Origin of the sequence: Rhizobium aouanii, from assembly GCF_037002925.1 — a bacterium.
Taxonomy (GTDB): domain Bacteria; phylum Pseudomonadota; class Alphaproteobacteria; order Rhizobiales; family Rhizobiaceae; genus Rhizobium; species Rhizobium aouanii.
This window is the reverse complement of the sequence record NZ_JBAMYD010000015.1, coordinates 1-54,157: the sequence shown is the minus strand read 5'-3', so window position 1 is coordinate 54,157 and position 54,157 is coordinate 1. Positions and strand designations below refer to the sequence as shown.

General features: G+C 62.0%; 59 protein-coding genes, 1 tRNA gene and 1 pseudogene (1 of these 61 cut by a window edge). 26 read left to right on the top strand and 35 right to left on the bottom strand.

All coding sequences use genetic code 11. The features are described from left to right. The 3 genes from V8P77_RS24570 to V8P77_RS24560 all read right to left on the bottom strand — a co-directional run. Positions 1–1,048, bottom strand: the 5' portion of a protein-coding gene (locus V8P77_RS24570; RefSeq protein ID WP_017959272.1) for a zinc-binding metallopeptidase family protein. It extends 38 nt beyond the left edge of the window; the window shows 1,048 of its 1,086 coding nt (coding positions 1–1,048); it begins with the start codon at positions 1,046–1,048; its stop codon lies beyond the left edge, outside the window. A gap of 151 nt (positions 1,049–1,199) precedes the next feature. Beyond that, positions 1,200–1,391: a CsbD family protein gene (locus V8P77_RS24565; protein ID WP_335914595.1), complete on the bottom strand. Its 192-nt coding sequence runs from the start codon at positions 1,389–1,391 to the stop codon at positions 1,200–1,202. A gap of 114 nt (positions 1,392–1,505) precedes the next feature. After that, entirely contained in the window at positions 1,506–2,111 is a 606-nt protein-coding gene (locus V8P77_RS24560) for a YqgE/AlgH family protein (RefSeq protein ID WP_003546002.1), read from the bottom strand. A gap of 141 nt (positions 2,112–2,252) precedes the next feature. Here V8P77_RS24560 and V8P77_RS24555 point away from each other — a divergent pair, with 141 nt between their 5' ends. From V8P77_RS24555 to V8P77_RS24530, 6 genes are all read left to right on the top strand, one after another. Continuing rightward, positions 2,253–3,104, top strand: coding sequence for a protein-disulfide reductase DsbD domain-containing protein (locus tag V8P77_RS24555; RefSeq protein ID WP_335914594.1), 852 nt, complete (start codon positions 2,253–2,255; stop codon positions 3,102–3,104). Positions 3,105–3,261: 157 nt separating this feature from the next. Further along, entirely contained in the window at positions 3,262–3,747 is a 486-nt protein-coding gene (locus V8P77_RS24550; protein ID WP_335914593.1) for a peroxiredoxin, read from the top strand. Between the two features lie 320 nt (positions 3,748–4,067). Continuing rightward, positions 4,068–4,196, top strand: coding sequence for a hypothetical protein (locus V8P77_RS24545; protein ID WP_260692929.1), 129 nt, complete (start codon positions 4,068–4,070; stop codon positions 4,194–4,196). Next, on the top strand, positions 4,193–4,942 hold the full coding sequence (locus V8P77_RS24540; protein ID WP_335914592.1) for a metal ABC transporter ATP-binding protein: 750 nt from the start codon (positions 4,193–4,195) through the stop codon (positions 4,940–4,942). The genes V8P77_RS24545 and V8P77_RS24540 overlap by 4 nt, the downstream gene beginning before the upstream one ends. Continuing rightward, positions 4,939–5,811 (top strand): metal ABC transporter permease, encoded by an 873-nt coding sequence (locus V8P77_RS24535; RefSeq protein WP_335914591.1) that lies wholly within the window; start codon positions 4,939–4,941, stop codon positions 5,809–5,811. Before V8P77_RS24540 ends, V8P77_RS24535 begins: the two co-directional genes overlap by 4 nt. Positions 5,812–5,827: 16 nt before the next feature. Next, on the top strand, positions 5,828–6,727 hold the full coding sequence (locus V8P77_RS24530) for a metal ABC transporter substrate-binding protein (RefSeq protein WP_335914590.1): 900 nt from the start codon (positions 5,828–5,830) through the stop codon (positions 6,725–6,727). Between the two features lie 33 nt (positions 6,728–6,760). On the opposite strand, the gene V8P77_RS24525 is transcribed toward V8P77_RS24530, so the two are convergent. The 3 genes from V8P77_RS24525 to V8P77_RS24515 all read right to left on the bottom strand — a co-directional run bounded on the left by V8P77_RS24525 (position 6,761) and on the right by V8P77_RS24515 (position 8,250). After that, positions 6,761–7,069, bottom strand: coding sequence for a Dabb family protein (locus V8P77_RS24525; RefSeq protein ID WP_017959279.1), 309 nt, complete (start codon positions 7,067–7,069; stop codon positions 6,761–6,763). Positions 7,070–7,198: 129 nt separating this feature from the next. After that, positions 7,199–7,624 (bottom strand): hypothetical protein, encoded by a 426-nt coding sequence (locus V8P77_RS24520; RefSeq protein WP_335914589.1) that lies wholly within the window; start codon positions 7,622–7,624, stop codon positions 7,199–7,201. A 143-nt stretch (positions 7,625–7,767) separates the two neighbouring features. Next, positions 7,768–8,250, bottom strand: a complete 483-nt coding sequence (locus V8P77_RS24515; protein WP_335914588.1) for a RidA family protein — start codon at positions 8,248–8,250, stop codon at positions 7,768–7,770. Between the two features lie 194 nt (positions 8,251–8,444). Between V8P77_RS24515 and V8P77_RS24510 the strand changes: the two genes are divergently transcribed. Beyond that, positions 8,445–9,143: a TetR/AcrR family transcriptional regulator gene (locus V8P77_RS24510; protein WP_335914587.1), complete on the top strand. Its 699-nt coding sequence runs from the start codon at positions 8,445–8,447 to the stop codon at positions 9,141–9,143. Positions 9,144–9,231: 88 nt separating this feature from the next. Here the strand turns inward: V8P77_RS24510 and V8P77_RS24505 are convergent, their stop codons facing one another. After that, positions 9,232–9,582 carry a DUF2200 domain-containing protein gene (locus tag V8P77_RS24505; RefSeq protein ID WP_222288561.1) on the bottom strand — a complete coding sequence of 117 codons (351 nt, stop codon included), beginning with the start codon at positions 9,580–9,582 and terminating at the stop codon, positions 9,232–9,234. A 183-nt stretch (positions 9,583–9,765) separates the two neighbouring features. Then, on the bottom strand, positions 9,766–10,509 hold the full coding sequence (locus tag V8P77_RS24500; protein WP_335914586.1) for a TRIC cation channel family protein: 744 nt from the start codon (positions 10,507–10,509) through the stop codon (positions 9,766–9,768). 259 nt (positions 10,510–10,768) lie between these two features. On the opposite strand from V8P77_RS24500, the gene V8P77_RS24495 reads away from it, so the two are divergent. Next, positions 10,769–12,793, top strand: a complete 2,025-nt coding sequence (locus V8P77_RS24495; protein ID WP_335914585.1) for a winged helix-turn-helix domain-containing protein — start codon at positions 10,769–10,771, stop codon at positions 12,791–12,793. A gap of 12 nt (positions 12,794–12,805) precedes the next feature. Here the strand turns inward: V8P77_RS24495 and V8P77_RS24490 are convergent, their stop codons facing one another. The 3 genes from V8P77_RS24490 to V8P77_RS24480 are packed head-to-tail and all read right to left on the bottom strand — an operon-like array spanning position 12,806 to position 14,216. Next, positions 12,806–13,135, bottom strand: a complete 330-nt coding sequence (locus V8P77_RS24490) for a hypothetical protein (protein ID WP_335914584.1) — start codon at positions 13,133–13,135, stop codon at positions 12,806–12,808. Positions 13,136–13,137: 2 nt separating this feature from the next. After that, a complete protein-coding gene (locus tag V8P77_RS24485) occupies positions 13,138–14,001 on the bottom strand; it encodes a DMT family transporter (protein ID WP_335914583.1) in 864 nt (287 codons plus the stop codon). Positions 14,002–14,027: 26 nt separating this feature from the next. Further along, on the bottom strand, positions 14,028–14,216 hold the full coding sequence (locus tag V8P77_RS24480) for a hypothetical protein (protein ID WP_335914582.1): 189 nt from the start codon (positions 14,214–14,216) through the stop codon (positions 14,028–14,030). Positions 14,217–14,677: 461 nt separating this feature from the next. Between V8P77_RS24480 and V8P77_RS24475 the strand changes: the two genes are divergently transcribed. Continuing rightward, complete coding sequence (locus tag V8P77_RS24475) at positions 14,678–15,304, top strand: class I SAM-dependent methyltransferase (protein ID WP_335914581.1); 627 nt, start codon at positions 14,678–14,680, stop codon at positions 15,302–15,304. A 372-nt stretch (positions 15,305–15,676) separates the two neighbouring features. Next, positions 15,677–16,186 carry a DEAD/DEAH box helicase family protein gene (locus V8P77_RS24470; protein ID WP_335914580.1) on the top strand — a complete coding sequence of 170 codons (510 nt, stop codon included), beginning with the start codon at positions 15,677–15,679 and terminating at the stop codon, positions 16,184–16,186. Between the two features lie 25 nt (positions 16,187–16,211). On the opposite strand, the gene V8P77_RS24465 is transcribed toward V8P77_RS24470, so the two are convergent. Genes V8P77_RS24465 through thrC form a run of 4 tightly spaced genes read right to left on the bottom strand, consistent with a single transcriptional unit; the run spans position 16,212 to position 22,491 of the window. Further along, the gene (locus V8P77_RS24465; protein ID WP_335914579.1) at positions 16,212–19,124 is read right to left on the bottom strand and encodes an EAL domain-containing protein; all 2,913 of its coding nucleotides are present in this window, start codon (positions 19,122–19,124) and stop codon (positions 16,212–16,214) included. Beyond that, positions 19,121–19,735, bottom strand: coding sequence for a GNAT family N-acetyltransferase (locus V8P77_RS24460; RefSeq protein WP_335914578.1), 615 nt, complete (start codon positions 19,733–19,735; stop codon positions 19,121–19,123). Before V8P77_RS24460 ends, V8P77_RS24465 begins: the two co-directional genes overlap by 4 nt. A gap of 29 nt (positions 19,736–19,764) precedes the next feature. Then, entirely contained in the window at positions 19,765–21,063 is a 1,299-nt protein-coding gene (locus tag V8P77_RS24455; protein ID WP_335914577.1) for a M16 family metallopeptidase, read from the bottom strand. 3 nt (positions 21,064–21,066) lie between these two features. Beyond that, positions 21,067–22,491 (bottom strand): threonine synthase, encoded by a 1,425-nt coding sequence (gene thrC, locus V8P77_RS24450; protein WP_335914576.1) that lies wholly within the window; start codon positions 22,489–22,491, stop codon positions 21,067–21,069. 263 nt (positions 22,492–22,754) lie between these two features. On the opposite strand from thrC, the gene V8P77_RS24445 reads away from it, so the two are divergent. Continuing rightward, complete coding sequence (locus V8P77_RS24445; protein WP_222043395.1) at positions 22,755–23,402, top strand: hypothetical protein; 648 nt, start codon at positions 22,755–22,757, stop codon at positions 23,400–23,402. Between the two features lie 53 nt (positions 23,403–23,455). Here the strand turns inward: V8P77_RS24445 and V8P77_RS24440 are convergent, their stop codons facing one another. The 10 genes and pseudogenes from V8P77_RS24440 to V8P77_RS24395 form a co-directional block, all read right to left on the bottom strand. Next, positions 23,456–23,887 (bottom strand): type II toxin-antitoxin system VapC family toxin, encoded by a 432-nt coding sequence (locus V8P77_RS24440; RefSeq protein ID WP_335914575.1) that lies wholly within the window; start codon positions 23,885–23,887, stop codon positions 23,456–23,458. Next, positions 23,884–24,519: a DUF433 domain-containing protein gene (locus V8P77_RS24435; protein ID WP_335914574.1), complete on the bottom strand. Its 636-nt coding sequence runs from the start codon at positions 24,517–24,519 to the stop codon at positions 23,884–23,886. The genes V8P77_RS24440 and V8P77_RS24435 overlap by 4 nt, the downstream gene beginning before the upstream one ends. 247 nt (positions 24,520–24,766) lie before the next feature. Then, complete coding sequence (locus tag V8P77_RS24430; protein ID WP_335914573.1) at positions 24,767–25,456, bottom strand: HAD family hydrolase; 690 nt, start codon at positions 25,454–25,456, stop codon at positions 24,767–24,769. A 150-nt stretch (positions 25,457–25,606) separates the two neighbouring features. Next, the gene (locus V8P77_RS24425; protein WP_335914572.1) at positions 25,607–25,909 is read right to left on the bottom strand and encodes a helix-turn-helix domain-containing protein; all 303 of its coding nucleotides are present in this window, start codon (positions 25,907–25,909) and stop codon (positions 25,607–25,609) included. Further along, positions 25,893–26,276 (bottom strand): type II toxin-antitoxin system RelE/ParE family toxin, encoded by a 384-nt coding sequence (locus V8P77_RS24420; protein ID WP_335914702.1) that lies wholly within the window; start codon positions 26,274–26,276, stop codon positions 25,893–25,895. The genes V8P77_RS24425 and V8P77_RS24420 overlap by 17 nt, the downstream gene beginning before the upstream one ends. Positions 26,277–26,394: 118 nt before the next feature. Next, positions 26,395–26,638 (bottom strand): annotated as a pseudogene (locus tag V8P77_RS24415) (transcriptional regulator); the annotation flags it as partial. 6 nt (positions 26,639–26,644) lie between these two features. Further along, positions 26,645–28,477 (bottom strand): methyl-accepting chemotaxis protein, encoded by a 1,833-nt coding sequence (locus V8P77_RS24410; RefSeq protein ID WP_335914571.1) that lies wholly within the window; start codon positions 28,475–28,477, stop codon positions 26,645–26,647. 234 nt (positions 28,478–28,711) lie between these two features. Then, positions 28,712–29,155, bottom strand: a complete 444-nt coding sequence (locus V8P77_RS24405; protein ID WP_335914570.1) for a hypothetical protein — start codon at positions 29,153–29,155, stop codon at positions 28,712–28,714. A gap of 9 nt (positions 29,156–29,164) precedes the next feature. Then, positions 29,165–29,515 (bottom strand): hypothetical protein, encoded by a 351-nt coding sequence (locus V8P77_RS24400; protein ID WP_335914569.1) that lies wholly within the window; start codon positions 29,513–29,515, stop codon positions 29,165–29,167. Between the two features lie 51 nt (positions 29,516–29,566). Next, positions 29,567–30,136, bottom strand: a complete 570-nt coding sequence (locus V8P77_RS24395) for a hypothetical protein (RefSeq protein WP_221953192.1) — start codon at positions 30,134–30,136, stop codon at positions 29,567–29,569. Between the two features lie 296 nt (positions 30,137–30,432). On the opposite strand from V8P77_RS24395, the gene V8P77_RS24390 reads away from it, so the two are divergent. From V8P77_RS24390 to V8P77_RS24380, 3 genes are all read left to right on the top strand, one after another. After that, positions 30,433–30,648 (top strand): hypothetical protein, encoded by a 216-nt coding sequence (locus V8P77_RS24390; protein WP_131709970.1) that lies wholly within the window; start codon positions 30,433–30,435, stop codon positions 30,646–30,648. A gap of 251 nt (positions 30,649–30,899) precedes the next feature. Continuing rightward, positions 30,900–31,331, top strand: a complete 432-nt coding sequence (locus V8P77_RS24385; RefSeq protein WP_335914701.1) for a hypothetical protein — start codon at positions 30,900–30,902, stop codon at positions 31,329–31,331. 131 nt (positions 31,332–31,462) lie between these two features. Next, the gene (locus V8P77_RS24380; RefSeq protein ID WP_335914568.1) at positions 31,463–31,813 is read left to right on the top strand and encodes an oxidoreductase; all 351 of its coding nucleotides are present in this window, start codon (positions 31,463–31,465) and stop codon (positions 31,811–31,813) included. Positions 31,814–31,938: 125 nt separating this feature from the next. Here V8P77_RS24380 and V8P77_RS24375 read toward each other — a convergent pair whose 3' ends face one another. Next, entirely contained in the window at positions 31,939–32,625 is a 687-nt protein-coding gene (locus tag V8P77_RS24375) for an ArsR/SmtB family transcription factor (RefSeq protein ID WP_335914567.1), read from the bottom strand. 71 nt (positions 32,626–32,696) lie between these two features. On the opposite strand from V8P77_RS24375, the gene V8P77_RS24370 reads away from it, so the two are divergent. The 3 genes from V8P77_RS24370 to V8P77_RS24360 all read left to right on the top strand — a co-directional run bounded on the left by V8P77_RS24370 (position 32,697) and on the right by V8P77_RS24360 (position 34,706). Then, positions 32,697–33,026, top strand: coding sequence for an NIPSNAP family protein (locus V8P77_RS24370; RefSeq protein WP_335914566.1), 330 nt, complete (start codon positions 32,697–32,699; stop codon positions 33,024–33,026). Next, on the top strand, positions 33,023–33,373 hold the full coding sequence (locus V8P77_RS24365; protein WP_163885220.1) for an antibiotic biosynthesis monooxygenase family protein: 351 nt from the start codon (positions 33,023–33,025) through the stop codon (positions 33,371–33,373). Before V8P77_RS24370 ends, V8P77_RS24365 begins: the two co-directional genes overlap by 4 nt. 178 nt (positions 33,374–33,551) lie before the next feature. Beyond that, positions 33,552–34,706, top strand: a complete 1,155-nt coding sequence (locus V8P77_RS24360; RefSeq protein ID WP_335914565.1) for a site-specific DNA-methyltransferase — start codon at positions 33,552–33,554, stop codon at positions 34,704–34,706. Between the two features lie 112 nt (positions 34,707–34,818). On the opposite strand, the gene V8P77_RS24355 is transcribed toward V8P77_RS24360, so the two are convergent. From V8P77_RS24355 to mutY, 3 genes are read right to left on the bottom strand one after another with little or no spacing between them, the layout of a single operon-like run. Then, entirely contained in the window at positions 34,819–35,184 is a 366-nt protein-coding gene (locus V8P77_RS24355; RefSeq protein ID WP_077976497.1) for a nuclear transport factor 2 family protein, read from the bottom strand. A gap of 5 nt (positions 35,185–35,189) precedes the next feature. After that, on the bottom strand, positions 35,190–35,804 hold the full coding sequence (locus V8P77_RS24350) for an HAD family hydrolase (RefSeq protein WP_335914564.1): 615 nt from the start codon (positions 35,802–35,804) through the stop codon (positions 35,190–35,192). Positions 35,805–35,806: 2 nt separating this feature from the next. Next, positions 35,807–36,898, bottom strand: a complete 1,092-nt coding sequence (gene mutY, locus V8P77_RS24345; protein WP_335914563.1) for an A/G-specific adenine glycosylase — start codon at positions 36,896–36,898, stop codon at positions 35,807–35,809. Positions 36,899–37,006: 108 nt separating this feature from the next. Between mutY and V8P77_RS24340 the strand changes: the two genes are divergently transcribed. From V8P77_RS24340 to ppdK, 4 genes are all read left to right on the top strand, one after another. After that, positions 37,007–37,498: a DUF721 domain-containing protein gene (locus tag V8P77_RS24340; RefSeq protein ID WP_130725407.1), complete on the top strand. Its 492-nt coding sequence runs from the start codon at positions 37,007–37,009 to the stop codon at positions 37,496–37,498. A 458-nt stretch (positions 37,499–37,956) separates the two neighbouring features. Then, positions 37,957–38,727, top strand: a complete 771-nt coding sequence (locus V8P77_RS24335) for a DsbA family protein (RefSeq protein ID WP_373694608.1) — start codon at positions 37,957–37,959, stop codon at positions 38,725–38,727. Between the two features lie 219 nt (positions 38,728–38,946). Continuing rightward, complete coding sequence (locus V8P77_RS24330; protein ID WP_335914561.1) at positions 38,947–42,408, top strand: chromosome segregation SMC family protein; 3,462 nt, start codon at positions 38,947–38,949, stop codon at positions 42,406–42,408. A 996-nt stretch (positions 42,409–43,404) separates the two neighbouring features. Continuing rightward, positions 43,405–46,113, top strand: coding sequence for a pyruvate, phosphate dikinase (gene ppdK, locus V8P77_RS24325; protein ID WP_335914560.1), 2,709 nt, complete (start codon positions 43,405–43,407; stop codon positions 46,111–46,113). A 33-nt stretch (positions 46,114–46,146) separates the two neighbouring features. On the opposite strand, the gene V8P77_RS24320 is transcribed toward ppdK, so the two are convergent. Both V8P77_RS24320 and V8P77_RS24315 read right to left on the bottom strand, forming a co-directional pair. Continuing rightward, positions 46,147–46,422, bottom strand: a complete 276-nt coding sequence (locus V8P77_RS24320; RefSeq protein WP_335914559.1) for a hypothetical protein — start codon at positions 46,420–46,422, stop codon at positions 46,147–46,149. A 275-nt stretch (positions 46,423–46,697) separates the two neighbouring features. Beyond that, positions 46,698–46,895: a hypothetical protein gene (locus V8P77_RS24315; RefSeq protein ID WP_065282354.1), complete on the bottom strand. Its 198-nt coding sequence runs from the start codon at positions 46,893–46,895 to the stop codon at positions 46,698–46,700. 143 nt (positions 46,896–47,038) lie between these two features. On the opposite strand from V8P77_RS24315, the gene V8P77_RS24310 reads away from it, so the two are divergent. Further along, entirely contained in the window at positions 47,039–47,284 is a 246-nt protein-coding gene (locus V8P77_RS24310; protein ID WP_131710409.1) for a hypothetical protein, read from the top strand. A 15-nt stretch (positions 47,285–47,299) separates the two neighbouring features. On the opposite strand, the gene V8P77_RS24305 is transcribed toward V8P77_RS24310, so the two are convergent. Continuing rightward, complete coding sequence (locus V8P77_RS24305; RefSeq protein WP_335914558.1) at positions 47,300–47,692, bottom strand: hypothetical protein; 393 nt, start codon at positions 47,690–47,692, stop codon at positions 47,300–47,302. Positions 47,693–48,031: 339 nt separating this feature from the next. Here V8P77_RS24305 and V8P77_RS24300 point away from each other — a divergent pair, with 339 nt between their 5' ends. Next, positions 48,032–48,943 carry a DUF1499 domain-containing protein gene (locus V8P77_RS24300; RefSeq protein ID WP_335914557.1) on the top strand — a complete coding sequence of 304 codons (912 nt, stop codon included), beginning with the start codon at positions 48,032–48,034 and terminating at the stop codon, positions 48,941–48,943. 376 nt (positions 48,944–49,319) lie between these two features. On the opposite strand, the gene V8P77_RS24295 is transcribed toward V8P77_RS24300, so the two are convergent. The 3 genes from V8P77_RS24295 to V8P77_RS24285 are packed head-to-tail and all read right to left on the bottom strand — an operon-like array spanning position 49,320 to position 52,421. Next, positions 49,320–51,041 carry a saccharopine dehydrogenase family protein gene (locus V8P77_RS24295; RefSeq protein ID WP_335914556.1) on the bottom strand — a complete coding sequence of 574 codons (1,722 nt, stop codon included), beginning with the start codon at positions 51,039–51,041 and terminating at the stop codon, positions 49,320–49,322. Beyond that, positions 51,038–51,496 (bottom strand): thiol-disulfide oxidoreductase DCC family protein, encoded by a 459-nt coding sequence (locus V8P77_RS24290; RefSeq protein WP_335914555.1) that lies wholly within the window; start codon positions 51,494–51,496, stop codon positions 51,038–51,040. The genes V8P77_RS24295 and V8P77_RS24290 overlap by 4 nt, the downstream gene beginning before the upstream one ends. A gap of 16 nt (positions 51,497–51,512) precedes the next feature. Beyond that, entirely contained in the window at positions 51,513–52,421 is a 909-nt protein-coding gene (locus V8P77_RS24285; RefSeq protein WP_335914554.1) for an MBL fold metallo-hydrolase, read from the bottom strand. A gap of 162 nt (positions 52,422–52,583) precedes the next feature. Here V8P77_RS24285 and V8P77_RS24280 point away from each other — a divergent pair. The 3 genes from V8P77_RS24280 to V8P77_RS24270 all read left to right on the top strand — a co-directional run bounded on the left by V8P77_RS24280 (position 52,584) and on the right by V8P77_RS24270 (position 53,886). Beyond that, positions 52,584–52,657, top strand: a tRNA-Gln gene (locus tag V8P77_RS24280). 160 nt (positions 52,658–52,817) lie between these two features. Then, positions 52,818–53,456, top strand: coding sequence for a nucleotidyltransferase domain-containing protein (locus V8P77_RS24275; protein ID WP_335914553.1), 639 nt, complete (start codon positions 52,818–52,820; stop codon positions 53,454–53,456). A gap of 10 nt (positions 53,457–53,466) precedes the next feature. After that, entirely contained in the window at positions 53,467–53,886 is a 420-nt protein-coding gene (locus V8P77_RS24270; RefSeq protein ID WP_335914552.1) for a hypothetical protein, read from the top strand. Positions 53,887–54,157 lie beyond the last annotated feature (271 nt).

Below are 54,157 nucleotides of genomic sequence, written 5' to 3'. Positions count from 1 at the left end.
GGATCAGCCGGTGCAGATATTCGAGCTTTGCCACAACAGGCGAAGACAGCACGAAGGGGTAGGAGTCGGGCTGGCCCATGCTGCGCTGGATGGCGTTGATCGCGATGCTGAGCGGCACCCAGGCGCTGACCAGCTGTTCGGCGCTTCTTGCCCTGTAGGGGATGAAATCCACCTCGCCGGCGATTTCCTCGTGACCTCGCGGATCGATGGCGATGCCGAAGGCGCGCGCGGTTTCGAGCGTATCGACGATATGGAGGTAATGCGCGAAGCATTCGGCGAAATCCTCCCAGGGATGCGACGCCGCATAGGCGCTGATGAAATTGTCCTGCCATCCCAAAGGCGCGCCGCCAGCATAATGGGTCTGGAGGGCTGCCATATAATCCTGCCGTTCGTCGCCGAAGACGGCGCGGAAATCGGCAAGGCCGCCCCGATCGCGCACCAGCTTGTTCCAGATAAAATGACCGGCCTCGTGGCGGAAATGGCCAAGCAGGGTGCGATAGGGTTCGTTCATCGAGCTGCGCGCCTGTTCGCGCGTCGCATCGTCGGCCTCTGCCGCGCGGATGGTGATCAGGCCTTCCTCGTGACCGGTCATAGCCGGCACGATAAAGCCGTTGCTCTCGATTGAGTCCTCAAGGAAATCGAAGACCAGGCCGCCTTGCGGATCTTGCGCCCGATCCGGATGCGGCAGCTTCCAGCGCAGCAGCGAATAAAACAGATGACGCTGCGCCTGGCTGATGCGCCGCCAGCGATCGATGCCGTCCTGGGTATCGGTGTTCGGAACCAGCCGGTTATGGCGGCAGGCAACGCAGAATTCGCTCTCGCCATCATCGTCCACCAGCCAGTTGCAGATGTCGAGGCTGGCATTGGCGCAGAAGCGGACGTCGCGATCGGGATTGGAAACGAGCTGCCAGAGCGTCTCGTCGCGCGGTTCCAGTGCATGCATGGCGAGATCGCCGGGCAGGAAGCCGAGGCGATGGTTGCAGCGCACGCATCGTCGGTTGTCGAAGTGGACGACCTGATCGCAATTGTCGCAGGCAAAAAGCTTCATCTTGTCTATCTCTGCAAAGCATGAGGGTGGGGGATTGAAAATGCCTGCCGCGCGCTGGCGCAGCAGGCATGGTGATAAAGGATGAGCGTCTACTGCGCATTCCTTAAATCGGAATCACAGCGCCTTTGCGTGTGTGAAGAGACGCTGTCGCTCAGAGCCGGTCGACGGCGCCCTTGAGCTTGTCCTTGACCTTGCCGGTTGCGACCTGTCCCTTGCCCTTGGCTTCCTGGACGGCGCCCTTGGCCTGCATGTCGCGATCGTCCATGGCCTTGCCGGCGGCCTTTTTGGTCTTGCCGGCAATTTCGTTTGCCTTGCCGGAAATCTTGTCGCTGGTGCTACCCATCTTGTGATGTCTCCTTGGTCGGCACGGGCCTTTTGTCCATGCTTGCCGAAATGAAACGTCACTTGCAGCTATTCGTTCCCGCTGCCGAAAGGCCAGCTAGCGTCAGGCAGGCTCTCAAGCATGGCCGGCTTCGGCCGAAAGCATCGCAGCGGTCACGCCCATGCCGGCGAGCGCCCGCTCGTATTTGTCGTCGAGGCTGCGGTCGAAGATCAATTCCTCATTGGCCGGGCAGGTGAGCCAGCCATTGTTGACGACCTCGCTTTCGAGCTGGCCGGCCGCCCAGGAGGAATAGCCGAGCAGCATCGTCGCCCGCGTCGGCCCGTCGCCCTTGGAGATGGCGCGCACGATATCGAGCGTCGCCGTCAGGCAGATATCGTCGCTGACGGGGATGCTGGAGTCGCTGGAATAATCGTCCGAATGCAGCACGAAGCCGCGGCCGCTTTCCACTGGGCCGCCGGTCTGGATCGGGAATTCGCGCGCCCGCTTCGGCAGCACGATCGAATCTTCCTGCTTGATCATATCGAGATGCAGCAGCACATCGGTGAAGGTGAGGCTCTGCGGACGGTTGATGACGAAGCCCATGGCGCCGGCATCCGAATGCGCGCAGATGTAGATGACAGTGCGCGCAAAATTGCGGTCTTCCATGCCCGGCATGGCGATGAGGAACTGGCCATCGAAGAAGCCACGTTCCCGTCTGTTCTTCAGCGTCAATAAGGACATCGTTCCTCCTGCTGCTAGACCGCACCAAGGCCTCGACAAAAGAAACATGGGCCAATGTCACACATCAATCAACTGAAAATGAAGATTTAAATCGCCGCGACTTCTGGCGGCCAAACATCAGTTTCGGTAAACCTTTGTTCCATGATGATTATTTCCTCAGGCCCGCGCGGGCTTTTAATCGCGGTTGTGTCAGCGGCCGCAGCCCTTGTGCCGTTTTATTCCGCCCATGCGGAAATGAGCGCCTGGGCGGAAAACGAGGGCGGCCGCATGCGCCTCGTGGCGCTCGCGCCCGATGCCGCCGGCAAAATCCGCGCCGCCCTTCAGATCGAGCCGAAACCCGGCTGGATCACCTATTGGAAAGAGCCCGGCAACAGCGGCATTCCGCCGCAAATCACCATCGCGGCGGAAAGCGGCGTCACGCTCGATGCCATCGCCTATCCCGTTCCGAAGCATTTTTTCAACGGCGCGATCGAGGATATCGCCTATGACGCGCCGGTGACGCTGCCGCTGTCGCTGACGGCGGCTGGCAAAGGCCCGGTTACGATCGACGCCGCCGCTTTCATCGGCATCTGCAAGGATATCTGCATTCCCTTCCAGGCGAATTTGCAGCTGAAGCTTGGCCCCGCCATCCAGTCGCATCCGCAGGAGGAAGCGATCCTCCAGGCGGCCGATGCGAGGCTGCCGAAGCCGCCATCGCAGGATTTCGACGTGACGGCGCATGCGATGTCGCCCGATAGGAAGACGCTGTCATTGACACTCGTCTTGCCGGCCGGGGGGCCGAGCGCGGGGAAAGCCGCGCCCGATATCATCGTCACCGGCCCGAGCGGCTATGCCTTCACCAAGCAAATCGGCGGCAAACGTGACGGCGCCACCTTCAAGGTCGATGTCGCTATCGGCAAGCTGCCGAAGGATTACGACATATCAGGCAAGCAATGGAGCGTGCTGGTCATCGACGGAAAAAAGGCGATGGAGACGACGCTTGCCTTCGAATGACCGGTCTTGCCTTTCAATGACCGGCCTTGCCCTTCAATGGCCGGCCTTGCCTTTCAATGATGGGCTCCTATAGTCGCCGCAGATCCCCTGCGGCGCCCGCCGCCGCAAAGCTGGAATCCCCTAAAGCCAGAACCCCCACAGAACCAAGGAGAAGACCATGACCATCGCGATCGGCGACAAGCTTCCTGCCGCCACCTTCAAGGAAAAGACGGCTGACGGCCCGGTCGAAATCACCACCGATGAGCTCTTCGCCGGCAAGCGCGTCGTGCTGTTTGCCGTGCCGGGCGCCTTCACGCCCACCTGCTCGCTGAACCACCTGCCGGGTTATCTCGAAAACCGCGACACCATCCTTGGCAAGGACGTCGACGACATCGCCGTCGTCGCCGTCAACGACTGGCACGTGATGGGCGCCTGGGCGCAATCCTCCGGCGGCATGGGCAAGATCCATTTCCTCGCCGATTGGGATGCCGGCTTCACCAAGGCCGTCGGCCTCGACGCCGACCTCTCCGCCGGCGGCCTCGGCCTCCGCTCCAAGCGCTATTCGATGCTGGTGGAAGACGGCGTGGTCAAAGCCCTCAACGTCGAGGAAAGCCCCGGCCAGGCCACCGTCTCCGGTGCTGCCGCGATGCTGGAACAGCTCTGAGCTCCTCGGAAAAGCCCCTCACCCTAGCCCTCTCCCCGTAAACGGGGCGAGGGGACGTGCCCTGCGAGAGCGAGGTGGGAACGGAGAGGGCGCGGCTATCTCCCTTCTCCCCGCAGGCGGGGAGAAGGTGGCGGCAGCCGGATGAGGGGCAGCCAAGGGCTCGAACGATCACATCCCAAACATTGTAAGAGACATCCTGCCAGATGAGGGGCGGCCATTCGGTCGCCCTTTTCAATTGTCGGCGCAATGCCTAGCTCCGCCCCAATCTCGCCTCAATCGTTATAACATAACAGTAATGTTATTACATTGTAGGATGTGCCATGCCCCCGAGCCCCGACCGCCCCCTCGTCAGCCTGCTGGGACAGTCGGCATTCTCCAGGGTGACCGGCATGGCGCTGGCCATTGCGCTCCTGTGGCTGGCGATCCACTGGGCGGTTGTCTTGCCATGACGCCGCTGATCCGTCTCGAGAATTTGACCGTCGCCTATAACAGGCATCCCGCCGTCCATCATGTCTCCGGCGCCTTCGCCTCGGGCAGCCTGACGGCGATTGCAGGGCCGAACGGGGCGGGCAAGTCGACGCTGCTGAAGGCGATCATGGGTGAGCTTCGCCCTGCCGAAGGCAGGGTTGAGCACCGGCTGGGGCGGGCGGAATTCGGTTATCTCCCGCAGGCGGCCGAGATCGATCGGCGCTTTCCGATCTCGGTCATCGACACCGTCATGCTCGGCGCCTGGAAGAAAACCGGCGCGTTCGGCCGCATTGTGCCCGGCGAGGTGAAGAGGGCAGGCGAGGCGCTGTCGGCCGTCGGGCTCGAAGGCTTCGGCCGGCGCCATGTCGGCTCGCTGTCGGCCGGCCAGTTCCAGCGTGTGCTCTTTGCCCGCCTGCTGCTGCAGGACGCCGGCATCATCCTGCTCGACGAGCCGTTTACGGCAATCGATGCCCGCACGACCAGGGACCTCGTCGATATCGTCACCCGCTGGCACGGCGAGGGCCGCACGGTGATCGCCGTGCTCCACGATTTCGATCTGGTCCGCGCCCATTTCCCGCAAACCCTGCTGCTCGCCCGTGAACTGGTCGGCTGGGGTGCGACCGCAGACGTCATGTCCTCCGTCAATCTCCTGAAGGCCCGCGCCATGGCCGAGCGCTGGGACGAAAATGCGAATGCCTGCGCACCTGAACAGGCGCCGGCGGCATGACGGCGTACGATCTCTTCCTCGCCCCCTTTGCCGATTACGGTTTCATGCGCCGCGCACTCGTCGCCTGCCTCTGCCTCGGGCTCGGCTCCGGCCCGATCGGCGTTTTCCTGATGCTGCGGCGCATGAGCCTGATGGGCGACGCGATGAGCCATGCCGTGCTGCCGGGGGCGGCGATCGGTTATCTCGTCGCCGGCTCGCTGTCGCTGACGGCGATGGGCCTCGGCGGTCTCATCGCCGGCCTGTCGGTGGCGCTGCTGTCCGGCGCCGTCAGCCGGATGACCGTGCTGCAGGAGGATGCGAGCTTTGCCAGCTTCTATCTCGCCTCGCTGGCGCTCGGCGTGCTGATCGTCTCGCTGCGCGGCTCGAATATCGATCTGTTGCATGTGCTCTTCGGCACCATCCTGGCGATCGATGCGCCCGCCCTTTATCTGATCGGCGCGATCACCTCGCTGACCCTCGTCATCCTCGCCTTCATCTACCGGCCGCTAGTGGCCGAATGTTTCGATCCGGGGTTCCTGCGCGCCGTCGGCGGGCGCGGGCCGGTCTATCATGTCCTCTTCCTGCTGCTGGTGGTGCTGAACCTCGTCGCCAGCTTCCAGGCGCTCGGCACGCTGATGGCGGTCGGCCTGATGATGCTGCCGGCAGCCGTCGCCCAGCTCTGGTCCCGCAGTCTGCCTGTGATGATGGCGATAGCAGCCACAAGTGCCGCCGCCTCCGGCTATCTCGGCCTGATCGCCTCCTACCATCTCGAACTCGCCTCCGGCCCGACGATCATCATGACGGCGGCGTTGCTCTACGGTTTTTCTATTCTCTTCGCGCCCTCCGGCCTTGCCCGGCGCTTCTTCCCCCGCCCGCATTTGAAGGGCTGATCCCAAGGAGACTTCGATGACACCGCACAGACTGCTTCTCTCCGCAGCAATCCCCGCTTTGATGGCGCTGTCGGCCATGCCTGCCTCGGCCGAAACGCTGAAGGTTGTGGCCTCCTTCACCGTGCTGGCCGATGTCGTCAGGGAGGTCGGCGGCGAGCACGTCAAGGTGACGAGCCTCGTCGGGCCGAACGGCGATCCCCATGAATTCGAGCCGTCCCCGGCCGATGCGAAGAATTTGAAAGCGGCGCAGGTTACCTTCGTCAGCGGCGAGGGGCTGGAAGGCTGGATGGACCGGCTGATCACCGCCTCGGGCTACAAGGGCAAGCCGGTCACCGTTTCCGAAGGCATCAACACCCGCACCATGGAAGAGGACGGTGAAAAAATCACCGATCCGCATGTCTGGAACAGCCCGGTCAACGTCAAGATCTGGGTCGCCAATATCGAAAAGGCGCTGTCATCGGCCGACCCCACCGACGCCGCCGCCTTCAAGGCCAATGCCGAAAAGTACACCAGGACGCTGGACGAATTGAACGCCTACGCCCATGCGAAATTCGACAAGGTGGCCGACGATCGCCGCAAGGTGCTGACCAGCCATGATGCCTTCGGCTATTTCGGCCGCGAATATAATGTCAGCTTCCTGGCGCCGCTTGGTCTGTCCACGGAAAGCGAGGCATCGGCCGCCGACGTCGCCAAGCTGATCGAGCAGATCAAGGGCGAGCATGTGAAGGCCTATTTCTTCGAGAATTCCAACGATCCGCGCCTCGTCAAGCAGGTCGCCAAGGCAACGGGTGCCGAGCCCGGCGGCGAGCTCTATGTCGAATCGCTTTCCGACGCCAAGGGGCCGGCGCCGACTTATGAGAAGATGTTCAAATACAATGTCGACCAGCTCGCCGCCGCCATGGCGAAGTCGAGCTGAAGTATCGAGGGCTGCAGGCCTGTCCTGCGGCCCTCACAAATTAAGGTCGAAGACCAGGATGCCGGCAAGGCCTCCATCCGTCGACGAGACGATGCGCTCGCCGACCGTCACGTGCTCGGGATGGATGAGATAGGCATCCCGGGCCTCGGCGCTCTCGAAGGTCACGGCAAACCCGTCGACGAAGCCGCCATGCAGCCCTTCGGGCGAAACATTCGGCCCGTATTTGATATCCAATATGCCGGGGATGAGCTGTTTCAGGGCGACGATCGCCGCAAACAGCGACTGCTTGTCTTCGGCCGTCACCGCGGTCTTCAGCCGCAGGAATACACAGTGCAGGATCATCAGTCGTCCTCCCGGTTTTCTTTGGCCGATTTTCTTTGGCCCGATTTTCTTTGGCTGGAGAATAGCGGCGAAAGCCGGGAGAGCAACGAGATTTATTTTCACGCAGGCGTTGCGCCGCAAGCCGGCAGATTACATCTGGTCGGTCTTCACCAGGGGCCGCTTGTAGATCTTCTGGACGAGATCGCTCGCCAGCGCGCGGGCTTGGTCTTTTTCAGCCGCCGTCATCGGCCGGCAGGTGTTCCTGGTGTTTGAACTGTCGAGCACTGTCGTAGTACCGGAATTGGCGATGACGAGATGCCAGCTGCAGGAGGCGACCTTGTCGATGGCAACGGCACCATGGCAACCGGTGGACAGGCAGAAGGCAACGGTCACCTGCGCCCCGTGGTCGCCTTTATAAGCCAGCGTGACGGCTTTCTTGATATCCGTGACCCATCGCTCGCATTGCGCCTGTTTTGCCCCCGGCTGGCAGCTTTTGGTGACCGGAGTGATCTCAGCGGCCTGAAGCGGCGAGACGCAAAAAACACCCATCGAGAGGGCGAACAGAAACTTGAGCATGGGATTTTCCTTGTGCAAGCAATGAGAGACGCACATCGCAGGCCGTTGGTCAATGGCTACTCACAAAAGGGAAGGGTGGCGCGCCAAGCAGATGTTGGCGAACCACCGGGAAAATCCGAAATTGTCTCGATCCGCCGCCGCCGCTATTCCAGGACGACCACGGCTTCGACCTCGAAGAGCATGGGGTCGATGGCAAGCTTGGGGACGGGAATCAGCGTCTGCGCCGGCAATGCTTCGCCGAACATGTTCTTGACGTTGCTGGTCAACACCTCGAGCTTGGACATATCGTGATCGACCACGAAGACCGTCAGCTTGGCGACCTGATCCGGCCGTGCGCCGAGCGCATCGAGGGCGGTGCGCAAGTTCGCATAGGCCTGCTTCACCTGGACGGCGAAATCGGGCGACAAGGCTCCGGTGCTGTCCTGGCCGCCCTGTCCGGAGATGTAGGCCAGCCGGCCTTGGCGCGGCACGATCACCGCCGTGCTGTAGCCATTCGGCGAGGGATCGTAGAGGTTTTTCGGATTGACGATGGTCAGTCTGAGATCGTCCTCATTGGCTGTCGTCGCAGTGGGAACGCTGATGGTCATGATGATGAGTCCTCCGACAATGAGATGGTTGATTGACATGACTTTCTCCCGGGCATCTTGAGGGCTGCGAGCGACTGGTCCGCGTGGCCTGCAGGATGGAATCTTATCGCCACATGACTGACTCGTACGGCGTACGATTAAATTGCATCGTACAGCGTACGAGTCAATCGGTCGGCATCGACATTCCCAGCATTGTCGGCTTAGATCGACCTTCTGATCAGCAAGGAAGACGAATGGCAGCCAAACGCAGCGGTGCGGAGAGCAAAGGGTCTGGGCGGAGGGGTGCGTCACCCCAGTCCGGGCAGGAGCCGCGCAGTGAACCGAGCCTTTCCCTGGAGCGGATCGTGGCGACCGCGGTGGAACTGCTGGACGCCGAGGGCGTCGACGGATTGAAGATGCGCCGGCTGGCCGATCGCCTCGGCTCGGGCGCGATGAGCCTCTATTGGCACGTCGACAACAAGGAAAAGGTCTTCGATCTGGCGCTCGACGCGGTGCTCGAATATCGCGCATCGCCTGGTATCGTTGCGTTTGAAGACTGGCGCGAGGACATCGTTCATCTGCTCGAAGACTGGCGCGCCAGCATGCTGCGCCATCCCTGGTCGGCATCGCTGTTGCCGCGCCGGGCTCTCGGCCCGAACATCCTCGCTCGCCTGGAACTGCTGAGCAAGGCCTTGTCCAAAGCCGGTGTGGCGGACGCGGATTTGAACGCCGCGATCTGGTCGCTCTGGAACTTTGTGATCGGCGCCACCATCACCCGGGCGAACTTCGAGCTCTCGGACGAGGACAGGGCGGCCGCGCAGCAGCGCCTGACGGGTCTGAGCCAGCACTACCCGACGATCGAGCGCTCTCGTCTGCTGCTGGACAATGATTGGGACGGCGCCTTCAGGAAGGGCCTCGACTTCCTGCTTGATGGCCTTGCGCCGCGACGATGAAAATCAGCCATCTGCCGGACGAGACGGTGCCGGATTCTGCGGGCTTGCGGTGGGTGATCGCCGGCACCGTCGCGACACGGTTTCCCGGCTATTTCCGCAGGATTTTCTCCATCGCTTTCCCCTTGGCAAGTTCGTCGATCAATTTGTCCAGATAGCGGATTTCCCGCATCGTCGTTTCCTGGATGTCTTCCACGCGGACACCGCAGATCACGCCGGTAATCAACGATCGGGAGGGATTCATCTGAGGCGCTTGCGCAAAGAAATCCTCGAAGTTGGTCTTCGCAGCCAACTGATCGTCCAGGCTCTGCTGGCTATGCCCCGTCAGCCAACAGATGATTTCATCGACCTCCGTTTTCGTGCGCCCCTTCTTCTCTGCCTTGGCGACATAGTGGGGGTAGACGCTCGCGACGCTGATGGAATAGATGCGATGCTTCGTCATGCCTGCTCCTCGACGTTCCGGATATTTTCCGGCTTGAGATAGCTGACTTCAAGACCTCAACAAGTGGCGGATAATGAGTAGGCTTCCGCGGGCGCGAAGCAGATCAGTGCAAAGGCGGCATCCCTACAGCGGGGCCGGGAGCGGACGGGCAGCTTTTGGCTCGCTCAAAGCGAAAGCAGACGCTCACAGGTGTCTCAGCTTCCCATCAGAAATCGACCTCAGCAACGTCATCCCAGCGGTCACGCGGTTTCCGCATACAATTAGTCCCGCGAGCATACAGGTTTCGGTCTCTATGGTGTCGAGACCGAACGCCGGGAGAAGCTCGTACGTTGTTAATACGGCGAGCAAACCGCTGCAAACAGTTACATTGAGCAGACACGGTGCCGTGAAGGCGACGGGTCTCCGTCTCAGCAACAGGCAATCCCGCAAAATGCCTCCACCCAGACCGGTCGCGAACCCCGACAGTGCCGCGGCAAGCATGAAAAACTGGCTGTCCAACGGTAGCCAGCTGGCTACCTTGATGACGCCGGCTGCCACAAAGACCCCGGTCGAAAAATCATCGGCCATGGCAATTACTCCGACAACCCTCGGCGTGGAGAAGTTGCGAATGACAAGAATGAGTACGGTGGTCAGGGCCGATATGAGCAAATAACTGATGTCGAAAAGCCAGAACGGCGCTTGGCCCAATGCAAAGTCGCGCATCGTGCCGCCACCGTTCGCGGTCAGGAAGCCCGCCGCGAAAATTGCGATAGCGGCATCGGGGGAGATTTTCGCGAACGCGGCGCGCATGATCAACCCCCCGGCAAGCGAAAAAACAACTGTCGCGGCAAGATTCAATACGCTCAACAGGCTGACAGGAAACTGTGCTTGGGCAAATGTAATCGCGGTAAGCACGGCCATGGTCAGGAACAGGATGATTTTCACCATTTTCGAAACTCCAAACGTCGGCCCTGGTCGACGTGGGAGAGAGTGCTGCACTTGACACGCACGGTCCTGAAGCTGGTCTGAAAGAGTCGTGAAAGCGCCTGAAGTGTGCAGGTTGCGTCCGGTGTTTAACTCGTCAAGCGATCGCCCTGCCTTTGCAGCGGCGCCACCGACCGACGTCCTGTATTGACTTTCCGGAACTTGAGCCGATGCTGGCAAGTGGCGGCTTAATTCCCGCCCAACTCTTGCGTTGGATGTAGCATTGGATGGAACGCTACAGACGAGGTTCGATCTCAATGGTGTCGAGCTTGATCTCAACGCCGGGCTGCTCCGTGGGCCAGGGGGCGAGGACATTGCGCTCAGGCCACAGTCGTTGGCAGTGCTGAAACATCTGGTTGAAAATGCGGGCCGCGTGATCGGCAAGGACGAGTTGTTGGACACAGTGTGGCCCGGCATCGCGGTTACCGAAAACAGCCTGTCGCAATGCATCAGTGAAATTAGAAAGGCGATCGGCGACGAAGGGCAGCTCTTGCTCAAAACCGTGTCGCGACGGGGTTATCGCCTCGTGTTGCCGGACCGGGCATCCAACCGTTCGCGCTCAAACAGCGCGGGTGCCACGCTGGCCGAAGCAGCGCCACCGAAGGTACGGATCATGCACACCAGCGCGATCCTTGCCGGCCTGATTATGGTGGCTGTCCTCGCCATCTTTTTCTGGACGCGGGGCCGCGACGTCGGCGTTCCGGACTCATTGTCAATCGCTGTGCTGCCTTTCGCCAATCTCAGTGAAGCGCAGGAACAGGCTTATCTGGCAAACGGCATCACTGAGGATTTGACCACGGAGCTTGCCCGTGTGCCGGGGCTGTTCGTCGTCTCGCGCAATGCCGCTGCCGCCTATCGCGGGAGCGAGCTCGCTCCCGTCCAGATCGCGCGTGAGCTTGGCGTGCGCTATCTACTCGGGGGCTCGGTGCAGCGTGCGGGCGATGCGGTGCGCATCAACACCCAGCTGGTCGATGCTGCAACAGTTGGCCAACTCTGGGCGAAGCGGTTCGACGGTACGTTCGCCGGGGTATTCGATCTCCAAAATGATGTGATAGAGGAAATCGTAGATGCGCTGCAGATAAAGCTCGTGCCAGGCAAGGCGAACCTTGCCGTCTCGGGCGACACCGACAATGCCGAAGCGTTCCAGGCTTACCGCCGCGCAATCGAGGCGCGCCGAGCTAACACTGTGGAGGGAACGGTCGAAGCGCTGGGATATCTGAGACAAGCGCTGGTGCTCGATCCGCAATTCGGAGCAGCTGCTGCGGAGATGGCCTGGCTTTACTGGGACGCCGACGAGCCGCGGCTAAAGGCACTGGGCATAGACTGGGACGAGAGCGTTGTGAGGCGCACGGAAAGCCTTAAACTCGCCTCGCGCAATCCGCCACCGGCCTATTTCCAGCTTAGCGCGGATCTGCTGACCCGCCAACACCGGTCAGACGAGGCGATCTCGCTGCTGCAAAAGGCGATCCCACTCGATCCAAGCGACTCATGGACCTATGAGGGAATGAGCCAGGCGCTGAGCTTTAACGGCCGACCCGGTGAAGGCAGCGGCTTTCTCGCCACCGCCTTCCGCGTCGATCCCGGTTGGACGGAGTGGCGGCGCTATCTGACCGGATTGATTGCCTTCGGCGAAGGCCGTTACGAGGACGTCATCGCTGCGACCGAGCAGATGGACATTTCTTCACCAGACCCGTGGTCGAAATTTTACGCGATGCATCTTCTCGTCGCGGCCTATGCACACTTGGATCGGCTCACGGAGATGGCAGCCGCGCAGGCGAAACTTAAGGCGGTAGTTCGATATGCCGGCGAGAGCGAGCCGAATTTGATGATTGCCCAGCAATACTTCGTCTATAAAAACGAGGCCGACATAATCCGGCTGCTCGACGGCCTGCGCAAGGCGGGCGTGCCCGAGGCGCCGGCCAACAGCTGGGACCCAGCCGATCGCCTAAATGGCGCCAGTGTCAAAAAGCTGATCTCCGGGCATCGGCTCAACGGTCGCAAACTGCCGCCCAACATGGCGCCTTATCGGCTGTCGGCCGACGCGGACGGTAAGGTCACCAAGACAGTCGGTCCTGACACATTTGAAGGTCATATTTGGATACAGGGCGACAGCCTGTGCTCCGCATATCCTCAGCTGTTGGCCTCGTGTGGCTATGTCTTCCGCAATCCCGGCGGCACTACGACAGATCAGAACGAGTACCGCTATGATACCCGTTTCAACGACTATGAGTTCTCCGTGGAACCCTGAGCCGCGTCTGACTCACATTGGCCAGGAGAGATTTAACTTCATCTCTCGCATGCCTTCCGTTGCATATGGTCCGCAACGTTTCAGCGCTTCGGCGAAGTCGATCGCCAGCACACGAGCCGTCTCGCTCTCCGGCACATAGTCGGCGATCTGAACCAGATCGACGTGGCCTTCGCGCGTAAATCGCACTTCAAGGGCGACATCGAGCTTGAAGCCGCGCATCGCCGTAGGCGTCGCCCAGCAATTGGCGGCGCGTTCGGCGATGTAGCGGTTCAGATCGACTTCCGCAACCGCTGCGGGGACTAAGTTCGTGGTTAGGACAAGACCGGCTAGAATGCGTCTCATGATCATGCTCCCTTCGTTTCAATAAGCTTGGGGTGTGGTTGCGATCTGCTCTGAATAGCGAGCAGGAGGATCGCCGCGAGCACGATCAGCGCGCCAAGCGTGACGGTGGCCGACAGTCGCTCGCCGAGAAGCAGAGCCGCGCCGGCGGCGCCGAAGACACTTTCCGCACTGACGATCACGGCGGCGTGGCTGGCGGTGGTGAAGCGTTGCGCGACGGTTTGGATGCCGAAAGCCGCCGCGGTCGAAAATACGCCAAGAATGACGAGTTCTGGCGCAGCCGCGACTACAGCTGCACCAGTTATGCCACCATTAGTCAGGCCGACCGGCAACATCAGCAGCGCCGCCAGCATGAACTGTGCGCTGGCAGCCATCGCCGCGTCGCCATGCGCCTGCATGTGTCGGCCGAGCTCGACCATCCACAGCGCGTAGCAAGCGGCCGATAGCAGGGCGACTAGATCACCACGGCTCGCGGTGTCGAGTTCTCCGGCGATTAGCAAGATACCGAACAATGTGACCGCTGCAGCAAGGACGACAATCGATGCCGGCCTTTCACCGAGCAGCAGCCATGCCGCCAGTGGCGTCATCACGGTCGCCGTGTTGACCAGAAAGCTGGCATTGGTAACGGAGGTTTCGAGATAGGCATATTGCTGCAGCGCGATGGAGATCGAAAACAGCGTGCTGACGCGCGCAAGGCTCGCCCAATCTGCGGCCGGTCGCGATGTCCTGCCCGACAGGGCAAAGGGCGCGACCAGCAACGCGGCGATCAGGCAGCGCAGTCCAACCGCGCTGAACGGGTCGAGATGCTCGAGCACCGTCTTTTGCGCGACATTGCCAAACCCCCAAAAGGCGGCTGCCAGCAACAGCATGAGATTGGCGCTGAGCCTAGTCATGATCAGCCGATCCTCGTCTCGAGCGGTATGCCGCCGGTGTACGGGTCGATTCGGCTGTGTTTGAAGCGTCGCGCCGCCAGGCCCGACGAAGTGCCTTCCGCCCTCGGCGCCACGGCCGATACAATTGCATTCGGCCCGCCGTCCCAGTCGAGCCGGACTGCTACACCTCTGAATTCGGTGAAACCGAGCATCTATGTCTCCCGCCAAGTGAAAATCCGACGTGATGGAAAAGACGCGAGACCGCCCGGCAAGTCATGAAAGGGGTCTGAAGGAGTTTTGAAAATTGCTGAACGCAAGTGAGACGGCATCCGTATCCGATGTTATGCACGTGCTCCATTCAGCCCAATCTCAAGGTCTCGTGGCAGCTCGAACGCGATGCCGCGCGACGCTCAACTGGCACGAGATGCTCTTCGAGAGCGACTGGAACAAGCGGCGGCTCTTGGGCGTACATCACAACTAGCTGAGTGACTGGATAGAGGGCGCATTGCCGCCCGGCAGCATTGGCTCGGTCGGTGGCGTCTCTGACAGCATTTCTGCTATAGCTCGGAAGCAAATCGCCCGCGATGTCACCAACTGCCGAAGTGTGAAGGGCGCAACGGGCTGATGGGCCTCTCGCTCATCAGGCCTCTTGTCTTGAAGGAGGAGCGCTAGGATGAGCACCGACCTGGATACCGTGCGGTCCTATGATAGGGTCGCGGCGGAGTATGCTGCCGAGGCCGCGGCGATGCCCGAATGGGTCGCGACAGAGATCGATGCGTTCGTGGCCGAGCTGGGCGGCTCGGGCAGGGTGCTGGAGATCGGAAGCGGTGGCGGGCGAGATGCATTTGAGCTTGAGAAGCGGGGATTGAGCGTCCGGCGCACCGACATTGCAAAGGGTTTCGTCGAACTGCTTCGCGAAAGTGGCTTCGAAGCCGACCTGTTGGACCCGCTGACCGATGACTTGGCCGACCCGCAGCGTCCCGGCACGCCGTATGACGGGATCTGGGCCTGTGCCTGCCTGATTCATGTCGCGCGCGAGGATTTCGGCATGGTGCTTGGAAGGCTTGCCGAGGCAACCCGGACCGGTGGCCGATTGCACGCCTCGGTAAGAGAGGGCGAAGGCGAGGATGTGTCGACACACGGCAGTGCTGCAGCGCCCCGACGCTACGTCGAGACGTACTGGCGCGAGCCTGCCCTGCGGTCCGCACTCACAGACGCCGGCTGGATCGTCAGCGAGATACGTCAGTGCGTCGGAAGGCCCCATGATCGGTGGCTGAGCGTTCGGGCGAGTCGGGCGTGACGCATAGAGAACTTACGGGAATGGCCGGTTGTGGCGCGACTTTGAACTCCAGGTGGTCACCGCAATGTCGGCTTCCGGGCGAAGGCAAAGATCCCCTCTGTGGCCGACAAGGGGGCGCAAAGCAGCTCGGTCGAATTGTTCAGGCCGAGAACATTTGCGCCGAGAAGTACGGCCCCGCTGGATGCTGGCCGACAATGTCAAATCTCGGCATGCACCGCTAGTTCCAGCGCATCCTCAATATCCACCCCTTCGGCCAAGGATTGGCCGCTTGGAAAACATACGTGAGCAGTGAGAGGGGCCGTCATTTCTTTGGCGAAGCGTCCCAGGTAGGGTGTCTTCTCACCAGATCGAAGTCCATGATAAGCGGCGCCTATGGGAATCAAGAACTATCTGATCGAAGGCGGTTCCGGCACTGGGAAAACGTCTGTCGCTACCGAACTGGAGCGGCGGGGCTACCATGTCGTCCATGGTGACCGGGTCTTGGCCTATGTCGGCGACCCCGAGACGGGCCAGGCGCTCGCAGGACCACCCGAAGGCGCGGACCGCATCGTTTGGGGATACGCCCACTGGATCTGGCGTGTCGACAAGGTCCGCGCTATTGCTGCCGACACCACCCATCCTGCCACTTTCTTCTGTGGCGGCTCGCGCAATTTCGATAAATTCCTGGACCTTTTCGATAAGGTTTTCGTGCTCGACATAGACGTTGAGACCTTGAACCGACGACTGGATGGGCGGCCAAATGAGCCGGGCTTCGAGCCGGCAGAGCGGGCGCTGGTGCTCCGCTATCACCATACCCGGGAATATCTTCCGATCGGCATCAATATCGACACGGCGGGTACTGTCCCAAGTGTCGTCGACGATATCCTCGCTCAACTCACCTGACGACCGATCAGGTCGGCGGCTCCGCTCAGGCCCGTTTCGTCAGCGGAAACCGGTCGCGCAGCAGCCGCAGCACCGATTCCGAAGGGATCGGCGGGCCGAAAAGGTAGCTCTGGCCGTAGTTGCAGCCCATCTTGGCAAGCTCGATCGCATCCTCGTTGGATTCGATCCCTTCCGCCACCACCTTCATGTCGAGTTCGCGCGCCATTGATATCACCGATCTGAGCACGATCGCCTTCTTGTCGCTACTGTCGCGCACCAAAGTCTTGTCGAGCTTGATCGTGTCGAAGGGGAAGCGGGTGAGATAGGCGAGCGACGAATATCCGGTGCCGAAATCGTCGAGCGCCAGGCCGATGCCGGCTTCCTTCAGCTTCTGCAGCACCAGGCGAGCCTGTTCCGGATTTTCCATCACCATGGATTCCGTCAGTTCGAGCTTGAGGCGCGAGGGCTGGCAATGCGTCTTGGCGAGAACCGAACGCACGTCGTCATAGAGTTCGTTGTTGAGCAGCTGCACGCTCGACAGATTGATCGAGACGAAGATCGGCAATTCGCCGGTCTGGTGCTGCCAGCTCATCAGATCGTTGGTCGCCTGTTCCAGTGCGAACATGCCGAGCGGGCCGATAAGATCGGAGGCCTCGGCGATCGGGATGAATTCGGACGGCGGGATATTGCCGCGTTTGGGATGTTCCCAGCGCATCAGCGCCTCGAAACCGGCGACCTCGACATCCTCCAGCCTTGCGATCGGCTGGTAGACCATCGCCAATTCCTTGCGCTCGATGGCGCGGCGCAGATCCGTTTCCAGCTGCAGCCGGTCGGTGCCGAAGTCGCGGAAGGCCGGCTGGAACGGCTCGACGCGGTTGCCGCCGGCCCGTTTTGCCCGGTACATGGCAAGCTCCGCATCACTGAGCAGGCCGGTGGCGCTCTCCTGCCGGTCGACCCAGGAGGCAAGCCCGACCGAGGCCGTCAGAATGATCTCGCGATTGGCGAAGTTGATCGGCACCATGATCGCCTTGCTGATCGCATCGGCGAAATCGGCGACCTTGGCTGGATTGTGCTCGGAAACCAGGATGAGGCCGAACTGGTCGCCGGCAAGCCGCGCCAGTGTGTCCTGCGGTTTCAACAGCCGGCGCAGCCGCCGCGTCAGCGCGATGAGAATGTTGTCGCCGGCGGCAACGCCGAGCGAATCATTGACCAGCTTGTAGCGGTCGATGTCGATCACCATCACCGTCGGGCGCAGCGTATCGCCGCCCGGCGCCAGCGCCAGCACCGACTGCAGCCGGTCGAGGAAGACCTGCCGGTTCGGCAGGCCGGTCAGATTGTCGTGCAGCGCATCGTGCAGCAGCCGCTCGACGGAATTCTTCTGCTCGGTCACGTCGACGATCGTGCCGACGCAGCGGATGATCTCGCCGTTCGAGCCGAGCACCGGCCGGGCGCGGATCAACAGCCAGTGGAAATGTCCGTCCTCGGCGCGGATGCGGAACTCGTGGTTCAGCCGCCCGCGCCGGTGTTCGAGCAGCACGTCGAGCGTGGCGCGGAAGCGGTCGCGGTCGTCGGGATGCAGCCGCGGCAGCCAGTTGCGCGCCGCGCCATGCATGGCGCCGGGCGACAGGCCGAGCTTGATCGAGACGTCGGGAATGGTGACGACGCGGTCGCGCGCCACGTCCCAATCCCACACCATGTCGCCGGAGCCGGTCAGCGCCAGCGATTGCCGCTCGAGATCGGAAAACAGCCCTTGCTGATAGGCGCCGCCGGCGAACGCATGCTGCATGACGGTGAAGCCGATCAACAGCACGATCAGCACCAGGCCGCCGCCGAGTGCCGGCTGGATGATGTCGTTGTCGAGCCGTCCGGTGACCGTCAGCCACGCCCCGAACAGCCAGACGAGCGTCAGCGCCCAGGCCGGCACCAGCAGAATGGCGCGGTCGTAGCGGTTGAAGCCGAGATAGATGATCAAGAGCAGTCCCGTCGCGGCCGTCAACGCGAAGGAAAGCCTCGCGATGCCGGCGGCGATCGACGGATCGTAGATCGCCACGCCGAAGAGCAGGGCAAGGCCGAGCACCCAGGCAAGCGTGGCGTAGCCGAGATGCGCATGCCAGCGGTTGAGGTTGAGATAGGTGAAGAGGAAGATGACGAAACTCGAGGCCAGCGCCACTTCGGCGCAGGCGCGCCATATTCGCTGGTCGGCCGAGGCGACGCTGATCAGCTTGCCGAGAAAACCGAAATCGACGCAGATATAGCCGAGCACCGCCCAGGCGAGTGCGGCCGTCGCCGGCAGCATGGAGGTGCCCTTGACGACGAAGAGGATGGTCAGGAACACGGCGAGCAGGCCGGCAATGCCGAGCACGATGCCGCGATAGAGCGTGAAGGCGTTGATCGTGTCTTTGTAGGCGTTCGGTTCCCAGAGATAGATCTGCGGCAGCTCCGGCGTCGACAGTTCGGCGACGAAGGTGATGACGGCGCCTGGGTTCAGCGTGATGCGGAAGACGTCGGCTTCGTCGCTCGGCTGCCGGTCGAGCGCGAAGCCTTCGCTCGGCGTAATCGCGCTGATGCGCTGCGAGCCGAGATCCGGCCAGAACAGCTTGGAATTGACCAGACGGAAATGCGGCGCGACGATGACGCGCTCGAGCTGTTCTTCGGAGACGTTGGCGAGCGCAAACACCGCCCAGTCGCCCTGATGGTTCTCCGAGCTTGCCCTGACCTCGATGCGGCGGCGGATGCCGTCGGCGCCAGCCGCCGTCGAAACCTGGAAGGCTTCGCCCTGGTTGGCGTAGATCTCGGTCGTTGCCGTCAGATCGAGCGCGGTATCGTCACGGGAAATTTTTACCGGTTCGGCCGCCTGGGCAACACCCGCCACGAAGGCGAAGGCTGCCAGGAAAAGGGCTGCGATCACCGCGATCACTCGTCCGGACGGTGACTTGGGCAGCATGCGGTCTCTTGTCATCGGCTGTCGGTTTTCCTGCCTTTATCCGTATCGGTGGCGAGACGTGAAAACATCACATGGTCGTGCCACTGACCGTTGATCTTCAAATATCCGCGCAGATAGCCTTCCTGTTGAAACCCGGCTTTTTCAAGCAGGCGGATGCTGCGCGCGTTATCTGGAATACAGGCTGCTTCGATACGGTGCAACTCAAGCCCGGCGAAGATGTAAGGTATAACCAGTTGAAGGGCGGCGTGCATATGCCCCTGGCCGGCATGGCGTTCGCCCATCCAGTAGCCGATCATGCAGCTTTGTGCCGCACCCCTTCTGATGTAACCGATGGTGACGCCGCCGACGAGCGTCATGTCGCCTTTCAGGAAAATGAACAGCGGCACCGCCTGGCCCGAGGCATATTCCTGCTTGCCGCGGACGACGCGGGCGCGGTAGGCGCCTTCCGTCAACTCGTCGCGCCGCCAGGTCGGCTCCCAGGGTTCCAGGAACTTGCGGCTTTCGGCGCGCAGCCGGTGCCACTGGTTGAAATCCTGATAGCGCGGCAGGCGCAGGAGATATCTGTCGTTCTCCAGCTCCACCGCTTCCGGCTGCCGAGACAGGAACCGAAAAACCGATTTTGGCATCGATCACTCCCGGCAGGACGGACGTCGGCTCAGCGGCTTGCCTGAAGCGTCTTCGACGCCGGCACCGAAAGCGAGGCAGTGATGTCTTCCATCGGCGCGAGCTGTTCCAGTGGACCGATCGCCGAAAGCGTCGGCACCGTGTCATAGAACAGCCGGCCGGCGAGGTCGGTCAGCCGCTCGATGGTGATGCCTTCCAGCCGCTCCATCATCTCCGGATTGGAGATCGGCCGGCCGTAGAGCATCATCTGCCTGGCGATCTGGCCGGCTCGGGCAGCCGGGCTTTCCGCACCCATCAACAGCTGGGCGCGGATCTGGGCGCGGGCGCGCTCGATCTCGTTCTGGTGGATCGCATCGGCTGACTTGTGCAGCTCGTCGATGATGACGGGCACCAGTTCCGGCAGGTTTTCGCCACCGGTCGCGGCATGAATGCCGAAGATGCCGGTGTCGGAAAAGCCCCAGTGGAAGGCATAGACCGAATAACAGAGGCCGCGAAATTCGCGCACCTCCTGGAACAGCCTGGATGACATGCCGCCGCCAAGGATATTGGCGAGGATCTGCGAACAATAGAAATCGCGTGCGTGGTAAGGCTTGCCCTCGAAGCCGAGCAGGATCTGCGCATCCATCAGGTCGCGCGGTTCACGCACGCTGCCGCCGATATAACGCGCCGCGTCCATGACGGGCGGCGCGGAAGGTGCGGTCGGCAGGCTGGCGAAACGGTCCTCGACCAAACGCAGGAATGTTTCATGCTCGACAGCGCCGGTTGCTACCACGAACATGCGGTCGGTCGTGTAGTTGCGGCCGAGATAGCCGCGGATCTGCTGCGGCGTGAAGGAGACGACGGTTTCCGGCGTGCCGAGGATCGCCCGGCCGAGCGTCTGGTCGCGATAGGCGGCTTCGGAGAACCGGTCGAACACCACGTCGTCGGGCGTGTCGTTGGCGGCGTTGATCTCCTGCAGGATCACCTGCTTCTCGCGCTCCAGCTCCTCTTCCTCGAAGGCCGATTCCGTCAGGATGTCGGCGAGGATGTCGACGGCGAGCGGCACGTAGTCCTTGAGCACGCGGGCGTAATAGGAGGTCGTCTCGGTCGAGGTGGCGGCATTGACTTCGCCGCCGACATCCTCGATTTCCTCGGCAATCTGGCGGGCCGTGCGCCGCGCCGTACCCTTGAAGGCCATGTGTTCGAGCAGGTGAGCGATGCCGTGCTCGTTGTCCGTCTCGTTCCGCGATCCCGATTTGATCCAGACTCCGAGCGCAACGCTTTCAAGATGCGGCATGGTCTCGGTGACTACTGTCAGCCCGGATTTCAGCCGGGTGCACTCAACTGTCATTGGCTATCTTTCTGCGCCTGCTGTCGTCTCGCCGCGGGCGTGCTTGCCGATAAAGTTTTCAACGGCTTTCAGCTCCGGTTTGATGATCTGGAAACGCTCCTCCCTTTGCATCAGATCAGCAAGCCACGTCGGAAGCGCCGGGTCAATACCGCAGGCGGATTTTACGGCGGCGGGGAATTTCGCCGGATGCGCGGTCGAAAGCGTCACCATCGGCGTATTCGGCTTTTCTTTCTTGGCAGCGACGAAGAGGCCGATCGCCGAATGCGGATCCAGCAGATAACCGGTCTCGGCATAGGTCTTGCGGATCGTCTCGGCCACCTGTCTCTCGCTGGCGCGCCCGGAGCGGAAGTCGCGGCGGATCGCCTTCAGCGCTTGCGCGCCGATCTCGAAGCCGTTGGATTGCTTGAGGCTTTCCATCGCCGCGCGCACCTTCGATGCATCGCGGTCATAGGCTTCGAACAGCAGCCGTTCGAAGTTCGAGGAGATCTGGATGTCCATCGACGGCGAGCTCGTCGCCTTGACTGCCTTCATGTCGTAGCGGCCGGTTTTCAGCGCCCGCGCCAGGATGTCGTTCTCGTTGGTGGCAATCACCAGCCGGTCGATCGGCAGGCCCATGCGCTTGGCGCAGTAGCCGGCGAAAATATCGCCGAAATTGCCTGTGGGCACTGTGAACGAGATCTTCCGGTCCGGTCCGCCAAGCGCCAACGCCGCCGTGAAATAATAGACGATCTGGGCCATGATGCGCGCCCAGTTGATCGAGTTGACGCCTGATAGCCTGACCCTGTCGCGAAAGGCCGCGTCGTTGAACATCGCCTTTAGCAGGTTCTGGCAATCGTCGAAATTGCCCTCAACGGCAAGCGCGTGCACGTTTGGTGACGACGAGGTCGTCATTTGCCGCTGCTGCACCGGCGAGACCTTGCCATGCGGGAAGAGGATGAAGATGTCGGTGCGCTCGCGGCCGGCGAAGGCGTCGATCGCCGCCCCGCCGGTGTCGCCCGAGGTGGCGCCGACGATCGTCGCCCGCTCGCCGCGCTTTTCCAGCGCATAGTCCATCAGCCGGGCGAGCAGCTGCATCGCCACGTCCTTGAAGGCGAGCGTTGTGCCGTGGAAGAGCTCCATGACGAAGCTGTTCGGCCCGGTCTGGACGAGCGGCGCAATCGCCGGATGGCGGAAGGTGCCGTAGGCCTCGTCGATCATCGCCCGGAATGTGTCGTCGGGGATCTCGCCATTGGTGAAGGGCGACAGGATGGTGAAGGCGATCTCCTGATAGGTCTTGCCGCGGAGCGCGCGGATCTCCTTCTTGGAAAAGCTCGGCCATTTGCGCGGAACATAGAGCCCGCCGTCGCGCGCCAGCCCGGTCAAAAGGGCGTCGCAAAAGCCGAGGGAAGGGGCCTCGCCGCGGGTCGAGATATAATCCACGTTCATCATCCTTGATCTATCGCTGGAGGGAATCCGGCCGGGCGCGGCCCTGGTGCGGTCTGCTGCAAATCGGCAAGGTGGTGCCTTCGGGCCTTACCATTGCCGTTATCTTGTTGAACTTGCCCGCATCCGGCGTCGAAAAGTGCATCAAAACGGCGCTTACCCAATCGATTTTTGTTTGCGCCGCTGATATAGACCATCGCAAACCGTCGTGAAAGGCCCCACGGAAAAGACATGGGGCCTCCAAGAAGCGCTTATACAAGGGATGGAATATGGTGCTCGGCAAGGTCTCGCGTCTCATCGTCTCCGCATCTTTTCTTGCCCTGCTCGCTGGTTGCAACTCGCTCGGTATCGGCGGCGACAGCAAGCCGGCTGCGCCGGCCACCCAGCCGAACGGCACCGCCCAGATCATGCCGCTGGCGCCGGCCAACCCCTCCTCGAACAATCCTTCGATCGGCACCGGCACGACGGCGCAGGGCACCGTTGCCCCGGTCGTCCAGGGCGCCTGCCCGCAGATCTTCATGCGTGACCAGGATGCGATCTTCCGCACCTATGCCAAGGGCAAGAAGGACGATCCGCAGCAGATCGTCTTCCAGGCCTCGTTCGGCGATTACACCCGCCAGTGCACGCTGAACGACACGAACCTGACGATGACCATCGTCGCCCAGCTGCGCCTGATCACCGGCCCGGCCGGCACGCCAGGCCCGGTGACGCTGCCGATCCGCATCTCTGTCGTCGACGGCGAGACCGTGCTCTATTCCGAAGTCACCAAATTCCCGACCGAGATCCCGCCGGGCGCGCCGGGTACGCAGGTCATCTTCCGCAAGGACGGCATCACGATGCCGGTCGGCTCCGGCGCCCTGGTGCGCGTCAATATCGGCTTTGACACCCAGCCGGCGAAGACCAAGAAGAGCAGCTAGATGTGAGCTATTTTCAGTAAACGTGGGAAGCGGTTTTCGGACGACATCCTGTTCTAGGGCTCGATCCGCTCCGGGGGATCGGTGAACGGATTGAGCAGCCGTGCGCCGCGGCCCTCGAAATCTTTGATGTTGCGTGTGACAAGCACAAGGCGGTGAACGCGCGCAGTCGCTGCAAGCGCCAAGTCCCAGCGGTCCTTGTTCTTGGCTCCGAGCAGGCGCGTCCATTCTTCCACAATCGTGGCATCCACCGGCAAAATCCGATCTGCAAACGCTTTCTCCAGGGTGGCAATTCCCCGAATGATAGCGGCGGCGCGCCCCGGGTCGCGCCGCTTGAGCATTTCAGCACCTCGGCGCTTCTCGAATAGCGTCGCTACGCTGAGGCGCAGTTCCGTGTCATCGACGCTGGCTATCCACTTGCGGACGTTGGCGTGGCCTCGCGGGCTGAACTCACGCAAGACATTCTCGTCCAGCAAATAGCCGGTCACGGAATTATCCGCGGGCCTGCAACATCCGCTGCTTCGTGGACTTCATCGAAGGCCCCAAGTTCGGCGAGATCGGCGAGCGATCGCTTGAGGCTGCGGGATGGATAGGGTCGCCCCCGCTTCGGATATGCTTTCGCGTATTCAATGGCGGCCTCGACCTGCTCGCGGCTGAGGGAAGGAAAGTCCTCGACGATCTCCGCGACAGTCTGTCCGCGGGCAAGTGCTGCCACCATATGGACCGGAACGCGGGTAGCCTTTATCAGCGGTTCGCCACGCTCTAGGTCTACCCACTCCTTCAGAGCTTCCAGGCGTTGAAGCCGAGTTTCGAGATCTGCATCTATCTTCCCCAGGTCGAGCTCGATTTCCCCGAGACTGACGCGATGGGCGTCGAAAGAGAGTTGGCGGATCGCATCGTATAGTCTGCGACGGCCGGCAGGAGTCAGGTCCTTATCGAGGCCGTCGGCAACGAGCAAAAATCGCATTTCTGCCGGGCCTAAAAGCCTCTGAACAGCGCTGCCGACCTTGCGCTGGCGCGCGCGGATAACACCTGTATCGACAGCCTTGTTGAGAGCGGTCGCCGACCGGTTCAGGACGTAACCGGCCTCAGTCAAAGTGAGAGCGTGGGCAGCAGGCATAAGGACTTCCTTGCTAATTGATCTCCAATATAGGGATGATTTAAGCGGCTAGCAAGGTAAGATCGAACGACAGCGTCATTGCCGTCCCTAATTCAAGCGCCGAGTGGCGCAGAGGTGACGAAACCCACCTCTCAGCGTCGCTTATTCAGGTTCTAGGGAACACCGATGTCAGCAGGCCTGAAGCTGCCGCTGCCCGGATCAAAGTCGTCGTCATAGTCGCCGATCGAGGCTCAGGGCTCGAAGCGCCTCAGAAAACGTTGTCCCAGGCCGCCAGTGCGGCGACGACGCCTGGCAGGTCGTTCATGCGGGAGATTGCCGTTTCGGCGCCGGCATCGGTCAATTTGTCGGCATGGGCGGGATAGCTGTGCGAGGCGCCGGTAAAGCCGATGACGCGCATGCCGGCGGCGCGGGCTGCATGCACGCCGTGGACGGAATCCTCCACCACGACAACCTTGTCAGGCGAAACACCCATCTGGCTTGCGCCGTGCAGGAAGATGTCGGGCTTCGGCTTGACGCGGTCGGGGCCAAGATCCTTGGCGGAAAAGATGTTCGGCGCAAACAGCGGCTTCAGCCCCACCTTGGTCAGCATCATGTCGAGCCGCTTGGTGCTCGAATTCGAGCAGATGCAGCGCTTGATCGGCAGCCTGGAGACGGCGAATTCAACGCCTGGGATGGGTTGGACGTCCTGCGCCAATCTGAGGTCGAGCAGATGCTCAGACTTGTCGAGCAGGGAGGCCGAAAACGGGATGCTTGCCTCGCGCTCGATCTGCAGCAGGATGTTGCGCCACGTCATGCCGGCGAAGCGCTCGCCCATTTCCTCGGCGCTGATCGGATATCCGGCTTCGGTCAGAAGTCCGGATTCGACGTCAGCCGCGATGATTTCCGAATCGACGAGAACGCCGTCGCAGTCGAAGATGATGAGGTCGAAGCCGTCCATATGTTCACGCCTTGCTGAAAGTCTGGGTCTTGTCCGGGAATGCTGCGGCTTTACACGATGCCCGGCCAAAGCTCAACCTGATCTCAAGCATGGCTGCGATGCGGCAAGCGACCGGCTCCGGCGTCGCAGTGCAGTAGGCTCGATACGGTGCTATCGCAGCACTTCCAGCCCCTTTCGTTCGACAAGATCAAGGATCTTGATGGCCGTGCTGCTGGGTTTCTTGGTCCCCTGTTCCCATGCGGCAACGGTGATCTTCTTGACGTTGATGAACTGGGCAAAGACCGCCTGGCTGACCTTGTTTGCGTTTCGAATCTTCTTGATCTCCTCGGGCGTATAGTCGCGAAGAGGAGGGAGGCAGAGAGCGTCGAACTCACGCATCGTCACATCGTCCACAAAGCCGGCTTCATGCAGTCGCTGAGCAGACTTATGAACGTTTCTAAGAATCCTGCTCATAGTGCTGGATCTCCAGTATCTGTTTCTTTTCAATCATTTCAGCGAGTTTTTTGTCGTCGGCGCGCATGTAGACATCGCAGAGTTTTCGAAGGGCTTCCTTCTCCTTCTTGGTGATATTGTCCGTCTCGTTCTTGGCGAAGCCGTGTATAAAAATAAGCCTGTCTGCCTGGCGATAGCCAACGATAGTCCGATAGCTTCCACGCTTGCCGCGCCCTGGAGCTGCCATTCGCTTCTTCAGAAGAAAGCCGCCCAATCTGGCATCGATCAGCCCGGCTTCGATCTCCTTCGCGGCCGCGTACAACATGGCGTCTGTCACGTCATATTCGCCGGCCCAGTCAGCGAACTCCAGATCCTTCAAAACTCTCACCGGCAATTTATATATTACTCCGTGATATAGATATCAAGCACGTCGGCACGCAGGGTGTGGCAGCCACCTTTGATTTTTGAATGAAAATATGAGGAAGAGAAACGAAATTTCCTCTGACCTATTGATAGCGGGAACTTTGGCCCTCCGGACGCAGACCGCTGTGCACTTCTCGGCAATCGATGAGAAAAAGCGCCAGGAGCTGCCGGTCGCCTTCCGGTCGGGGTCACAGAACGGCTTTCCGCAGTCCGGCGCGCCCAACCTTTGTCAAGGAAGTTTGACAGCAAGGTCTCGCCAAGGCAGGCGCGGCGGAGCGGCCGCCGATCTGAGGGGGCCGACATCGCAGGAATGGAAACGGTGAGCAGCAGCCGTCAGGCCGCCAGCTGCCCACCCCGGCGTCCAGATGCAGATGGGGTCGAAGCGGTCGCACGAAGCCTGAACCGGGAAACGAGTTCACGCAGCTTGGCAGCTTCCTCGGCGAGATGACCGGATGCCGCTGTCGATTGCTCCACCATCGCCGCGTTCTGCTGGGTCACCTGATCCATGGAATTGACCGCAGTATTGACTTCGGCAAGGCCGGTCGACTGCTCTCTGGCCGATACGGCGATTGCATCCATGTGCTGATTGATGCGGGCAATCTGTTCGCTGATCGCCTTCAGAACCTGGCTGGTGTCGAGAACCAGTTTGACGCCGCTTTCCACTTCCACCGAGGATTTCTGGATGTGGCCTTTGATTTCCTTTGCCGCCTGAGCCGATCTCTGGGCGAGCTCGCGGACTTCCTGGGCCACCACCGCAAAACCTTTGCCCGCGTCGCCGGCGCGTGCCGCTTCGACGCCTGCGTTCAGCGCCAGCAAGTTGGTCTGGAAGGCGATCTCGTCGATCACGCCGATAATGCTGGAGATCTGCTGCGACGAGGCCTCGATGCGGCGCATGGCCTCTTCGGCATGCGACACGACCTCGGAAGACTTGGCGGCATTGCGGTTTGCATCGGTCGCTTCAGTGCGCGCCTCGTCGGTCCGCTTGCTCGAATTCGAGACATTGGCGGTGATCTGATCGAGCGCTGCGGCCGTTTCTTCGAGAGAGGCCGCCTGCTGTTCGGTTCGTTTCGACAGATCGCCGGCCCCGGATGCGATTTCCCTTGTGCCTTCGTCGATCGCTGCAATGGCGGCCGCGATCGCGCTGAGCGTCTGATCGAGCTGCCGGATCGACATGTTGAAATCATGCCGGAGGTTTTCAAAGTCCGGGGCGAAGGGCTCGTCGATCTGGAAGGCGAGATCGCCGGATGCAAGCCTCTTCAGGCCTGCGGCGAGGCCGGATGTCGCTGCCCGCAGCCGTTCGGCTGCATCTTCGTCGGCCTGCTTTCGCGCCGTGACCCGCTCGGTTTCACCCTGCAAGCGGGCGGCCTCGGCATCTTTTTCGAGTTGCTTGTTGGCAATCGCCGCCTGGCGGAAGACTTCGACGGCCGATGCCATCGTTCCGATTTCATCGGTGCGGCCAATCCCGGTGCAGGCAATCGCCGTGTCGCCGCCGGCGAGCCTTTGCATATCGCCGGAAAGCGAAAGGATCGGCTTGGTGACGGTCTTGCGGGTGAGGAAATAGAGACCAAAGGCGAAGAGCGCGGCCGAAGCCAAAAGGGCTTCCAGAACAATATCGACCGACGCCTTTATATCAGAGCTGCGATTGGAAATTTCCTCGGATGCAGCCGTGATTTGATCGCCGGCCTGTTCCATCGCCGCTTCCAGCGTCGAGAACTGGGCCATGAAGTCAGGCAATGCCTTCAAAGCTGCCGTAGGGTCCTTGCCGGCGAGTTCGACGATCTGAGTGGCGCTTGCGATATAGGCAAGCAGGGGACGTTCGACGCTGGCAAGGATCGTTTTCGTCTTGTCGTCGGCGGCAAGAGCCTTGTTGGCGTCAAGCATCTCGCGGAACGACGCCTCATGTTCCGCCAGATCTGCCTTCACCGCGGCAGCGTCGATGCCTGCTGCCGGATTGGACGCCAGCAATGATGCGAGCGCATCCGAGCGCAGCGCGTCATGCATCATGTCGGCCTGCATGTGGTTGCGCAGAATTTGTGCCGACCGGGCAACCTCGGCGTTGTTTTCGGAAAGAGTCGAGGCGGACCAAATGCCGACCCCCGTGGCGCCGCCCGCCAAGGCGAAAATCGCGATGCTCGCAATGATGATCTTATGTTGAATCGACGCCATGACAGGACTCTCTCGTTTAACTCAGAAGGTGAGAATAGCCGAACATGCTTAATGATTTCTCAGCAGCGTGTCGCTTAGTGGCGGGAAAACAACAGGTTGCAGCGGATGTTTCATCTTCGATGAAAAGTTGAACTGCTTTGAGCGTAGAGCGGATGACCGGTGCGCGCACCTTGAGCGCCGGAAGATGCAATAGGGCTGGGGCTCTCCCTTGTGCCGAGGGCCAGCCCCATCCAACTATTGTTCCGGCAGGATGATCTTCTGATTGGTGGTGTTCTTGACCGGCTTCTCGCCCGGGACATGCGACATCGTGCGGGTCGTACTATCAAGCGTGCTGCCGTCTGTGCTGGTTTTTGTGCGAGACTTGCTGAACGTCCCCTTGTCGACTGCCTGGGCTTTCGTCTGCGCCTTCAGCTTGTCGCCACTGTCGTTGACGTGGGTCTTGCTTTGCGCCTTTCCATCGGTGGTGGCTGCACTTCCCCCCGATCCGATCGAAGAGGTCGTGCCGTCATCGGTCCGGCAGGTGCCGGCCGTTCCGAGCGAACTTGCGGATGTGCCTCCGGCCGAGGCGCTTCCGGCCGATCCGACGGTTCCGGCCGCATTGCACTCCTCCGCAAGAACGGCCGAGCTCGATGCGAGCAGCGCGATCGAGGCGGCCGCGATAAGGTTGATAGGTTTCATTGCCATCTCCTACTTCTTGGGTTTCATGACCGAGCAGGTTCCGTCGGACCGTTTGGTGATGATGGTGCCGTCGGGCCGGGTGATGCTTGCCGTCGAAAAGCTGTCGACGCTTCCTGATCCGGCCGAGGAGCCGGCGGAGGAGGATGACGAAGAGGAACCGCTCGATCCGCCGCCGGTTGTGGTCGATGAGGAAACGTGACCGTTGCCGGCCGTCACGGTGGTGGACATGTCTCCCTGCGACGACCGCGTCTCGACGACGGTGCATGTCGTTCCATCGTCGAGTTTGATCTCCTCGGACATTGCCTGTCCGGCGATCAGGGCGAGTGAAGCGCCCAGTGTGATTGTAGAAAAGTTTGCCATTGCTTTACCTCCAAGGGTTGGCCGACGCCGCGAAGGCGCCGGCCGACATCGTCAGCAGCCTTCTGTGCCGGCGGCGTCCTTCTTGACCTGTCCGGGCGCACAGCCCTTCTTGCCCTTGTTGTCAGAGCTTCCTGCGGCGCTGCCGCCGGTGCCGACTGTGCTGCCGGTCTTGTCTCCGTCCGCAGACGAAGCGCCAGTTCCGACGCTCGAGGCCGAGTTCGCGTCGCCCGAACCTGCGGCGGAGCCGCCGGTGCCGACCGAGCTGCTGGAGGTGCCGCCGCCGGCCGACGAACCGCCGGTGCCAAGCGTCGAAGCAGACCCCGAGCCGGAGCCCGAACCCGCAGCAGAGCCGCCGGTGCCGACCGAGCTGCTCGAGGTGCCGCCGCCGGCCGATGAGCCGCCGGTGCCGAGCGTCGAGGATGAGCCGGAATTACAGTTGGTTGCGCCGGCAGGGCAGGTGCCCCCGGCAGAGCTGCCACCAGTACCGACCGTGCTGCTCGCAGTTCCGCCGCCGGCCGACGAACCGCCTGTGCCGACGGTACTAGACGATTGAGCGAAGCCGGAAACAGCCGTGCCGGCCAAAAGGGCGGCCGCCAAGGCCAGATGTGTTGCCTTCATCATGGTGTATTCCTCCGTTTGTTTCTAACTTGCCGTCGCATCCGGAATGGATGGATAGCTGCCTGACAAACTTCGCTCTCACACCACTGTTCCTGCCTTAGGCACTCAGTCGGATGGGCCTCGGACCTTGGTCCGACCTCGCCGTCATGGTTGACGTTCGAGCATTCTGGGAGGGTTTCATGAGCCGGCCGGCGGGTTGGAAAACCTCCATCCCGGCGTCCGTTACCATCGGGATGGACCGCGCTCATTGCTGCTTCCCCGTCTCGGGCGTACCATGCATGTGCAAGAGGAGAGGGACCATGAGGCTTTCAGCTTTCGTCCGACCGGCGGCAGCCGTAGTGCTGCTGTTTGCCTTCACATCCACCGACGTCATCGCCAAGGGTAAGCACCGAAGCTGTGCGCAGCTGCAGGCGATGAAGGATAATGCCCTGACCGGCGGAAAGCATGCCGGGGATGGCACCGACAAGAGAGCCAAGATCGAAAGGAAGATGAGGAAGAAAGGCTGCCAGAGGTAAGCCGCCGATAGCTTGCGAGCACCGAGAGAACGTGGTCTGGCAGCAGGTGAGCCTGTTACCGAGACGGCAGAGATGCGCCTTCGTCCAGGACAGCGCCACATCCATCAAATCCGCGTCATGTCAGGCTAACCGCAGCCGCAGGACTACCTTTGGCAATCTCATGCACTAGATGGCGATCGAGGAGGAGGCCGCCGCCGCTATCGGGAAGAGGGAGAAGCGGCATGCCCAGAACGGACGAAGAGGTAGACTGCATGACGATCGAGGACATCATCGAAACCCTGGAAAAGACTGACATGCCCGACAGTCGGATCGACGCCTTCATCACCTGTGCCTTTCTGTTGAAGCACCTCCGCCCGGCCGAGCCGAGTGATTTCGACGGTCCTGACGATTACCTGCCGAGCAGCATCAAGTCAGAGCACGGCTTCCTTATGGCCCGGCCCTTCACGCACGACGTCAATCACGCCATCGATCTGTGCCGGGAAGTCCGGCCCGATGCGGTTTGGCACCTCGCCCGCGGTCGCCAGACAGCGGACGACTCGCTTTACGGTGCGCAGCTGCGCGAGGTCAGGGAGAGCGAAAGCGTGCTTGGCGAGGCCGAGAGCAATCACGCGGCGCTGGCGCTGACGCTTGCGGCACTGCGGGCGCATGTGCGGCAGGAAGATGAAAAGAGGGCAGGGGCTTGAACGCTCGGGAAGATTGAACGGCGCACTTGAAAGCGTTGTGAGACGACAAGATCCCGCGCATTTTCATCGGAACAAATCGAAGGAATCCCGGTTCGCTCACCATCCCTGGTGAAGCAAAAAAGGAGATTCCAATGTTTCTGAGACTGCTCGCAGTAACAGCGCTTTCACTTGGCCTGACAACGGCCGCCATCGCACAATCCGGCGGCAGCGGCGGTTCCGGATCCGGCTCCGGCAGCAGCAGCGGCTCCTCGAGCTCCGGAAGCGGTTCAGATTCTGGAGCCGGTGGCACCGGTTCCGGCAATTCGGGCTCGGGTGGTTCGGGCGCGAATTCGACGGACGGCGGCGGCGCAGGAGGGATAAACGGCGCCAACAACTCCGGCGGCGACCCGGATGATTGCCAACGTCAGCAGGCAGGCCAGCCCGGCAATTCAGCCCCCTCCGGCACGACGACAAACAAGCCGGACTCCGCCGCCGCCTGCTAATAAAGATGCATCGCTGCCCGGGACGCCGCGCTTCCTATGCCTTATTTGCGAAAAGCTATAACCGGCGGAGGCATGGCGAAGGAGCGCCGAAGCGGCGCTCCAATGGTTTTGCAGATTCGTATAGCCTACGCATCGACCGGAAAAAGCTTCAGAAACTGCCGGTCACCTTCCGGCGAGAAAATGATCGAGCGGCTTTCCGCCGTGCGCCGCGCCCAGCCTTTGTCGAGGAAGCTTGAAAGCAGGGCCTTGCCGAGGCTGCCGGCCAGATGCGCGCGTCTTTCGCTCCAGTCGAGGCAGGAGCGGCAGAGCGGCCGGCGCGAGGATCTGAGGTCGCCGACATTAATGCCGATGCATTTGAGATCGCTTTCGCCCTTTTCCGTCAGCGCAAGGCCATCGCCGACAGCGTCGATCGAGCCTGCGGCAATCAGGCTGTCCAGCATGCGCACGCCGTAATCGCCGGCAAGATGATCATAGCAGATGCGCGCCTTGCGCAGCGCCGGCTCCTTCGGCCCCGGCTGGTGGCGCAGGTGGCCGCGTCCGGCGGCAAAGCCCATCATGCTTTCGATCAGCCGGGCGACGGCCTCGTCGGCCAGCGTGAAGTAACGGTGGCGGCCCTGCTTGCGCTGGGCAAGCAACCCGCCGGCCTCGAGCTTGGCGAGATGCGTGCTCGCCGTCTGCACGGTGATGCCGCCGACGCCGGCAAGCTCGGTCGCCGTCAGCGCCCGGCCGCCGGTCAGCGCCGCCAGCATGTTGGCACGCGCCGGATCGCCGATGAGGGCGCCGATCTGCGCAATGTCAGGACCTTCCTTCATAGTTCGATCGTAACCGAAGCATCACCGTCAGGCAATGTGCGAAAACGGGTGAAGAGCCAAAGGAGAAACCGATGATCACCTGCTTCATCCGTTACGAAATCGACCCCTTCAAGAAGGAGGCGTTTGCCGACTATGCCCGCAACTGGGGCCAGGCAATTCCGCAAAACGGTGCCGACCTCATCGGCTATTACGGCCCGCACGAGGGATCGGCAACGACCGCCTACGGCGTCTACAATATTGAGAGCCTTGCCGCCTACGAAGCCTATCGCGCCAGGCTGGCTGCCGACCCGCTCGGCCGTGAGAATTACGAATTTGCCAGACGCGAAGGCTTTATCCTCAAGGAGGAACGCATCTTCCTCAAAAATGTCTCCGCCCCTCACGCCAAGCTGGTGCTGCCATGATCGCCGTCATTTTCGAAGTCGTGCCCTATATGGGCGAACGCCACAAATATCTGGATCTCGCCGGCGAGTTGCGCGGCGAACTCGAAAAGATCGACGGCTTCATCTCGATCGAGCGTTTCGAAAGCCTGACGACGCGCGGCAAGCTGCTGTCGCTCTCCTTCTTCCGCGACGAGGCGGCGGTGAAGGAATGGCGCAATCTCGAGGCTCACCGGGCAGCACAGCAGGCCGGACGCGGCGGTATCTTCGCCGATTATCGCCTGCGGATCGCCAGCGTCGTCCGCGATTACGGCATGTTCGAACGCGACGAAGCGCCGGCCGACAGCCGTAGGGTCCACGACGCCGCCTGATCGCCGGTGGCGGCATTCTTGCCGCCGCTCGGCCACCGGCTTGCGTCGGCAAAGTCTGCCGCTCACTCATCGGCCACCCGAAAAAAATCCCGAAATCGGCCACCGCTTCAGGCTTTGGTAACTAAGTTGCGTAACCATAACGGACAGTTAAGCGTAGAGCGTATGAGTGAGTATTTAAATGGCATCAGTTTTTCCGCTTGCCGACCTCAAGGCTTCCGTCAAGTCGGATTCCCGGCCCGGATCCCGGACGGATTCCTGGGTCGACACGATCATCAAGGGCGATTGCGTCAGCGCCCTTGAAGCTTTGCCCAGCCACTCCGTCGATATCATCTTTGCCGATCCGCCGTATAATCTTCAGCTCGGCGGAACGCTGCACCGTCCCGACCAGTCGCTGGTCGATGCGGTCGACGACGAATGGGATCAGTTCGCCTCCTTCGAGGCATATGACGCTTTTACCCGCGCCTGGCTGCTGGCTTGCCGCCGCGTGCTGAAGCCGACAGGCTCTATCTGGGTGATCGGCTCCTACCACAATATCTTCCGTGTCGGCGCTACGCTGCAGGATCTGAATTTCTGGATCCTCAACGACATCATCTGGCGCAAGACCAATCCGATGCCGAATTTCAAGGGCCGCCGTTTCCAGAACGCCCATGAGACGATGATCTGGGCAAGCCCCAGCGCCAAGGCCAAGGGCTATACCTTCAATTACGATGCGCTGAAGGCCGCCAATGAGGACGTCCAGATGCGCTCCGACTGGCTCTTCCCGATCTGCAACGGCAGCGAGCGGCTGAAGGGCGAGGACGGCAAGAAGGCGCATCCGACGCAGAAGCCGGAAGCGCTGCTTGCCCGCGTCATCATGGCCTCGACCAAGCCCGGCGATATCGTGCTCGATCCCTTCTTCGGCTCGGGAACGACGGGCGCCGTCGCCAAGCGTCTCGGCCGTCACTTCGTCGGCATCGAGCGCGAACAGGATTATATCGATGCGGCCGCAGCCCGCATCGCCGCCGTCGAGCCGCTCGGCAAGGCGGAACTGACCGTCATGACCGGCAAGAAGGCCGAAGTCCGCGTCGCCTTCAACGTGCTGGTTGAAAGCGGCCTGATCAAGCCGGGCCAGGTGCTGACCGACGCCAAGCGCCGCTATAGCGCGATTGTCCGCGCCGACGGCACGGTAGCTTCCGGCGGCGAGGCCGGCTCTATTCATCGTCTCGGCGCCAAGGTGCAGGGTCTCGATGCATGCAACGGATGGACCTTCTGGCATTTCGAAGACGGGCAGTCCCTGCGCCCGATCGACGATCTCAGGTCCGTCATCCGCAGTGATCTGGCAAAGGCGGAGTGAGCAGCGCCTTCGCAAGATCGAAATACCTTCTTCCGGTTTCCTCCAGTTACGGAAGAAGGCCAAGGCGCCCGAGGTTTTAGCCTCGGGCGTCTTCTATTCAAGAATCCCATTTTCAGAAGTCGCGATAATCGGTGACCTCGACCCGTGTGACGCGGCCTTCCGCGTTGAAGGTGATCGTCTCCTCACCCTCGCGGATCAGCGGCTTGCCCGTCTTGCTGTGGGTGGCGCGCACCGACCAGACCGACCGGCCGGATTGGGCCGTCAATGTTTCCACCAGCGAATTTTCCGCCGTCTGATCGGGATAGTCGTCGAAATAACGCCGGAAGGCCGCCATGATCTCAGCTCGGCCGGTGAGATCGCCGACGCCGTTCGAGACATAGGTCGCATCCTCGGCGAAATAATTCTCGATCGCCGGAAAATCGAGAGCGTTGATCGCGGCGTGAAAACGTTCGATTTCTTCTGCGGGATCGAAAGCCATGGATGTCAGACCTTCACCCCATAGCCGGCGAGATCGCTGCGCAGCTTTTCCGCACCCGAAAACAGCACTGCATTCCAGCCGAAGGCCTTGGCGCCTTCGACATTGACTGGCGCGTCGTCGATGAAGATCGTCGCTGCCGGATCGAGGCCGAAGCTTTTCGTATGCGTCTCGTAGATCGCGATATCCGGCTTGATCAGGCCGACATCGCCGGAAACGGTGACGCCGCGCGGTTTGGTCAGGAAGGGGAAGCGTGCCTGCGCCTCGCGGAAGGTGTCGGAGGCAAAGTTGGTCAGCATCGTCACGTCGCGCCCTTCGGCAATCAGCCCTTCCATGATCGCGACGCTGTCGTCATAGGCGTGCGGCACCATCTCATGCCAATATTTGCGGAAGGAGCGGATATGCTCCTCGCGGGCAGGGTGCTGTTTTATCAGCAGCGCTTCGGCCTCCGCCCAGGTGCGGCCGCGGTCCTGCTCGATGTTCCAGTCATGGGTGCAGATATTGGCGAAAAACCAGTTACGCTCGGTCTCATCTGGGATGAGGCGGCTGAAAGGGAGATGTGGGTCGTAATGAATAAGGACTTTGCCGATGTCGAAAACGATATGTCTTATGTCGGTGGTCATGGTCATCCCTTGGATGTTTTGAATGCGAGAGGAATAGCGGCTGCGATCGCTTTTTTCATGATGGTCGGCAGCGCCTGGGCTTCAAGATTTGTAACCGGCTCCCACCATCCGTCATTCGTGTCGACCGTGGTAGCGATGGCCGCACGCCAGATCGAAAGCCTGAGCTCGAAATGGGTGAAGACGTGGATGACGGTGCCAGAGGACTGCCATACCGCTTCGAAGGGCGCGGCGGCAGCCGAGGTCTCGCCGTCGATGCGCGCCGTCCACGCCGTCGTCGGCACCTCGGTCATGCCGCCGAGCAGGCCGCTGTCGATGCGCCGGCGCAGCAGGATCTCGGCATCACCGGTTACCGCGATGAAGGCCGCGCCATATCTGACCGGCTTCTCCTTCTTCGCCGCCTTGACCGGAAAAAGCTCGGGATCGGAGAGTTTCAGCGCCTGACAGGCATCTCGGAACGGACAGAGCGAACAGGCCGGCCGTTTCGGCGTGCAGATTGTCGCCCCGAGATCCATCATCGCCTGGGCGAAATCGCCGGGCCGTGTCGCGGGCGTCAGCAGCGCCACCTTCTCCTTCATCACAGGCTTTGCCGCCGGAAGCGGCGTGGCGATCGCATAGAGCCTGGAGATCACCCGCTCGACATTGCCGTCCATGACAGCCGCCTGCCGGTTGAAGGCGATGGCCGCGACGGCGGCTGCCGTATAGTCGCCGATGCCAGGGAGTGACTTGAGACCCTCTTCGGTATCGGGAAAGATGCCGCCATGCTCTGTCGCCACCGCTTCGGCGCATTTCTTCAGGTTGCGGGCCCGCGCATAATAGCCAAGCCCCGCCCAGGCGGCCATCACCGCATCGTTTTCGGCCGCGGCAAGATCGGTCACCTCGGGCCAACGCTCAAGAAACCGTTCGAAATAGGGTTTGACCGCCTGCACCGTCGTCTGCTGCAGCATCACCTCGGACAGCCAGACGCGATAGGGATCGGCCTTGACGCCGCGGGCCGCCATGCCGGGTGAAACGCGCCAGGGCAGGTCGCGGTGGTGGCGATCATACCAGTCGAGCAGGGGCTTGGCTGAGGGCGTGTCGAGTGTGGTGATCGTCATGATTTGCCGCGATGGGGGGAAGTGCCTATACTTGGCGAAGCAATGCCGCGCGATCAAGTCGCCTGTGCGAATTGGCATGCGAATTGGCGGCGTCGCTGAAGGGTTTCGATGAGTTATCCACGTAAAGGTGCAAAGCAGATTTCCGAGCTGGCGAACGGGCTGATCGATCCCGTGCTTGCCAGGCGGGCCGGCATCAACACGGCTCTGCTCGGCTCGTGGAGTGAAATTGCCGGCGAGGATTTCGCCGATTGCACCCGGCCGGAAAAGATCGCCTGGGCGCGCGGCGGCGATGAGACCGGCGGCTTCCGCCCCGGCGTGCTGACGATTGCCTGCGAAGGCGCGCGCGCGCTCTTCCTCACCCATGCCCAGGGCGAACTCATCCAGCGCATCAACAGCTTCTTCGGCTTTGCCGCCGTCCACCAGATCCGCATTGTCCAGAAGCCGGTCTCACAAGCCACCCGCCGCTCCCGCACCCCGCCGCCGCTGAAAGGCGAAGCCGCCCGCAAGCTCGAAGGCATGATGGAGGGGATAGAGAACGACAAGCTGCGCCAGGCAATCCAGCGCTTGGGGACCGCGGTGATGGGGAAGCGGGGACGATAAATGCGGCGCGTGTTCGAAAGTCTCCATGCCGAGAGGATGAGGACTGAGGACGCTGGCGCTTAGCCCTGTCGGCCCGCCCAGGGAGATTGCCGCGGCCAGCCCCTCATCCGGCTGCCGCCACCTTCTCCCCGCTCGCGGGGCGAAGGGGATATGCCGCACCGGCTCCCTCAATCTCAACGTAGCGTTTGGCACGTCCCCTCGCCCCGCGAGCGGGGAGAGGGTTAGGGTGAGGGGCAGCCATCGGCAAGAACCGCACAGCAGTGGTTTCGAACTGCGACCCACCGTTGTTCGGATGAAGGGACGGGGCGGTAGGAATTCCTGCAATTTTTGGTCTAGTCGTCTTCCCACGGTCACAATTCTTTGAAGGAAGTTGGCGAACCGTGCCTTGTGAGTGGCCGCCAGCCGTTATATCGCACAGTCATGCCGTCAATCTCATTATTTATGGGGAATCCATGCAGATGTCCGAAATGCAACTGACGAAACGCCGCCTGCTCAGCGGGATCGCCATCGCCGCAGCTGCCGTAGCGCTTGTCGCCTGCAACGACAGCAAGGACGCTGCCGATGCTTCGTCCTCCGGCAAGACCATGGCTGATGGCACCAAGGTCGACACCATGCAGACGGCCGCCACCTCGGCGACCGAAATGCCGGAGTCCGACGGCGATGTCGACATGGCCGAAGTGCTGAAGCCCGGCGTGCTGCCGGAGATGGCGCTCGGCAAGGCCGATGCCCCGGTCAAGATCGTCGAATACATGTCGATGACCTGCCCGCATTGCGCCCATTTCCACAACACCGTCTTCGACACGATCAAGCAGAAATATGTCGACAGCGGCAAGGTGCAGTTCATCATCCGCGAATTCCCCTTCGATCCGCGTGCTGCCGCTGCCTTCATGCTCGCCCGCTGCAACTCTTCCAATCCGGAGCAGTTGAGCACGCCGGAACAGTATTTCCCGATGGTTTCCATGCTCTTCAAGCAGCAGCAGGTCTGGGCCGCCGCCGATGATGGCCGCGCCGCCCTGCTGCAGATGTCGAAGCTTGCCGGATTTACTGAGGATAGCTTCACGAAATGCTTGACGAACCAGAAGCTTCTGGATGAAGTGAACGCCACGCGGGAAAGAGGTTCCAAGGATTTCGGCGTCAACGCCACCCCGACTTTCCTGATCAATGGCAAGCGCTACTCTGGAGACATGCCGGTTGACACCTTGTCGAAGCTCATCGACAGCCTGCTCTGAACCGGATCGTTTCGATAGAACGGGCGACGGCGAAAGCCGTGCGCCCGTTTTTCGTTTTCAGCGCAGTTTGCTGGCGTGGCCCCCTCATCCGCCTGCCGGCACCTTCTCCCCGCTGGGGCGAAGGGGATTTGCCGCAGCGTCTCGATTCCCTCTTCTCCCCAGCGGGGAGAAGGTGCCCGTAGGGCGGATGAGGGGGCTTCCTGCCGTGGATATTTCCGCATGAAGTTCAACAAGCTGCGCCTGGTCGGCTTCAAATCCTTCGTCGAGCCGACGGAATTCATCATCGAGCGCGGGTTGACCGGCGTTGTCGGCCCGAATGGCTGCGGCAAGTCGAACCTCGTCGAGGCGCTGCGCTGGGTGATGGGCGAGAATTCCTACAAGAACATGCGCGCCTCCGGCATGGACGACGTGATCTTTTCGGGCTCGGGCAACCGGCCGGCGCGCAATACCGCCGAAGTGGCGCTCTATCTCGACAATGCCGAGCGCACAGCACCTGCCGCCTTCAACGACAGCGACGAGATCCAGGTCACCCGCCGGATCGAGCGTGAACAGGGCTCGCTCTATCGCATCAACGGCAAGGAAAGCCGCGCCAAGGACGTGCAGTTGCTGTTTGCCGATGCCTCGACCGGCGCGCGTTCGCCCTCGATGGTCGGGCAGGGACGTATCGGCGAGCTGATCCAGGCCAAGCCGCAGGCCCGCCGCCAGCTGCTCGAAGAGGCGGCCGGCATTTCAGGCCTGCATTCGCGCCGCCACGAGGCCGAACTGCGGCTGCGCGCCGCCGAAGGCAATCTCGAGCGTCTCGACGACGTCACTTCGCAGCTGGAAAGCCAGATCGAAAGCCTGAAGCGCCAGGCCCGCCAGGCAAACCGCTTCAAGACGCTGTCTGCCGACATCCGCGCCCGCGAGGCGATGCTGCTGCATATCCGCTGGGTGCAGGCCAAGGAAGCCGAGGCCGAGGCCGACAGTGCCTTGAACCAGGCGACCTCCATCGTCGCCGAAAAGGCGCAGATGCAGATGGAGGCGGCGAAGAACCAGGCTGTCGCCAGCTTGAAGCTGCCGGAACTGCGCGAGGGCGAGGCGCGTGCGGCGGCTGCCCTGCAGCGCCTGCAGATCGCCAGAAGCCAGCTGGAGGAAGATGCCGGCCGCATCCTGCGCCGCCGCGACGAGCTGACCCGCCGTCTCGCCCAGCTTGCCGAGGATATAAGCCGCGAAGAGCGGCTGGTGGCCGACAATGCCGTCATCCTGGCGAGGCTCGATGCCGAAGAGGCGGAGATCTCGGAAATCCTCGCCGATTCCGGCCGTTATGCCGAGGAAACCCGCGAGGCGTTCGAGGGTGCGGCGGCAAAACTTGCCGACAGCGAGCGGATCTTCACCCAGCTGACGGCCGAACGCGCCGAGGCTGCTGCCGGCCGCAACCAGCTGGAACGCGCCATCCGCGATCTCGCTGACCGCAGGATGCGCCTCGAACGCCAGATGGATGAGGCGAACCGCGAACTCTCCGCCATCGGGGAGAAGATCGCCGGCCTGCCCGATCCCGACGAAAAACGCGCCATCGTCGAAGCCGGCGAGATCGCCGTCGCCGACGCGGAAGGTGCCGTTCAGGTGGTCGAACAGGCGCTGGCCGCCGCCCGCCAGACCGAGGCGCTGTCGCGCGCCCCGGTCGAGCAGGCCCGCTCGAGCCTGAATGCGCTGGAGACCGAGGCCCGCACCATTTCCCGCATGCTGGCCGCCGGTGCTGCGGCCGGCAAATTTCCGCCGGTCGCCGATGAGCTGAAGGTCGATCGCGGCTTCGAAACCGCACTCGGTGCCGCCCTCGGTGACGATCTTGAATCGCCGCTCGATGCCGAGGCGCCGGCCCATTGGTCGGACAATGGCAACGGTGCCGGCGATCCGACACTCCCATCCGGTGTTGCGCCGCTGCTGACCCATGTCCGCGCGCCGGCGGCACTCACCCGCCGTCTGCGCCAGATCGGCTTGGTCACAGAGGGCGATGCGCAGTCGCTGATGGCGGTGCTTAAGCCCGGCCAGCGGCTGGTGACCAAAGAGGGTGCGGTCTATCGCTGGGACGGCCATGTCACCGGTGCCGACGCCCCGAGTGCGGCCGCCCTTCGGTTGGCCCAGAAGAACCGCCTGGCCGAACTCGAAGGCGAAGCCACTCTTGCCCGCGACGTGCTTGCCGAAGCCGAAGAGCGGCAGGCAGCCGCCGCCGAAGCGATCCGCGCCGAGGAGCGTCGGCTTGCCGAGGCGCGCGACATGAGCCGCCTGTCGGCGCGCCATCTCACCGAGGCACGCGACGCGCTTGTTGCCGCCGAGCGTGCCTCCGGCGATCTGATCCGCCGCCGCGATGTCGTCAGCGAGGCTTCAAGCCAGCTGCGGTCGCAGCTGGAGGAGATCGCCATCCAGGAAGAAAATGCCCGCATCGAGCTGGAGGACGCGCCCGATCTGACTGCGATCGACGAGCGGCTGCGGTTCCAGCAGGCGGAAGTTTCGACCGATCGCGGCGCGCTGGCCGAAAGCCGCGCCCGCCATGAGAGCCTCGCGAGGGAAAACGAGGCCCGCCAGCGCCGCATCATGGCGATCGGCCAGGAGCGCGAGACCTGGCACCAGCGGGCGGCAAGTGCTGAAGACCATGTCGCGACACTGCGCGAGCGCGAGGAAGAGGCGCGGGACGAGGCAGCCGAGCTCGAACTGGCGCCGGATGAATTCGACGACAAGCGCCGCGCTCTGCTCAGCGAATTGCAGAAGGCCGAGGAGGCGCGCCGCCAGGCCAGCGACCTTCTGGCCGAGGCCGAGCGCATTCAGCGCGAGGCCGACCAGAAGGCAACGACGGCACTGTCGGAACTTGCCGAATGCCGTGAACGCCGCGGCCGCGCCGAGGAGCGCCTCGTCTCCGCCCGCGAGAAACGCCAGGAAAGCGAAGGCCGCATCCGCGAGGTCCTGAACGTCGCGCCGCACGAGGCGCTGCAGCTGACCGGCCGCCCGACCATGCAGGCGCTTCCCGATCCGCGCGAAGTCGAGCGCGAGCTGGAACGCCTGAGGATCGAGCGCGAGCGGCTCGGCGCCGTCAACCTGCGCGCCGACGAGGAGCAGAAGGAGCTGAGCGAAAAGCTCGAAGCGCTGATCAAGGAACGCGACGACGTCATCGATGCGATCCGCAAGCTGCGCGGCGCCATCCAGAGCCTCAACCGCGAGGGCCGCGAACGGCTGATCGCCGCCTTCGACATCGTCAACGCCCAGTTCCAGCGGCTCTTCACCCATCTTTTCGGCGGCGGTACCGCCGAGCTGCAGCTGATCGAATCCGACGATCCGCTGGAAGCCGGCCTCGAAATCCTCGCCCGCCCGCCCGGCAAGAAGCCGCAGACCATGACGCTGCTCTCCGGCGGCGAACAGGCGCTGACGGCAATGGCACTGATCTTTGCCGTCTTCCTCACCAATCCGGCGCCGATCTGCGTGCTCGACGAAGTGGACGCGCCGCTCGACGACCACAATGTCGAGCGCTACTGCAATCTGATGGACGAAATGGCGGCCTCCACCGAAACCCGCTTCGTCATCATCACCCACAATCCGATCACCATGGCCCGCATGAACCGCCTCTTCGGCGTCACCATGGCCGAGCAGGGCGTCTCCCAGCTCGTCTCCGTCGACCTGCAAATGGCCGAGCGCCTGCGCGAGATTGCCTGAGGTTTTCGACGAACGCGTTTTTTGCGTCGGGGAAGGGCTGATTGTCACTGGACATCCCGGCCCGGGAGATTGCCGCTTTGCCCCTCATCCGCCTGCCGGCACCTTCTCCCCGCTCGCGGGGCGAAGGGGATATGCCGCACCGGCTTCCTCAATCTCGACGTTGCGTTTGGCACGTCCCCTCGCCCCGCAAGCGGGGAGAGGGTTAGGGTGAGGGGCAGCCATTGGCGCCAACCGAGCATCCACGTCGACGCCGAGCGCAGACGCAATTTCAGCAAAGCTATGGCACGGGTTTGCGTCCAGAAATTGCGTAAAATCAAAGGTCAAGCAATAAACACCAAAAAAGGTCGGCTCTCTTGTCGCTTGTACCCCATTTGGGTGATGCTCTTTTCGCTGACTTGCATTAGAAGTTGTTTCAACGCAACCTAATTACTCTGCTCGAAAACGGGCGATCAACGGTTGCGCATTATCGAATTTGCATGCGGTTTTCCGGGCGAGGGCAAGAACCGGAAACCGAGAGGAAATCTTGGGAAGTAGCGATCTATTTTCCAGGAATTGCGTAAGACGAGGTCAGAGCGGTTCTGTTTTGAGAAAAAGCTGAGCCGTTTTTGGGTTGAGGGACCCCCCGTCCGGTTTTCCTGGCCGGACGGAAACAAGGCTTTGCGGGACATTGTTGCAGTCCCGCAAAGCTTTTTTTGTGCCTTTTTTCATGTCGGACATGTTTCAATCGTTTTGACCGCTTCGCAAGATTTATTGTGCAACGCAACATTTTGCCGCATTTGTCGATTTTCATTTCAACTCCAAGGGATTAAGCTAATCCCTAAGTTTGTTGACAGACGTCGCTCCCTACTCGGCGTCATCCTCGGCCTTGTGCCGAGGATCTGCTGCGCATCAACCGGTAGCAGATACTCGGGACAAGCCCGAGCATGACGAAAGAGGGCGCAGCGTTGTCGGCAGTCTGAGGGATTAAGCTGATCCCTTTGTGGTGTTGGGGGGAAGATGACCAAGTGGGTCTATAGGTTCGGCAACGGGCAGGCTGAGGGCCGGGCGCGCGATCACGGGATTCTGGGCGGCAAGGGCGCCAATCTCGCGGAAATGTGCGCCCTGGGACTTCCTGTGCCGCCGGGGCTGACGATCGTCAGCGACGCCTGCAACACCTATTACAAGAACGGCCGCCACATCGACAATGCGGTGAAGGCTGAGGTGCGCGCCGGCATATCGGCGATCGAGGCAATCACCGGCCGCCGCTTCGGCTCGGTCAGCCAGCCGCTGCTCTTATCGGTGCGCTCCGGCGCCCGCGTCTCTATGCCTGGCATGATGGACACCGTGCTCAATCTCGGCCTCAACGACGAGACGGTGCAGGCGCTCGGCCATGATGCCGGTGATGCGCGTTTTGCCTGGGACAGCTACCGCCGCTTCATCCAGATGTATGCCGATGTCGTCATGGGCCTCGGCAACGACGCCTTCGAGGAGATTTTGGAAGACGAGAAGGCCAAGCTCGGCCATGAATTCGATACCGAACTCAGCGCCTCGGAATGGCAGCATATCGTCTCGCTCTACAAGAAGCTGATCGAGGAGGAGCTGGAGCAGGAATTCCCGCAGGATCCCGAAGTCCAGCTCTGGGGCGCCGTCGGCGCCGTCTTTTCCAGCTGGATGAGCGCGCGCGCCGTCACCTACCGCCAGCTCCACAATATTCCGGAAGGCTGGGGCACGGCGATCAACATCCAGGCGATGGTCTTCGGCAATCTCGGCAATGCGTCCGCCACCGGCGTTGCCTTCACCCGCAACCCCTCGACCGGCGAAAGGGCGCTTTACGGCGAATTTCTGGTCAATGCCCAGGGCGAGGATGTCGTGGCCGGCATCCGCACGCCGCAAAGCATCACCGAGGAGGGGCGGATTTCCTCCGGCTCCGAAAAACCCTCGATGGAAAAGCTGATGCCGGAGGCGTTCCGCGAGCTCTGCCGCATCTGCACCGACCTCGAGATCCATTACCGCGACATGCAGGATATCGAATTCACCATCGAGCGCGGCAAGCTGTGGATGCTGCAGACCCGCTCGGCCAAGCGCTCGACCCGGGCGGCGATGAAGATCGCCGTCGATATGGTCGACGAGGGCGTGATTACCGAGGACGAGGCGGTGCTGCGCATCGAGCCCTCCAGCCTCGACCAGCTCTTGCACCCAACCATCGATCCGCGCGTCACCCGCCAGGTGATCGGCACCGGATTGCCGGCTTCGCCCGGCGCTGCCACCGGCGCGATCGTCTTCACCGCCGAAGAGGCCGTCGAGGCGGAAGCCGAAGGCCGCAAGGTCATTCTGCTGAGGGTCGAGACCAGCCCGGAGGACATTCACGGCATGCATGCCGCCGAAGGCATTCTGACGACCCGCGGCGGCATGACCAGCCATGCGGCGGTCGTTGCCCGCGGCATGGGCATCCCCTGCGTTGTCGGCGCCGGCACCATGCGCATCGACGCGCGCAACGAGCGGCTGCTCGGCGTCGGTGTCACGCTGAAGAAGGGCGATATCATCACCATCGACGGCTCGGCCGGCCAGGTGCTGAAGGGCGAAGTGCCGATGATCCAGCCGGAGCTGTCTGGCGATTTTGGCCGCATCATGGGCTGGGCCGATCGCGCCCGACGCATGACAGTTCGCACCAATGCCGATACGCCGGCCGATGCGCTGGCTGCCCGCTCCTTCGGCGCCGAAGGCATCGGCCTTTGCCGCACCGAGCACATGTTCTTCGAGGGCGAGCGCATCCATGTGATGCGCGAGATGATCCTTGCCGTCGACGAGAAGGGCAGGCGGCTGGCGCTCGACAAGCTGCTGCCGATGCAGCGGCTCGATTTCACCGGGCTCTTCACCGTCATGCACGGCCTGCCGGTGACGATCCGCCTGCTCGATCCGCCGCTGCACGAATTCCTGCCGAAGACCGATGACGAGGTCGCCGAGGTCGCCTTCGCCATGGGCATGGAGGCATCCGTGCTTCGCCAACGCGTCGATGCGTTGCACGAGTTCAACCCGATGCTCGGCCATCGCGGCTGCCGGCTGGCGATCTCCTATCCCGAAATCGTCGAGATGCAGGCCCGCGCCATCTTCGAGGCGGCGGTCGCCGCAGCCAAGGAGACCGGGGCTGCCGTCGTTCCGGAGATCATGGTGCCGCTCGTTGGCCTGCGCACCGAACTAGATTACGTCAAGGCGCGCATCGACGAGGTCGCCGGCGACGTCATGCGCGAGGCCGGCATGAAGATCGATTATCTCGTCGGCACGATGATCGAGCTGCCGCGCGCGGCCCTTCGCGCCCATGTGATTGCCGAAGCCGCCGAATTCTTCTCCTTCGGCACCAACGACCTGACGCAGACCACCTTCGGCATTTCGCGCGACGACGCCTCGGCCTTCATCCCCACCTATCAGCGCAAGGGCATCATCGAGCACGATCCCTTCATCTCGCTCGATTTCGACGGTGTCGGCGAACTGATCAGCATCGCCGCCGAACGGGGCAGGCGCACCCGCAACGACATGAAGCTCGGCATCTGCGGCGAACATGGCGGCGACCCGGCCTCGATCCGCTTCTGCGAGACGATCGGCCTCGATTATGTCTCCTGCTCGCCCTTCCGCGTGCCGATCGCCAGGCTGGCGGCAGCGCAGGCGGTGATTGCAGCCAGTCTGGAAGAGATCCGGCGGGGTCCGAAAGACCTGCGGGCGAGCGTGTAGGATATTCGGTGTAGGGCAGGGCGCCCTCGGCACTCAGTAGCGATAGCGCCAACGGTCGCGGTAGTACGGTCCGTTCAGGTCCCAGGCCATGCGGTTCATCATCTCGGCACTCTGCGCCCGCGATTCCGCGCGCCGGTCGAGATCGATGCGCTGCAGGCAGGTGGCAAAACCATCCGTGCCGCGCCGGAAGCCATAGCTCAGGCACCGCTGCTCATCCGCCGCCCGCCGCTCCTCCGGCGTCATCGTCTGGCAGGCGGAAAGCCCGGCGACGATGGTGGCCATGACGGTGACGAGAAGACGAATGCGCATCGGTTTGGTCCTTGGAATGCTTTTCCCTGAGGAAAGGCCATTCGGGCGGGGGCGTCAAGCCATCCTTGGCCTGGAGATCGCTGAGATCAGCCCCTCATCCGGCTGCCGCCACCTTCTCCCCGCTCGCGGGGCGAAGGGACCATGCCGCGACCTCTCCGTTCCCCTTCCACCTCTCGCGTGGCACGTCCCCTCTCCCCGTCAGAACGGGGAGAGGGTTAGGGTTAGGGTTAGGGTGAGGGGCAGCCATCGGCACGAACTAACAGCCGCGGTATGCTCTACGCCGCCCCAGCCGGATCCCCGATCGGCAGCAGCGCCGGATTGAGCGGCGGATCCTGAGGATTCTTCGTGTCGCCCGGGTCCTGTGCCGGCGTCAGCGGCGGTTTTTCCTGGATGCGGTCGGGAATGCCAGGCGTCGGCGTCGGGCCGCGCGGCGTATCGGCATTGGGTGTCGGGATCGGGTCTCTGTTCGGCATGAGTGCCTCCTTTTCCAAAAAGGAACGGCAGGCTTGGCACATGGTTCCACTTTCGCCGGCCAACCTTTCTATGCATGAGGGCCATTCCTATGTATGAGGGACGCATGGCCACTCCATGAGCGGCCGGAAACTCTGGAACGAGCATGGCCCTTCGCGATCGATTTTCGAAAAAACTGAACTGTCCGCAATGCGGCAATGAGGGCTTTGCCGAAGCCTCGGAAGTTGATGATCCCAAGCGCAAGCACCCGGATTTCAAGGTCGATCAGCTGCCGCGCGGTTTTGGCGTGCAGCGGCCTGCCAATCATCAGGAAAACTTCGTGATCAAATGCGAATGCGGGCGCAAGTTCCCCTTCCGCAGTGTTGCGGAAGCCGCGGCCGAGCGCCGCTAAAATCTTGATCTGGAACTAGATCCGCTCCAGCAGTTCGATGAAGGCATCGGCGAAACGCACCAGCGGCGCGGTCTCTTCATCAGGCGCCTGCATGCGGATCTCGGTGCCGTTATCATCGAGCAGCGCCAGCACGACGCGCATCTCCTGGCCATCACCGGGAATGCGCAGCACGGCGATGCGGCGGCAATCATCGATGAGGCCGCCGGCCGGAAGGTCGAACAGCAGTTCGCCGCCGGATCGTGCCGCCGCCTGGCGCACCGCCTCGCAGAAGCCGGCATCGCCGTCGGCATAACCTTCGAGCGAAAGTTCGAGCTCGAGCAGCTCCAGCGGCAGCATCGGCTCGGACTGGTGGTCGATCCCGCCAAGCGCAGATGCCTGCGGGCTCGCTGCAATCTCGGGTGAAATCATCCCGTCTCTCCTCTATATCTGGAGATGAAACCGCGGCAGAATGGCCTTTTTTTGACATATCAGCAAGGGCTTATGAAGAAGCCGCCGTTTCACCATGGCCTTCGCCGTGGATTCCAACGCGATGCCTCAGACAATCGTTTCAATTGAGCCGAATCTTGCCCCAGATCCGGATGATTCTGGGTCGGGCCGGCCTAAAATCTGAATCCGGATCTAAATCAAAGAATAGAGCATGACGTCGTCCGAAAACCGCTTCACACTTTTCGGCATCATGCTCTAAACAGGGTTGAGGCGATTTGCGTGGTCGAACGCGCGGGCGCTGACGAGCAACCGGTAAGTTTGATGGCCATCCGCTATGACCGCCCCGTTTCCAGCGCCGCCCGCTCTTCGCGGCTCATCGGGGCGTTTTCCCTGGTGCTGGCGCTGGCAGTGATGATCGCCCACCGCTTCGGCGGCCTCGCCACGCCCTATCTGGTGCTGCTGCTGATTGTCGCTGCCGGCTGCGCGCTGCTCGCGGCGATGCTGGCAGCCATCGGGCTGCGCAGCCTCTGGATGACGGGGGCTGAGGGCGGATTGGCGGCGCTGGCGGCGCTGATCTATGCCGCCTTTCCGCTGGCGCTTGGCGCCTATGCCACCGAGCGCTATCTGACGCTGCCCGATATCTACGACGTTTCCACCGATCCGGTCTCCGCGCCCGACTGGCTTTCCTATCCGTATTTCGACCAGATCTGGCTGAAGCGCAAGGTGCAGGTGACGCCGGAGGATCGCGAAAAGCAGCTCACCGCTTATCCCGAACTCACCGGCCGGCGCTATGAGGGCGCGCTCGACCGCGTGCTGGAGGCTGTGCGCAAGGTCGCCAAGATGAGCGGCATGACCATCACCGAGAGCAGCGGCGATACCGAGCCCGGCCGCGACCCCGAAGACAGGCCGCTCAAGCCGCCGCAGCCGGGCGACGATGCCGTGGCCGATGCGCCCGATATCATCCCCGTGCCGACGCCGCGCCCCTATGACGACGACGTCGCCAAGCTGATCCGCGGCGTCAACGGCGTGACGCTGCAGGGCACCACCCGCACGCTGATCCTCGGCCTGCGCTTCGATTTCATCATTCGGCTCCGCGAAGAGGCCGAAACCACCTTCGTCGACATCCGCGTCGCCTCCCGCTACGGCCAACACGACCTCGGCTTCAGCGCCGAAATCGCCGGCGATTACCTAAAGGCGCTGGATGCTGAATTGCTGGGGATTGCGGGTGGGTGAGCAACGGTGGCGCAAAGCGCCAGCAATCGATCCAGCGAATCGATTGCAGTTGCGAACGCCCTGAGCCCAAGCGAAGGGCCGGGATAGGGTGCGGCGGACTCGACAATCTTGCACCGCATTAAGGAGGAGAGGGGCTGTTAGGGGAAGCAACCTCTCCGGCCCAGGAGATCGCAGAGGCCTGCCCCTCATCCGCCTGCCGGCACCTTCTCCCCGCTTGCGGGGCGAAGGGGGATAGCCGCGACCTCTCCGTTCCTCGCCCATCTCTCGCAGGGCACGTCCCCTCTCCCCGTTTTTACGGGGAGAGGGTTAGGGTGAGGGGCAGGCATCCGCGCAAACCGAACAGCGCATCTGCCATCCGCGCAAAGGCGCACGCCCCTCACTCCACCACCAACCACCCCGTATACCGCACCACCAACCCCGTCAGCCGCCCGCCGATCTCCACGTGGAAGTGGAACCGCCCATCGCGCTCCTCCTCATAGGTATCCCCGTCGGGCGCCAGAAACAGCGGCAGTGGAATCCCTAAAAACCGCCAGCCGCGCACCACGAGCCGCAGCTTTCCCCCATCCGGCACCGGCGCCATCAGCACCCGGAACGGCCCGAAGACCTCGGCGAGCAGATGCCGGTCGCGGCCCTTTCCCTCGACCTGGATGCTGCGGAAGATTTTGCCGCCGAAATCGCGCGTCCAGATCTCCTTGTCGCCGTCGGGCACGAAGCGCACCGTAACCGGCACATCCTCGCCCGCCCGGGGAAAACCGATTACCCCGGCGACGATCCTGGCCAGCAGCCCGCCGCCGCGCTCGATCCGCGCCCGGCCGGAGGCGACGCGCGCGCCGCCGGCATGGAGAGCCGATATGGCCGGCGGCAGCTGATCCCAGGCGCTGCCGAGAATCTGCCGGTAGAGCGGCAGGGGCATCTCCTCGTTTTCCATGCTGATGCCGGATGTGATCGAAAAACGCTGGAAGGCCGCTTCGAAATCCGCAAGCTGCAATTCGCCGGCCGCCGGCCGCGCCCCATTCTCCGGCCGCACGCCGCTCAGCAGCCGACGCACCAGCGCGTCGACGCCGATAACAGGAATGAACGGCCCGTCATCACCTTCGGCAATCAGATGCCAGCCGGAGGTCAACCGCTCGCCCGCGTGATCGATGCCGCTGATGCGCACGAACATGCCGCCGCGATGTTCGCCGACTGCGAAAGCATGGCTGGCGCGCTGCAGCAGCGGCGCAAACGGCAGCAGCGACGGCAGCAGCCGGAAGTGCACAAGCCTTGCCGCAAGGCTGAGCAGGTGCTGCAGCGGCTGCGGCTCCGTTCCGACCCCGGTGAAGCTGGATTTGAGATCGGCAAAGCGTGCCGGCAGCAGCGTGAGATCCGGCGCATCCACCAGCAGGAATTTCCGGCTGCGCAGCGGCTTAACCCCCGGCGGCGCCACCGTCACCCGCATCGCATCGATCAGCCCGCGCCCGGCGGCCGGCCGTCCATCGCGCCGAACGATGATCTTCTTGCCGGCATAACTCGCGATCGCCCTCACGACATTCAGCCCGATCCGCACATGCGCCGACGGCGCAATGCCCGCCGTGACACTGTCGATACGGGAGAAATGCGGCGCCATCGCATCGAGTGCGGCGAAGGAAAGCGCAGGCAGGCTGCTGAGCCCCGAGAGCGCGAAGGTGCCCTTGGCCTTGGCGGCCGCATCCAGCCCACCGATGCCGGCGACGAAACCGGTGCTGTCGGCAATATCGGCATAGTCGATGCCGAGGTCGATGCAGGCCTCGGCGACCTTATAGCCATCCTTGCCGAAGCTCTGGAACGGCCCCGAGGCATCGACGACCAGATCGGGCCTCATCCGCGTCAGCTGTTCGGGGAGATCACCGTCACGATCGAAGGCCACGGCCTGCACCAACGCGCCGAGATTGTTGCTTCCCAGGCCCTCGGCGCCATCTTTCGGCGTCCGCAGATCCGCAACGAAATCGTCGGCCTTTTCAAGCGAGCGCCCCGCAACCAGCAGCCTGAGCCGCGGTTCATCGCCAAGCAGCTGGGCGAGCCGCCCGCCGAAGGTGCCGTAGCCGCCGATGATGAGCAGGCAAAATCTCGCCTCGCTCATGCGATGAACCGGCTGCGCTGCTCCGGCGTCGGCACCATGCAGCTTTGCCGGCCGGCAATCTTCAGCCTGTTGCGGGCGATGAATTCATAGAGCGCATCGGCCGCACGCCGCGGCAGCAGCCGGAAAATCTTCACCAGCGAATAGGGAAAGCCGAGCCCCGCCACCATGCGGATCGAGCCGTCGGACTTGAAGAAGGCGCGGCCGTTTTCGATCAGGATATTGGTCTCGTAGTCGCGCGCATGCAGCCCGTAATGCCGGTAAAGCGCGGCGCCGATCGGCGTCTGCGCCGCCAGGAAGCGGTATCGCTGCTGCTTGTCATGTTTCAGTGCGAATTTCACCCAGCCGGAGCAGAACACGCATTCGCCATCGAAGATGATCAACGGCCGGTCATCGGCAAAGGCGGGCACATCGGCATCGTCGCGATAGCTGTAATCGGCTTGAGCCCGCATCATCATCTCCCCCTCATCTCCCTTACGCCGGCCGGTAGAGGGCGGCAAGCGAAGGCGGCCCATCCGCCGCAATCTCGCCGCGCTCCAAAAGATCCTCGATATGGGCGAGCACGGAAAGCGCGGCCGCCCCATGCAGCTTCGGATCGGTATCGCGATAGATCACCTTCACCATCTCGGCAATCCGCCCGTCGCCGGCCTGGACGCGCGCCAGCACCGCCTGCTCGCGCCTGAGGCGATGCGCCTTCAGCGCCCGGAGGAAAGTCGAGGGCTCCGTCACCGGCCCGCCATGGCCGGGCAGCAACAGCCGGTCCTGGCGCTCGATCAGCCGATCGAGCGATTCCATGTAATCCGCCATCGACCCATCCGGCGGCGCGACGATCGAGGTCGACCAGGCCATGACGTGATCGCCGGAGAAGAGGATGTTGCGGCCCTCAAGTGCGAAGGCGGCATGATTGGCCGTGTGCCCCGGCGTCAGCACCGCGCTCAGCGCCCAGCCGTCACCCAATAGGGTCTGACCGTCACCGAGCGTTATGTCGGGCACGAATGATAGATCCGAGCTTTCGGCAAAGGGATTGATCTCGCCCTCCCGCAGCGGCCGCGCCGGCCGGTGCGGCCCTTGCCCAACCGTCACCGCCCCCGTTGCCGCCTGCAGGCGCTTGGCCAGCGGCGAGTGGTCGCGATGCGTGTGGCTGACGAGGATATGCGTCACCGCGCGGCCGGCAAGGGCTGCCATCAGCGCCTGAAAATGCGCCTCGTCCTCCGGGCCGGGATCGATGACCGCGACCGAGGAAGAGCCGACGATATAGCTGTTGGTGCCGAAAAAGGTGAAAGGCCCGGGATTGTTCACTGTCACCCGCTCGACCCCTGAAACAACCGGCACGGCCTGCCCATAGGCCGGCTCGAAAGCGAGGTCGAAAGCGGGACTGTCCATGAAGGAATGATCTCGGGCCGATGACGTCGCCAGTTTCTAGCACGACGGCGGATGCTGTGCAGCGCATAAATCTGCGCCGGGTTAAACTTAGTCATTGTGACAGGCGAAGAGCTTTGCTAATCAGGCGTCGATTTGAGCAGGCGGTTTCCGCTCAAGCTCTGGTGGGGCGTCGCCAAGCGGTAAGGCAACGGTTTTTGGTACCGTCATCCCTGGTTCGAATCCAGGCGCCCCAGCCACGCTAATTTTTACGCTTTTATTCCTGATCTTTGCGCCCGCATGAAGCGGCGCGGGGCGTCTCCTATGTCATAATAAAGATGATTATAGGATTGTATTGATATCTTTACCAACATATAGATATGATTACGATTATAAAGATATCTATATGATGAGGCCTTTATGGCACGACCAAACCCAGAAAGCGCTCTGCGCTTCCCGCTCTCAACAATTTTGGGGAACGAAACGAATGTGCGGGTGATGCGGGAATTATCGCTTCACGGCGGGCAATTGAGTGTTGGCAATCTCATCAACAGAACCAAAATATCCCGCCCTCCCATACTCGCCTCGTTGGCAACCCTCACAAGTTTTCAAGTCGTTATCGAAAGTGGAGCCGGATATGCCCGTCTTTTTAGTCTCAATCGAGACTCGCCGTTCTCTACCCCGGTGCAAGCCCTGTTCGAGACGGAGGAAAGGCGTTTTGCCGATATCCTTGCCGCAGTGAAAGAATGCGCCTCCCTCTTCGGGGACAAAGTTGTGGCGGCATGGGTATTTGGCAGCGTCGCGAGGGGGGAAGACAACGCCTCAAGCGATCTGGACGTGGCGCTCATAGCTGATGCGCCAGACATCGAAACGATACAAAACGGAAGCATCGATTTTCTGGCAGCCAAAGGAAAAGAGCTATCCTTTGCGCCATCGATCAACACCCTGTCTATCACTGACCTGAAACGATTGCGCCAAAGCGGCGATCCCTTATGGAAAGCGTTTCTAAACGAAGGACTGGTAGTGCTTGGGCCTCGTCCGGAATCAATAAAGATGTGAAGAGATTACGTTGACCAGAAGCGGCCCCTCGAAACCCTCCGACGCTCGCCATGGTGCAAATCGCTTGATAATCGCCAGGGGATTTCTGGAATCGGCTAAATTTCAAATCAGCAGTGCTCAAGCAGGAACACTCGGAAATCCGATTGCCGCGACTGTGGTCAACGCAGCAATCGCCTATACGGATGCACTGACGGCAACCTTCGCGAATAAGATAAACCAAAACGATCACGCAGCGGTCATCAAGACTTTGCGAGACGCATTGGGCAATCGACTGCCAAAATCCCAGGAGACCAGGCTAACTCGCATTCTCGGGAATAAAGACTTAGCCCAATACGGCGGCCGTTTCATGCTGCTATCCGACGCGGAATCTCTATTCGAGCAGTTGAGGGAATACGCAGAATGGGTGGAAAATGAGATGACCCGTCGCTGACCTAACCTCCACGCCAGTCGCTATCTCCGCCGTCCTGCGGGGGCGTGGGTCCGTAAGGCAACGGTTTTTGGTACGTCATCCCTGGTTCGAATCCAGGAGCCCACGGAATGTATTTTTGATAGATATATCAAATTTCTAGTGAAATTTTTTGGGGCTAGGCGTTACAACTCGCGGATGATGCATACGCTTCGATGCTACACCCTCTCCGATCTTTTTTGACTGCCTCCTAACCTGGCTTGAATGACATTCAACACTATGGCGGCGAACGGGT

Excerpts from the sequence above, each read along its gene's own strand:
- V8P77_RS24565 (WP_335914595.1), bottom strand. The coding sequence starts at position 1,391 with ATGGGTAGCACCAGCGACAAGATTTCCGGCAAGGCAAACGAAATTGCC.
- V8P77_RS24560 (WP_003546002.1), bottom strand. The coding sequence starts at position 2,111 with ATGTCCTTATTGACGCTGAAGAACAGACGGGAACGTGGCTTCTTCGAT.
- V8P77_RS24555 (WP_335914594.1), top strand. The coding sequence starts at position 2,253 with ATGATGATTATTTCCTCAGGCCCGCGCGGGCTTTTAATCGCGGTTGTG.
- V8P77_RS24550 (WP_335914593.1), top strand. The coding sequence starts at position 3,262 with ATGACCATCGCGATCGGCGACAAGCTTCCTGCCGCCACCTTCAAGGAA.
- V8P77_RS24545 (WP_260692929.1), top strand. The coding sequence starts at position 4,068 with ATGCCCCCGAGCCCCGACCGCCCCCTCGTCAGCCTGCTGGGACAGTCG.
- V8P77_RS24540 (WP_335914592.1), top strand. The coding sequence starts at position 4,193 with ATGACGCCGCTGATCCGTCTCGAGAATTTGACCGTCGCCTATAACAGG.
- V8P77_RS24535 (WP_335914591.1), top strand. The coding sequence starts at position 4,939 with ATGACGGCGTACGATCTCTTCCTCGCCCCCTTTGCCGATTACGGTTTC.
- V8P77_RS24530 (WP_335914590.1), top strand. The coding sequence starts at position 5,828 with ATGACACCGCACAGACTGCTTCTCTCCGCAGCAATCCCCGCTTTGATG.
- V8P77_RS24525 (WP_017959279.1), bottom strand. The coding sequence starts at position 7,069 with ATGATCCTGCACTGTGTATTCCTGCGGCTGAAGACCGCGGTGACGGCC.
- V8P77_RS24520 (WP_335914589.1), bottom strand. The coding sequence starts at position 7,624 with ATGCTCAAGTTTCTGTTCGCCCTCTCGATGGGTGTTTTTTGCGTCTCG.
- V8P77_RS24515 (WP_335914588.1), bottom strand. The coding sequence starts at position 8,250 with ATGTCAATCAACCATCTCATTGTCGGAGGACTCATCATCATGACCATC.
- V8P77_RS24510 (WP_335914587.1), top strand. The coding sequence starts at position 8,445 with ATGGCAGCCAAACGCAGCGGTGCGGAGAGCAAAGGGTCTGGGCGGAGG.
- V8P77_RS24505 (WP_222288561.1), bottom strand. The coding sequence starts at position 9,582 with ATGACGAAGCATCGCATCTATTCCATCAGCGTCGCGAGCGTCTACCCC.
- V8P77_RS24500 (WP_335914586.1), bottom strand. The coding sequence starts at position 10,509 with ATGGTGAAAATCATCCTGTTCCTGACCATGGCCGTGCTTACCGCGATT.
- V8P77_RS24490 (WP_335914584.1), bottom strand. The coding sequence starts at position 13,135 with ATGAGACGCATTCTAGCCGGTCTTGTCCTAACCACGAACTTAGTCCCC.
- V8P77_RS24485 (WP_335914583.1), bottom strand. The coding sequence starts at position 14,001 with ATGCTGTTGCTGGCAGCCGCCTTTTGGGGGTTTGGCAATGTCGCGCAA.
- V8P77_RS24480 (WP_335914582.1), bottom strand. The coding sequence starts at position 14,216 with ATGCTCGGTTTCACCGAATTCAGAGGTGTAGCAGTCCGGCTCGACTGG.
- V8P77_RS24475 (WP_335914581.1), top strand. The coding sequence starts at position 14,678 with ATGAGCACCGACCTGGATACCGTGCGGTCCTATGATAGGGTCGCGGCG.
- V8P77_RS24470 (WP_335914580.1), top strand. The coding sequence starts at position 15,677 with ATGGGAATCAAGAACTATCTGATCGAAGGCGGTTCCGGCACTGGGAAA.
- V8P77_RS24465 (WP_335914579.1), bottom strand. The coding sequence starts at position 19,124 with ATGACAAGAGACCGCATGCTGCCCAAGTCACCGTCCGGACGAGTGATC.
- V8P77_RS24460 (WP_335914578.1), bottom strand. The coding sequence starts at position 19,735 with ATGCCAAAATCGGTTTTTCGGTTCCTGTCTCGGCAGCCGGAAGCGGTG.
- V8P77_RS24455 (WP_335914577.1), bottom strand. The coding sequence starts at position 21,063 with ATGACAGTTGAGTGCACCCGGCTGAAATCCGGGCTGACAGTAGTCACC.
- thrC (WP_335914576.1), bottom strand. The coding sequence starts at position 22,491 with ATGATGAACGTGGATTATATCTCGACCCGCGGCGAGGCCCCTTCCCTC.
- V8P77_RS24445 (WP_222043395.1), top strand. The coding sequence starts at position 22,755 with ATGGTGCTCGGCAAGGTCTCGCGTCTCATCGTCTCCGCATCTTTTCTT.
- V8P77_RS24435 (WP_335914574.1), bottom strand. The coding sequence starts at position 24,519 with ATGCCTGCTGCCCACGCTCTCACTTTGACTGAGGCCGGTTACGTCCTG.
- V8P77_RS24430 (WP_335914573.1), bottom strand. The coding sequence starts at position 25,456 with ATGGACGGCTTCGACCTCATCATCTTCGACTGCGACGGCGTTCTCGTC.
- V8P77_RS24425 (WP_335914572.1), bottom strand. The coding sequence starts at position 25,909 with ATGAGCAGGATTCTTAGAAACGTTCATAAGTCTGCTCAGCGACTGCAT.
- V8P77_RS24410 (WP_335914571.1), bottom strand. The coding sequence starts at position 28,477 with ATGGCGTCGATTCAACATAAGATCATCATTGCGAGCATCGCGATTTTC.
- V8P77_RS24405 (WP_335914570.1), bottom strand. The coding sequence starts at position 29,155 with ATGAAACCTATCAACCTTATCGCGGCCGCCTCGATCGCGCTGCTCGCA.
- V8P77_RS24400 (WP_335914569.1), bottom strand. The coding sequence starts at position 29,515 with ATGGCAAACTTTTCTACAATCACACTGGGCGCTTCACTCGCCCTGATC.
- V8P77_RS24395 (WP_221953192.1), bottom strand. The coding sequence starts at position 30,136 with ATGATGAAGGCAACACATCTGGCCTTGGCGGCCGCCCTTTTGGCCGGC.
- V8P77_RS24390 (WP_131709970.1), top strand. The coding sequence starts at position 30,433 with ATGAGGCTTTCAGCTTTCGTCCGACCGGCGGCAGCCGTAGTGCTGCTG.
- V8P77_RS24385 (WP_335914701.1), top strand. The coding sequence starts at position 30,900 with ATGACGATCGAGGACATCATCGAAACCCTGGAAAAGACTGACATGCCC.
- V8P77_RS24380 (WP_335914568.1), top strand. The coding sequence starts at position 31,463 with ATGTTTCTGAGACTGCTCGCAGTAACAGCGCTTTCACTTGGCCTGACA.
- V8P77_RS24375 (WP_335914567.1), bottom strand. The coding sequence starts at position 32,625 with ATGAAGGAAGGTCCTGACATTGCGCAGATCGGCGCCCTCATCGGCGAT.
- V8P77_RS24370 (WP_335914566.1), top strand. The coding sequence starts at position 32,697 with ATGATCACCTGCTTCATCCGTTACGAAATCGACCCCTTCAAGAAGGAG.
- V8P77_RS24365 (WP_163885220.1), top strand. The coding sequence starts at position 33,023 with ATGATCGCCGTCATTTTCGAAGTCGTGCCCTATATGGGCGAACGCCAC.
- V8P77_RS24360 (WP_335914565.1), top strand. The coding sequence starts at position 33,552 with ATGGCATCAGTTTTTCCGCTTGCCGACCTCAAGGCTTCCGTCAAGTCG.
- V8P77_RS24355 (WP_077976497.1), bottom strand. The coding sequence starts at position 35,184 with ATGGCTTTCGATCCCGCAGAAGAAATCGAACGTTTTCACGCCGCGATC.
- V8P77_RS24350 (WP_335914564.1), bottom strand. The coding sequence starts at position 35,804 with ATGACCACCGACATAAGACATATCGTTTTCGACATCGGCAAAGTCCTT.
- mutY (WP_335914563.1), bottom strand. The coding sequence starts at position 36,898 with ATGACGATCACCACACTCGACACGCCCTCAGCCAAGCCCCTGCTCGAC.
- V8P77_RS24340 (WP_130725407.1), top strand. The coding sequence starts at position 37,007 with ATGAGTTATCCACGTAAAGGTGCAAAGCAGATTTCCGAGCTGGCGAAC.
- V8P77_RS24335 (WP_373694608.1), top strand. The coding sequence starts at position 37,957 with ATGTCCGAAATGCAACTGACGAAACGCCGCCTGCTCAGCGGGATCGCC.
- V8P77_RS24330 (WP_335914561.1), top strand. The coding sequence starts at position 38,947 with ATGAAGTTCAACAAGCTGCGCCTGGTCGGCTTCAAATCCTTCGTCGAG.
- ppdK (WP_335914560.1), top strand. The coding sequence starts at position 43,405 with ATGACCAAGTGGGTCTATAGGTTCGGCAACGGGCAGGCTGAGGGCCGG.
- V8P77_RS24320 (WP_335914559.1), bottom strand. The coding sequence starts at position 46,422 with ATGCGCATTCGTCTTCTCGTCACCGTCATGGCCACCATCGTCGCCGGG.
- V8P77_RS24315 (WP_065282354.1), bottom strand. The coding sequence starts at position 46,895 with ATGCCGAACAGAGACCCGATCCCGACACCCAATGCCGATACGCCGCGC.
- V8P77_RS24310 (WP_131710409.1), top strand. The coding sequence starts at position 47,039 with ATGGCCCTTCGCGATCGATTTTCGAAAAAACTGAACTGTCCGCAATGC.
- V8P77_RS24305 (WP_335914558.1), bottom strand. The coding sequence starts at position 47,692 with ATGATTTCACCCGAGATTGCAGCGAGCCCGCAGGCATCTGCGCTTGGC.
- V8P77_RS24300 (WP_335914557.1), top strand. The coding sequence starts at position 48,032 with ATGGCCATCCGCTATGACCGCCCCGTTTCCAGCGCCGCCCGCTCTTCG.
- V8P77_RS24295 (WP_335914556.1), bottom strand. The coding sequence starts at position 51,041 with ATGAGCGAGGCGAGATTTTGCCTGCTCATCATCGGCGGCTACGGCACC.
- V8P77_RS24290 (WP_335914555.1), bottom strand. The coding sequence starts at position 51,496 with ATGATGATGCGGGCTCAAGCCGATTACAGCTATCGCGACGATGCCGAT.
- V8P77_RS24285 (WP_335914554.1), bottom strand. The coding sequence starts at position 52,421 with ATGGACAGTCCCGCTTTCGACCTCGCTTTCGAGCCGGCCTATGGGCAG.
- V8P77_RS24275 (WP_335914553.1), top strand. The coding sequence starts at position 52,818 with ATGGCACGACCAAACCCAGAAAGCGCTCTGCGCTTCCCGCTCTCAACA.